Below are 57,671 nucleotides of genomic sequence, written 5' to 3' on the forward strand. Positions count from 1 at the left end.
AGCCGCCGGCGTCCTCAAGCACCGCAAGCGCAAGGAGAAGGCGCTGCGGAAGCTGGAGGCGATGAAGGCCAACCTCGCCCGGGTCCAGGACCTGACCGAGGAGCTGCGCCGCCAGCTCAAACCGCTGGGACGGCAGGCCGCGGTCGCCCGGCGCGCCGCCGTCATCCAGGCGGACCTGCGCGACGCCCGGCTGCGGCTGCTCTGCGACGACCTCGTCACCCTGCGCCGGGCGCTGCGCGCCGAGATCGCGGACGAGGCGGCCCTCAAGGAACGCAAGCAGGCCGCCGAGGCCCGGCTGCACACCGCCCGGCAGCAGGAGGCGGCGCTGGAGGAGGAGGTCCGCACCCTCACTCCGCGGCTCCAGCGCGCGCAGCGGACCTGGCACGAGCTGTCCCAGCTCGCCGAGCGGGTGCGCGGCACGATCTCGCTGGCCGAGGCGCGGGTCAAGAGCGCCTCGGCGGCCCCGCCGGACGAGCGGCAGGGACGCGACCCGCAGGAGATGGAGCGCGAGGCGGCCCGGATCCGTGAGCAGGAGGCGGAGTTGACGGCCGCGCTGGAGGCGGCGAGCCGGGCGCTGGAGGACACCGTCGAACACCGTGCCGGACTGGAGCGGCAGTTGGCGGACGAGGAGCGGCGGCTGCGGGACGTGGCCCGGGCCATCGCCGACCGCCGGGAGGGGCTGGCCCGGCTGAGCGGGCAGGTCACCGCCGCCCGTGGCCGGGCCGCCTCGGCGCAGGCGGAGATCGGCCGGCTCGTCGAGTCCCGGGACGCCGCCCGCGGCCGGGCGAGCGCGGCCCAGGAGGAGTACGAGCAGCTCAAGGCCGAGGTCGACGGGCTGGACGAGGACGACGAGGCGCTCGGGGAGCGGCATGCGGCGGCCCGCCGGGAGCTGGCGGCGGCGGAGGCCGCGCTGAGCGCCGCACGTGAGGCGCTGACCGTGGCCGAGCGCAGCCGGGCCGCGACCGCCGCCCGGCACGACGCGCTGGCGCTCGGGCTGCGCCGCAAGGACGGCAGCGGCGCGCTGCTGGCCGCCGCGGACCGCCTCGGCGGGCTGCTCGGGCCGGCGGCGGAGCTGCTCACCGTGACCCCCGGCTTCGAGGTCCCGGTGGCCGCGGCCCTCGGTGCGGCCGCGGACGCCCTCGCCGTCACCGGCCCGGGCACCGCCGCCGAAGCCATCCGGCTGCTGCGGGCCCAGGACGCGGGCCGGGCGGCGATGGTGGTGGGGGCCGAGGGGAGCGGCACCGGCACGGGGCGGGTGCCGGCGCCCGCGCGGGCCGTGGACGTCCCCGTGACGGTGGAGGCCGCGGGTGCCGCCGGGGCTCCGGGCGGGTCTCCGCCGGGCGGGCCCGAGGGGGCGCGCGGGGCGCCGGAGGCCCGTGGGACGGCCGTCCACCGGGTTCCCGGTCCGCGCTCCGCGCCCGTACCGGCGGACGAGCTGGTGAGCGGGCCGGCGCGGCTGTCGGCCGCGGTGGCCCGGCTGCTGCGGGACGTCGTGGTGGTCGGCACGCTGGAGGACGCCGAGGAGCTGGTGGCCGCGCGGCCGGAGCTGACGGCCGTGACCGGCGAGGGCGATCTGCTCGGGGCGCACTTCGCGCAGGGCGGCTCCGCCGGGGCGCCGAGCCTGCTGGAGGTGCAGGCCTCCGTCGACGAGGCGGCGGCCGAACTCCAGGAGCTGGCCGGGCGCTGCGAGGAGCTGACCGCGGCGCAGCGGGACGCGGCCGAGCGCCGTACGGAGTGTGCCGCGCTGGTCGAGGAGCTGGCCGAGCGGCGGCGGGCGGCGGACCGGGAGAAGTCGAAGGTCGCCGGCGATCTGGGCCGGCTCGGCGGCCAGGCCCGGGCGGCCGCGGGCGAGGCCGAGCGGTCCGGCGCGGCGGCCGCCCGGGCCGAGGAGGCGCTGGCGCGGGCCGCCGAGGAGGCCGAGGAGCTGGCCGAGCGGCTCGCGGTGGCCCAGGAGGACCCGGGCGCCGGGGACGAGGAGCCCGACACCTCCGTACGGGACCGGCTGGCCGCGGACGGCGCCAACGCGCGGCAGACCGAGATGGAGGCCCGGCTCCAGGCACGTACGCACGAGGAGCGGGTCAAGGCGCTCGCCGGTCGGGCGGACGGGCTGGACCGCGGGGCGCGGGCCGAGCGCGAGGCGCGGGCCCGGGCCGAGCGGCGGCGGGCCCGGCTGCGGCACGAGGCGGAGGTGGCCGGCGCGGTCGCCTCGGGCGCCCGGCAGCTGCTGGCGCACGCCGAGGTGTCGGCCGTACGGGCCGAGGAGGAGCGCGGCGCCGCCGACAAGGCCAAGGAGGGGAGCGAGCAGGCGCTGGTGGTCGCGCGGAGCCAGGGCCGGGAGCTGGCGTCCGAGCTGGACAAGCTGACCGACTCGATGCACCGCGGGGAGGTGCTCGGCGCGGAGAAGCGGCTGCGGATCGAGCAGCTGGAGGGCCGGGCGCTGGAGGAGCTGGGGGTGGAGCCGGCCGCGCTGATCTCCGAGTACGGGCCCGAGCAGCCCGTCCCGCCGTCCCCGGCCGCCGAGGGCGAGGTGCTCCCGGACGACCCCGGGGATCCGCGCAACCAGCCGGTCCCCTACGTACGGGCCGAACAGGAGAAGCGGCTCAAGGCGGCCGAACGGGCGTATCAGCAACTCGGGAAGGTGAATCCGCTGGCGCTGGAGGAATTCGCCGCGCTGGAGGAGCGGCACCAGTTCCTGAGCGAGCAGCTGGCCGACCTCAAGAAGACCCGGGCCGACCTGATGCAGGTGGTCAGAGAGGTCGACGAGCGGGTGGAGCAGGTCTTCACCGAGGCGTACCACGACACCGCCCGCGAGTTCGAGGGCGTCTTCGCGCGGCTCTTCCCGGGCGGCGAGGGGCGGCTGGTGCTGACCGACCCGGGCGACATGCTGGCGACCGGGGTGGACGTGGAGGCGCGTCCGCCGGGCAAGAAGGTCAAGCGGCTCTCGCTGCTGTCGGGCGGGGAGCGGTCGCTGACCGCGGTGGCCCTGCTGGTGTCGATCTTCAAGGCGCGGCCCAGTCCGTTCTACGTGATGGACGAGGTGGAGGCCGCGCTCGACGACACCAATCTGCAGCGGCTGATCGGGATCATGGAAGAGCTCCAGGAGAGTTCGCAGCTGATTGTGATCACTCATCAGAAGCGGACAATGGAGGTCGCGGACGCGCTCTACGGGGTGTCGATGCAGGGTGACGGAGTCTCCAAGGTCATCAGCCAGCGCCTTCGGTGATCGCGCGGAGTGCCCGACGACCCATCAGTTCATAACTTGAATGAATGACCACCCGGACGGTGGCAGAACAAATTCATCACGGCCTATTGACTTCGAAACTTGAAGGCATAGTCTCTGCAACGTTGCTTTTACCTTCAAGTGGTGGGTTCCCCCAACCATCTGCGCCACTGAAGGGCCAGCCCCCGATGCCCGGCAGCGCAGCCGGGCCACTGGAGTTCACGTTGACCAGCACCGCGCAGCCGACGGTCCCGGAAGGCCGCAAGGCCCACCCCGACCACCTCGGCCATGTCATCTTCATAACCGCGGCTGCCGCGATGGGCGGCTTCCTGTTCGGCTATGACAGCTCCGTCATCAACGGTGCCGTCGAGGCGATCCGCAGCCGTTATGACGTCGGGTCCGCCGTCCTCGCCCAGGTGATCGCCGTGGCGCTGATCGGCTGTGCCATCGGCGCCGCCACCGCCGGCCGGGTCGCGGACCGCATCGGCCGCATCCGGGTGATGCAGATCGCCGCCGTGCTGTTCACCATCAGTGCCGTCGGGTCCGCGCTGCCGTTCGCCCTGTGGGACCTCGCCTTCTGGCGCATCATCGGCGGCTTCGCGATCGGCATGGCCTCGGTCATCGGCCCGGCCTACATCGCCGAGGTCTCGCCGCCCGCCTACCGCGGCCGCCTCGGCTCGTTCCAGCAGGCCGCGATCGTCGTCGGCATCGCCATCTCCCAGCTCGTCAACTGGGGCATCCTCAACCTCGCCGACGGCCAGCAGCGCGGCAAGATCGCCGGCCTGGAGGCCTGGCAGTGGATGCTCGGCGTGATGGTCGTCCCGGCCGTGCTCTACGGTCTGCTGTCCTTCGTGATCCCCGAGTCGCCGCGTTACCTGATCTCCGTCGGCAAGGTCTCCCGCGCCAAGGAGGTGCTGGCCGAGGTCGAGGGCCGCTCGGTGAACCTCGACACCCGGGTCGGCGAGATCCAGGACGCGATGCGCCGCGAGCACAAGTCGTCGTTCAAGGACCTGCTCGGCGGCAAGAGGAGCTTCCTGCCGATCGTCTGGGTCGGTATCGGACTCTCGGTCTTCCAGCAGCTGGTCGGCATCAACGTCGCGTTCTACTACTCCTCGGCGCTGTGGCAGTCCGTCGGCATCGACCCGAGTGCCTCGTTCTTCTACAGCTTCACCACGTCGATCATCAACATCATCGGCACCGTGATCGCGATGATCTTCGTCGACAAGATCGGCCGCCGTCCGCTGGCGCTGATCGGCTCGGTGGGTATGGCCGTCGCGCTCGGCCTGGAGGCCTGGGCCTTCTCCGCCAAGACCGCGGCCGGCACCCTGCCGACCACCGAAGGCACCGTGGCCCTGATCGCCGCCCACTGCTTCGTGCTCTTCTTCGCGCTCTCCTGGGGCGTCGTGGTCTGGGTCTTCCTCGGTGAGATGTTCCCGAACAAGATCCGCGCCGCCGCGCTGGGCGTCGCCGCCTCCGCGCAGTGGATCGCCAACTGGGCCATCACGGCCAGCTTCCCGAGCCTGTCGGACTGGAACCTCTCGGGCACCTACGTCATCTACATGGTCTTCGCCCTGCTCTCGATCCCCTTCGTGCTGAGGTACGTCAAGGAGACCAAGGGCAAGGCGTTGGAGGAGATGGGCTAACCCCCCGCCAGTCCTTCTCCTCGGTACCGGGTACTGCCTCGGGTCAACAGGGACCCCGGGCAGTACCCGTTTTTGTGCCCGGGATCTCCGGCGGTCCCGGGGCCCGAACCCGCCGCCCGCCGCCCGCCGCCGGCCGTCAGGCCGTCAGCCGGGGCAGCACCCGCTCGGCGAAGAGGTGCAGCGAGCGCCAGCCCTCGTCGACCGGCATCCCGCCGCACAGCGGATGCAGGATCAGCGAGTCCCCGCCCGGCTGCCGGGCGAGGCGCAGGCACTCGTCGGGGGTGACGACGCGGTAGACGCCCTCGTCGCGCAGCGCGGCGACGTCCCGGGCGGACGAGCGCACCGCGGAGCGGCTGCCGGCGGACTGCCAGGAGGCGTACGTCATCGCCTCGTGCAGCAGATGGCCGCCGTACTCGGCCCAGGTACGGTCCGGGTCCTCGGCGACATGGAGCAGCGAGGTCCGCTCGGGCGGCTGCCACACCCAGCCCTCGGTGCCGAAGTGCGCCCGCTGCCGGTGGTAGTAGGCCTCCAGCGCGGGGAGACGGGCGCTGGGGAAGAAGGGGAGCCCCAGGCGGGCGGCGCGCCGGGCCGCGGCCCGTGAGCTGCCGCCGATCAGCAGCAGCGGGTGCGGCCGGGTGCAGGGGCGCGGGGTGACCCGGACGGTGCGCCCCCGGTAGGTGAACGCCTCGCCGGTCCAGGCCGACAGCAGGGCCGTCAGCACCTCGTCCTGGAGGGCGCCGCGCTGCCGCCAGTCCTTGCCGTGCGCCGCGTACTCCTCGGGCCGGTAGCCGAGGCCGGCGACGGTGGTCAGCCGGCCGCCGCTGAGCAGGTCGAGCGAGGCGATGTCCTCGGCCAGCCGCAGCGGGTCGTGCAGCGGGGTGATCAGGGCGGAGACGGTGACGCCGATGCGGCGGGTGGCGCCGAAGACGGCGCCCGCGAAGGTGAGCGGGGAGGGGATCCAGCCGTTGGTGGTGGCGTGGTGCTCCTCGGTCTGGACCATGGTGAAGCCGCGGTCGTCGGCGAACGCCGCCATCTCGACGGCCGCGCGGTAGCGGGCGGACAGCGTGGCGGGCGTGGGCGCGGGATCGACCAGGTTGCAGCGCAGGACCGTCACGGTCGGGGTGGGCACGGCGGGCACAGCAGTCGCGTCGGTCACAGCGGACGTCCCCTTCGCCGGCGGTGGGCGAAGGGGACGTTAGCTGACGGTGCGTCAGGTTTCCAGGGGGACGGACCGGCCGGCCGGGGACGGGCGGACTCAGCCCACCTCGGCCGGGCGGCGCTCCGCCGAGGGCTCGTCCGCCGGTGCCGGGGCGCCCTCCCCGGCCGCCGGGACGGTCTCCCGGGCGGCCGGCAGCACGGCGAAGACCACCGCGGCGAGGGCGATCGTGGCCGCCCAGCCCAGGCCGTTCTCGCCGATCCAGGTGGTGGCCAGCGGGCCGGTGAACCACTGGACCTTGGTGAAGCACAGGCCCGCGACGAGGGCCACGGCCCAGGCGGTCATGGCCTGCCAGCAGAAGCCGCCGGTGTACCAGTAGCGGCTGGTGCGGCCGGTGTTCATCAGGCTCGCGGCGTCGTAGCGCACCGCCAGCCTGCGCCGCCGGGCCATGTCGACGCCGTAGACGCCGATCCAGGCGGAGAAGGAGACCGCCAGCAGCGTCAGGAAGGCGATGAACTGGCCGATGAAGTCCTTGGCCACCAGCATCATGAACAGGCCGCCCACCAGGCTGATGACGGCGTTGATGCTGACCGCCAGGGCGCGCGGCAGCTTGACGCCCATGGTCTGGGCGGTGAAGCCCGCGGAGTACATCGACAGGCTGTTGATCAGCACCATGCCGACCAGCGCGGTGATCAGGTACGGCACGGCGAGCCAGGACGGCAGGATGGTGCCCAGGAACGACATCGGGTCGGTGTTCCGGCCGGCCAGCCCCGGGTTGGAGACCGCCATCACGCCGCCCATCAGCACCATCGGCAGCAGCACCAGCGCGGCGCCGGAGACCGTGGTGCCGACGATCTTCCTGCCGGACGCGGAGTGCGGGAGGTAGCGCGCGAAGTCGGGGCCGGTGGGCACCCAGCTGATCCCGCCGGCCGCGATGGTGCCGACGCCCGCGATCACCATCGCGGTGGTGCCGGCCTTCTTCGCGAAGACGGCGTCCCAGTCCATCGTGGCGATCAGGTAGACCAGCACCATGATGCTGAACAGGCCGAACAGATAGGTCGAGTACTTGTTGCAGACGTTCAGCGCCTTGCGGCCCATGCCGCTCACCACGTAGGTGACGGCCACGAAGCCGAGCAGGGTGACGACGACCAGGGCGTTGTTGGTCTCGATGCCGAAGAGCAGGCGCAGCACCGTCAGCACCGCGTAGGCGCCGGTGACCGCGTTGATCGTCTCCCAGCCGAAGCGGGCGACCCACAGGATCGCCCCGGGGAAGTAGTTGCCGCGCACGCCGAAGGCGGCCCGCGAGAGCATCGCGCCGGGCGCGCCGCCCCACTTGCCGGAGACCGACAGCACGCCCACCATCCCGAAGGCGACGGCCGCGGCGATCGCGGCCACCAGCAGGACCTGCCAGAAGTTCAGCCCGTTGCTCACCACGAGCGCGGCACCCATGGTCAGCAGCAGCACGCTGATGTTGGCGGCGACCCAGGTGGGGAAGAGTTCGCGGACCCGGCCCCGGCGTTCGTGGTCGGGAACCGGCTCGATGCCGCGCGTCTCGACGGCGCCTTCGGGCGCGGGGGCGGAAGTGGACGGCGTGGTGCCCATGGTGCTGGTGTCTCCGTGCGGGGATCTGGGGGGCACCCCCGGACAGGAGGTGCAGGCAGCGGCTGTGGTGCCTGGCCAGAAATGGTTGCCAGGACTCTACGCGCGTTGCGCGCCCGCTCGCCATCGTAGTTTGATCCAACTTCCGCCACTTTGCGCTGTTGGACCCCACGACGACCACGAGTGTCACCCAGGTTCGTCGAAGAGGCCAGCCGGACCGTCTTGGCCAGGCGGAACGCGCGGGCGCCGGGGAGCGGCGCCCCCGGATCCCCGGCCCCTCCCCGTCGCCGGCGGACGGCGGGATCCCTACCTCGTTCCGCGCGGGACCGTCCGCCCCCGGCAGCCGGCTTCACGGGCTGGATCCGGCCACCCCGCACCCGCGCCGGAGCCCGTCCGGATTCGGCGCGTGCCGTCCCCGGGGCCGGGGCGTGGCTGATACTGGGGGGGTTATGGAAACCGTCATCCTTGCCGTCATCATCGCCGTGGTCGTGCTCGGCACGATCAGCGGGCTCGTCGTCAGCGGCCGCAAGAAGAAGAAGCTGCCGCCGTCCCCGCCGGCCGCCCCCCAATCCTCCGTCACCGCGCCCCCCGCCGAACCCCAGGTCGGCGAGGAGGCCGAAACCCCCCGCGACGAAGAGCGTCGCACCATCGAAGAAGTCACGCTGCCCACCGCCGAGGCCCCCGCGGCCGAGGCACCGGCCGCCGAGCCGGAGGCGCCCGCCGCCCCGGCGATCGAGGTCCCCGAGCCCACCGCGGGCCGGCTGGTGCGGCTGCGCGCCCGGCTCTCCCGCTCCCAGAACACCCTGGGCAAGGGCCTGCTGACCCTGCTGTCCCGTGAGCACCTCGACGAGGACACCTGGGAGGAGATCGAGGACACCCTGCTGACCGCCGATGTCGGCGTCGCCCCCACCCAGGAGCTGGTCGAGCGGCTGCGCGAGCGGGTCAAGGTCCTCGGCACCCGCACCCCCGAGGACCTGCGCGCGCTGTTGCGCGAGGAGCTCCTCACCCTCATCGGCACGGACGCCGACCGCTCCGTGCACACCGCCAACGGCATCGGCAACGGCGGCGACGAGATCCCCGGCGTCGTGATGGTCGTCGGCGTCAACGGCACCGGCAAGACCACCACCACCGGCAAGCTCGCCCGGGTGCTGGTCGCCGACGGCCGGTCCGTGGTCCTCGGCGCCGCCGACACCTTCCGCGCCGCCGCCGCCGACCAGCTCCAGACGTGGGGCGAGCGGGTCGGTGCCCGCACCGTCCGCGGACCCGAGGGCGGCGACCCCGCCTCGATCGCCTTCGACGCGGTGAAGGAGGGCATCGCCGAGTCCGCCGATGTCGTCCTCATCGACACCGCCGGCCGGCTGCACACCAAGACCGGACTGATGGACGAGCTCGGCAAGGTCAAGCGGGTCGTCGAGAAGCACGGCCCGGTCGGCGAGGTGCTGCTCGTCCTGGACGCCACCACCGGCCAGAACGGCCTGGTCCAGGCCCGGGTGTTCGCCGAGGTCGTGGACATCACCGGGGTGGTGCTCACCAAGCTCGACGGCACCGCCAAGGGCGGCATCATCGTCGCCGTCCAGCGTGAACTGGGCGTGCCGGTGAAGCTGATCGGTCTGGGAGAGGGCGCGGACGACCTGGCGCCGTTCGAGCCCGAGGCCTTCGTGGACGCCCTGATCGACTGACGCCGCCACGAGGAGGCCACGCCCCGGCAGCCCGGCCCCCGGCACCCGCACACGGCGGGTACCGGGGGCCGGGGTCGTTCCGGGACCCGGCCGGGGCCGAGGCGTGCGACAGGTGCCGGAGCCCGGCTCGCCCGCGGGGCCGCTCAGACCGCCGAGCGGTGGCAGACGTACGCCAGGATGCCCACCATCAGCCGGGCCTGCGGCGGCCGGTCCGCGGTGTCCAGGGTGGGCGGGCGCAGCCAGCGCACCGGACCGCGGCCGCCGAGGTCGGAGGGCGGAGCGGTGAGGTGGTCGCCGGTGCCCAGGGGGCGCAGATCGAGCGCGGCGTCGTCCCAGCCCATGCGGTAGAGCAGGTCCGGGAGCTGCGCGGCCGCCCCGGGGGCGACGAAGAACTGCGCGCGCCCCGTCGGGGTCAGGGTGACCGGGCCCAGTGGCAGGCCCAGGCGCTCCAGCCGCGCCAGCGCGTGCCGGCCCGCGGCCTCCGGCACGTCGAGGATGTCGAACGTGCGGCCCACCGGCAGCAGGATCGCGGCGCCCGGTGTCTCCGCCCACGCCACCCCGGCCTTCTCCCAGGTGGCGCCGGCCGGCAGCTCCTCGCCGAAGGCCAGTGGGTGCGCGCCGGGGGAGGGGCAGTCGGCGGCGCCGCACGAGCAGTCCGTCCGGCCGCTGCCCGCGCGCACCGCCCGGGCGCCGGGGGCGACGTCCCAGCCCCACAGCCCGGTGTACTCCGCCACCGCCGAGATCTCCGACGAGCGGGCGCGGCGCCGGGAGCCGGAACGAATCTCTCGGATGCCGCCGATCGTGAAGCCCATACCCCCTCCAACGGGTGGTGCGTGCCAGTGGTTACGAGTCGGTGGGTTGACGTCGTGGCGCCGTTCACGCTCCGTCGACCGTCCGCGGTGCCGGTGGTGCGACGTGGTGGGCCGGGTGGTGCGGAGCGCCGTGTGAGCCCTTGCGCGCTCCGCTCCGCCCGGCCGCGTTCGACCTGTGTCAAGTCAATCGCGAGAGCCCGGTGGGGAGTTCATTCGAAGGGGTGGCGAATGGTGGCGTTTCCCCGGTCGCCCTCGCGGCGGGCGTGATCGTAGGATTACTTTCGGTGCATGAACCCCGCGAGGCACTCTTCGCACGGGTATGCCGATGGCAACGCACGGGTCGAGCCCAGGCCAAAAGGTGTGCCCGGAATCCGTGATCGGGTAGAAGGACCCCGGACACGCGCCGCAACGGGCGGCAGTCCGTGGGTGGTTCGCCGCACATAGCGGGCAGCGGGTAACGGCACCAACGCAGCGATTCGGAATGGGGGCTCCAGTGGGCGGCAACGGCGGACCGGGCGGCACCGACGCCGTCAAACAACCCAACGCACAGCTGGGTTCGTGGTTCATGCGCAGCGGCTGGTCCAAGGGCGAGCTGGCGCGCCAGGTCAACCGCCGGGCCCGCCAGATGGGCGCCCACCACATCAGCACCGACACCTCACGGGTGCGCCGCTGGCTCGACGGCGAGCAGCCGCGTGAGCCCATTCCGCGGATCCTGTCCGAGCTGTTCTCCGAGCGCTTCGGCTGCGTGGTCGGCATCGAGGAGCTGGGGCTGCGCTCCGCGCACCAGTCCCCGTCCGTCTCCGGCGTCGACCTGCCCTGGGCGGGCGCCCAAACGGTCGGCCTCATCAGCGAGTTCTCCCGCAGCGACCTGATGCTGGCGCGCCGCGGCTTCCTCGGCACCTCGCTCGCCCTCGCCGCCGGCCCCGGCCTCATCGAGCCGATGCAGCGCTGGCTGGTCCCGGTGCCCGCGGGCCAGACCGGGCCGGCGGAGCCCGACCGGCTCCGCCGGGCCGTCCGGCTGTCCGAGCCGGAGCTGGACCTGCTCGAGTCGACGACCGTGATGTTCCGCCAGTGGGACGCGCAGTGCGGCGGCGGGCTGCGGCGCAAGGCCGTGGTCGGCCAGCTCCACGAGGTCACCGACCTCCTCCAGGAGCCGCAGCCGGCCCCGGTGGCCAAGCGGCTGTTCAAGGTCGCCGCCGAGCTGGCCGAACTCGCCGGCTGGATGAGTTACGACATCGGCCTGCAGCCCACCGCGCAGAAGTACTTCGTGCTGGCGCTGCACGCCTCCAAGGAAGCCGGCGACCGGCCCCTGGGCTCGTACATCCTCTCCAGCATGAGCCGCCAGATGATCCACCTCGGCCGGCCCGACGACGCGCTGGAGCTGATCCACCTCGCCCAGTACGGCAGCCGGGAGACGGCCACCCCGCGCACCCAGGCGATGCTGTATGCGATGGAGGCCCGTGCCTACGCCGGAATGGGCCAGCCCAGCAAGGTCAAGCGGGCCGTGCGGATGGCCGAGGACACCTTTTCGGACGCCCTGCCCGGCGAGCCAGAGCCGGACTGGATCCGCTTCTTCTCCGAGGCCGAACTGAACGCGGAGAACGCCCACTCCTACCGCGACCTCGCCTATGTCGCCGGCCGCAGCCCCACCTACGCCTCGCTCGCCGAGCCCGTCATGGCGCGCGCGGTGGAGCTGTTCGGCAAGGACGCCGAGCACCAGCGTTCGTATGCGCTGAACCTCATCGGGATGGCCACCGTGCATCTGCTGCAGAAGGAGCCCGAGGCCTGCGCGGCCATGGCGCAGCAGGCGATCCCGTTCGCCCGGCAGGTCCGCTCGGAGCGGGTGAACACCCGGCTGCGCAAGACCGTCGACACCGCGGCGCGGGAATTCGGCGAGGTCGCCGAGGTGATCCGGCTCAGCGACGAGCTCACCCGCCAGCTGCCGGAATCCGCGGAGGCCGTCTGACGGCACGCCTCCCCCAAGACACCGGCCGCGGCCGCCGCCCCGTACAGCCCGACTCGGCTCCCCCATGCCAGGTCACGAGGGGCGGCAGCCGCGGCCGGGCTCTCCTTTGCGCCTAAACGGCGCCGCTTTCGCGGAGGTGGCCGGACGCCGTGCGGGTCGCGCAATGGGGGATTTCGGTGGGTTGAACGGGTGAATGCGGTATCGATCCCGCTGTTCACGGGGGCGTAACACGAAGGCGTTCTTCGTCACGGCGGGGAAACACCCGCAAGGTTTGGCCGAAACCGTGCTGCGACAACCTCAACGCGAAGTCGGCCCACCAGAAACACGCCCGCACGGGCCGCATCGACGACGAGGAGACGCCGATGCCCCCAGGCATCCTGACGCTTGCCGCAGACAAGGTGACACTCAGCCCGGCCAACACCGGATTCATGCTGATCTGCTCCGCACTGGTGATGGTGATGACGCCGGCCCTCGCCTTCTTCTACGGAGGCATGGTCCGGGTCAAGAGCGTGCTCAACATGCTGATGATGAGCTTCATCAGCCTGGGCATCGTCACCATCCTGTGGGTCCTGTACGGCTTCGGGCTCGCGTTCGGCACCGACAAGGGCGGCTTCATCGGCTGGAACGGCGACTTCGCCGGCCTCGCCCACATCGGCCTGACCGAGCTGTGGGGCACCAGCACCATCCCGGTCTACGTCTTCGCGGTCTTCCAGCTGATGTTCGCGGTCATCACACCCGCGCTGATCAGCGGTGCGCTCGCCGACCGGGTGAAGTTCACCGCCTGGGCGCTGTTCATCGCCCTGTGGGTGACCGTCGTGTACTTCCCCGTCGCCCACTGGGTGTGGGGCGAGGGCGGCTGGCTCTACGAACTGAAGGTCATCGACTTCGCCGGCGGCACCGCCGTGCACATCAACGCCGGTGCGGCGGCGCTCGGCGTGCTCCTCGTCGTCGGCAAGCGGATCGGCTTCAAGAAGGACCCGATGCGGCCGCACAGCCTGCCGCTGGTCATGCTCGGCGCCGGACTGCTGTGGTTCGGCTGGTTCGGCTTCAACGCCGGCTCCTGGCTCGGCAACGACGACGGCATCGGCGCGGTCGCCTTCGTCAACACCCAGGTCGCCACCGCCGCCGCGATGCTCGGCTGGCTGGCTTACGAAAAGCTCCGGCACGGCTCGTTCACCACGCTCGGCGCGGCCTCCGGCGCGGTCGCCGGACTCGTCGCCATCACCCCGGCCTGCGGCGCGGTCAGCCCGCTGGGTGCCATCGCGGTCGGCGCGATCGCCGGTGTGCTGTGCGCCATGGCGGTCAATCTGAAGTACAAGCTCGGCTACGACGACTCCCTGGACGTCATCGGCGTCCACCTCGTCGGCGGTGTCGTCGGCTCGCTGCTGATCGGCTTCTTCGCCACCGGCGGGGTGCAGAGCAAGGCCAAGGGCCTGTTCTACGGCGGCGGCTTCGAACAGCTCGGCCGGCAGGCCGTCGGTGTGGTCTGCGTGCTGCTCTACTCGCTGGTCGTCTCGTATGTCCTTGCCAAGGTCATCGACCTGGTGATGGGCTTCCGGGTCGGCGAGGACGAGGAGGTCGCCGGCATCGACCAGGCCGCGCACGCCGAGACCGCGTACGACTTCACCGGCGCGGGCGGCGGCACGGTCGGCCGCAGGGGACCGGGACTCGGTGAGTCCCTGACGAAGAAGGTGGACGCGTGAAGCTCATCACGGCAGTAATCAAGCCGCACCGGCTGGACGAGGTGAAGGACGCCCTCCAGGCATTCGGGGTGCACGGACTGACCCTCACCGAGGCCAGCGGGTACGGCAGGCAGCGCGGGCACACCGAGGTGTACCGCGGCGCCGAGTACACCGTCGATCTGGTGCCGAAGATCCGCATCGAGGTGCTGGTCGAGGACGCCGACGCCGAGGAACTGGTCGACGTCGTCGTCAAGGCGGCCCGCACCGGCAAGATCGGCGACGGGAAGGTGTGGAGCGTCCCCGTCGACGACGCGGTACGGGTGCGGACCGGCGAGCGGGGGCCGGACGCGCTGTGACGGCGCCCCGGCTGCGGCCCGCGGCTCCCGGAGGCGCCCGCCGCCTCCGGGGCCGCACTCGCGGCCGGCCCGCCCCGGCAGCGGTGGCCGCACACCCCGCACCGGCACAGACTGGGACGGCGTGCGGGGACGGCCGGCCGGTGCGGGAACGGCGACACGGGGCGAGGGTGACGGCGGGGACGGCCGAAACGACGGGGACCACACGAGCGAGGAGCGCGCGGTGACGGACAGCGTCGAGGAAACGGCGGGACCGGCCGGAACGCCGGACAGCGGCGGCGAGCCCGCGCCCGTCGCGGCAGGGGGCTACCCCGCGGCCCGGCTGCGGCTCCTGCGGGACGACGCCCCCGCCGGGCCCGACCGCCGCGCCGCCCTCGCCCGGCTGACCGACGACTGGCTGGCCGGCCTGCTGACCCGGCACGCCCCCGCCGCCGGCCTGACCGGCACCGCCCTGGTCGCCGTCGGCGGCTACGGCCGCGGCGAACTCTCCCCGCGCAGCGACCTCGACCTGCTCCTGCTGCACGACGGCCGCGCCGACACCGGCGCCCTGGCCGCGCTCGCCGACCACCTCTGGTACCCCGTCTGGGACCTCGGCCTCGACCTCGACCACTCCGTCCGCACCCCCGCGGAGGCTCGCAAGGCCGCCCGCGACGACCTGAAGGTCCAGCTCGGCCTGCTCGACGCCCGCCACCTGGCCGGCGACGCGGAACTGACCGCCGCGCTGCGCAGCACCGCCTACGCCGACTGGCGCGAGAGCGCCCCCAAGCGGCTCCCCGAACTCCACGACCTGTGCCAGGAGCGCGCCGAACGGCACGGGGAACTGCAATTCCTCCTCGAACCCGACCTCAAGGAGGCCAGGGGCGGGCTGCGGGACGCCACCGCGCTGCGGGCGGTCGCCGCCTCCTGGCTCGCCGACGCCCCGCGCGGCGGCCTGGAAGCCGCCCGCACCCGGCTGCTCGACACCCGCGACGCCCTCCACCTGGCCACCGGCCGCGCCACCGACCGGCTCTCCCTCCAGGAACACACCCAGGTCGCCGAGTCCCTGGGCGTGCTGGACGCCGACGCCCTGCTGCGGCAGACCTACGAATCCGCCCGCACCATCTCCTACGCGGCCGACGTCACCTGGCGCGAGGTCGGCCGGGTGCTGCGCGCCCGCTCCGTCAAGCCCGTGCTGCGCGGGCTGCTGCACGGGCGCGCCGCGGGCAAGGGCGAGCGCTCGCCGCTCGCCGAGGGCGTCGTCGAACTCGACGGCGAGGCGGTGCTGGCCCGCACCGCCCGGCCCGAACGCGACCCGGTGCTGGTGCTGCGCGCCGCGGCGGCCGCCGCCCAGGCCGGACTGCCGCTGGCCACCGCCGCGATCCGCCGCTGCGCCACGGCCGCCGCCACCCGCCCGCTGCCGGTGCCGTGGCCGGCCGAGGCCCGTGAGCAGCTGATCACCCTCCTCGGCGCCGGCGCCCACACCGTGCCCGTATGGGAGGCCCTGGAGGCCGAGGGCCTCGTCACCCGGCTGCTGCCCGACTGGGAGCGCGTGCGCTGCCGCCCCCAGCGCAACCCCGTCCACACCTGGACCGTGGACCGCCATCTGATCGAGGCCGCGGTGCGGGCTTCCGCGCTCACCCGCCGGGTGCACCGCCCCGACCTGCTGCTGATCGCCGCCCTGCTGCACGACATCGGCAAGGGCTGGCCCGGCGACCACTCGGTGGCCGGCGAGACCATCGCCCGCGACGTGGCGGCCCGGCTCGGCTTCGGCGCCCGCGACACCGAGGTCATCGCCACCCTCGTCCGCCACCACCTGCTGCTGATCGACACCGCCACCCGGCGCGATCTGGACGACCCGGCGACCGTCGGCGCGGTCGCCGAGGCGGTCGGCCACACCGGCACCCTGGAGCTGCTGCACGCCCTCACCGAGGCCGACGCCCTGGCCACCGGGCCCGCCGCCTGGAGCGCCTGGCGCGGCGGACTCGTCGCCGACCTGGTCAAACGGGTCGCCGCCCGGCTCGCCGGGGAGCCCGCCGAGGAGGCGCGCCCGGCGGACGGGCCGACCGACGAACAGCGCCGGCTGGCCGCGGAGGCCCGGCGCACCGACGGCCCGGTCCTCGCGCTGCACGCCCGCGCCGACCCCCCCGCCGGGCCCGGGGACGACTCCGTCGAGGGCGAGCGCGCCCGGCAGCCGGTCGGCGTGGAACTGCTCATGGCCGTCCCCGCCCACCCGTCGCGCGGCCACCGCCCCTCGGCCAACCCCATGGGCCCCCCTTCCACGGGTGTGCTGCCCGCGGCGGCCGGGGTGCTGGCCCTGCACCGGCTCACCGTCCGCGCCGCCGACCTCCTCGAACTCGACTCCGAGGACGGTGACGGTGACGGGGACCCGATCCTGCTGATCGGCTGGCGGGTCGCCGCCGAGTTCGGCTCGCTGCCCGACGCCGACCGGCTGCGCGTCGACCTGGTCCGCGCGCTGGAGGGCTCCCTCGACATCCCCACCCGTCTCGCCGAGCGCGAACGCGCCTACGCCCGCCGGGCCCGCGCGGTGCTCGCCCCGCCGCCCCGGGTCACCGCCGTCACCGGCAGCTCCCGCACCGCGACCGTCATCGAGGTCCGCGCCCAGGACGCCCACGGCCTGCTGCACCGCATCGGCCGCGCCCTGGAGACGGCCGGTGTCACCGTGCGCAGCGCCCACATCAGCACCCTGGGCGCGAACGCGGTGGACGCGTTCTATGTCACGGGGCCGGACGGGGAGCCGCTCACGGACACCGCGGCCCATGAGCTGGCGGCGGCCGTGCAGCGCGCCCTCGGGTAGCCGCACGGCCCGCGCCGCCGCACGCACCCGTCCACAGGGCAGGGACGTGTCCCTTGCGGAGCCGGATACCCTAGAAGCCGACTGCACCCCGCCCCCGACCCCGAGGATCGACGACCGCCGTGTTCGATACGCTTTCCGACCGCTTGGCGAGTACTTTCAAAAACCTCCGGGGCAAGGGCCGCCTGAGCGAGGCGGACATCGACGCCACGGCGCGCGAGATCCGTATCGCGCTGCTCGAAGCGGATGTCGCCCTGCCCGTCGTCCGGGCCTTCATCAAGCAGGTCAAGGAGCGCGCCACCGGCTCCGAGGTCTCCCAGGCGCTGAACCCCGCCCAGCAGGTCATCAAGATCGTCAACGAGGAGCTCGTCGGCATCCTCGGTGGCGAGACCCGGCGGCTGCGGTTCGCCAAGAACCCGCCGACCGTGATCATGCTGGCGGGTCTGCAGGGTGCCGGTAAGACCACCCTCGCCGGAAAGCTCGGCCGCTGGCTCAAGGGGCAGGGCCACGCCCCGCTGCTGGTCGCCTGTGACCTCCAGCGCCCCAACGCCGTCAACCAGCTCCAGGTCGTCTCCGAGCGCGCCGAGGTCGCCTTCTACGGCCCCCAGCCCGGCAACGGCGTCGGCGACCCGGTCCAGGTGGCCAAGGACTCCCTCGAGTTCGCCCGGACCAAGCAGCACGACGTGGTCATCGTCGACACCGCCGGCCGCCTGGGCATCGACCAGGAACTGATGCAGCAGGCCGCGGACATCCGGGACGCGGTCAGCCCCGATGAGGTCCTCTTCGTCGTCGACGCGATGATCGGTCAGGACGCGGTCAACACCGCCGAGGCCTTCCGCGACGGCGTCGGCTTCGACGGTGTGGTGCTCTCCAAGCTCGACGGTGACGCCCGTGGTGGTGCGGCGCTGTCCGTGGCCCATGTCACCGGCAAGCAGATCATGTTCGCCTCCAACGGCGAGAAGCTGGACGACTTCGACGCGTTCCACCCGGACCGCATGGCGTCCCGCATCCTCGGCATGGGCGACATGCTCAGCCTGATCGAGAAGGCCGAGCAGACCTTCAGCCAGGACGAGGCCGAGAAGATGGCGGCCAAGCTGGCGAAGGGCCCCAAGGAGTTCACCCTCGACGACTTCCTGGCCCAGATGGAGCAGGTCCGCAAGATGGGCTCCCTCTCCAAGCTGCTCGGCATGCTGCCCGGCATGGGGCAGATGAAGGACCAGATCAACAACCTCGACGAGCGCGAGGTCGACCGCACCGCCGCCATCATCAAGTCGATGACCCCGGCCGAGCGCCAGGAGCCGACGCTCATCAACGGCTCGCGCCGGGCCCGGATCGCCAAGGGTTCGGGTGTCGACGTCAGCCAGGTCAAGAGCCTGGTAGAGCGGTTCTTCGAGGCCCGCAAGATGATGTCGAAGATGGCCCAGGGCGGCGGCATGCCCGGGATGCCCGGCATGCCGGGGATGCCTGGCATGGGGGGCGGCGCCCGCAAGAAGAAGCAGGTCAAGCAGGCCAAGGGCAAGCGCAAGAGCGGCAACCCGATGAAGCGCAAGGCCGAGGAGGAGGCCGCGGCCGCGCGCCGCGAGGCCGCCCAGTCCGGCAACCCGCTGGGCCTGCCGCAGGGCGGCCAGGACCCGCAGAACTTCGAACTCCCCGAGGAGTTCAAGAAGTTCATGGGCTGAGCCCCGGGCGGCTCACCCCTCCGCTTTCCCCTCCGCTTTTCACGAGCCCCGGCCGGCAGCACGCGGCCGGGGCTCGTCGCGGTGCCCCGTGCTCAGCGCCCGGAGCCGTCCGCCGGGCGCCCGCCGGCCACCGGAGCCCGCCCCTCCGCCGCCTGCGCACCGCTCGCCCCGCCCGAACCGGTGAGGAACCGCAGCGGATTGCGCCGGGTCAGCCCGTCGATCGTCTCCTCGTCCACCCCTGCCGCCCGCAGCCGCGGCAGGAAGGACCGGAACAGATGCCCGTAGCCCATGCCGCCCTCGCTCACCAGATAGCCGTGCCGCCAGACGTCGCAGCTCAGCAGCACCCGGTCGGCGAACCCCGACTCCAGCAGCGCCAGCAGCAGCCGCAGCCGCACCCGGTCGCTGCGATAGCCCTCCCTGCCGACGGTGTCGAACGCGACATACGCCCCGGACGCCGCCAGCTCCCGGTGCACGGCCGGGTCGTCGAGCAGGTCCTGATGGCCGATGCTGACGCGGTGCGGCGCCAGCCCGGCCGCCGTCAGCAACTCCAGCTGGGCGAGGCCGCCCCGGCCGAACCGCGCATGGGTGGCCACCGACAGCCCGGTCGCCGTGGCGGCCAGCGCCGCCGCCCGCAGCGCCCGCGCCTCCGTCCCGGTGGGCAGCTCACCGTGGCTGCCGACCTCACCGATCACCCCCGGACGGATCCCGGAACCGCCGCAGCCGCGCTCGATCTCCCCGACCAGCGTCCGGGCCAGCTGCTCGGGGCTGGTGCGGCTCAGCTCCGCCGGGCGGACCGGCTCGTAGTACCAGCCGGTCGCGGCGACCACCGCCACCGACGAGTCCGCGGCGATCCGGGCCGTCGCCGCCACATCGCGCCCCATGCCCCGGCAGGTGAGCTCGACGACCAGCGCGAGCCCGAACTCGTCGCGCAGCCCCACCAGTTCCTCGGTGATCGCGGCCCGGTGCCCAGGCGTCAGGGTCGCCGCACTGTCGGCCCCCCGGGTCAGATCCAGCGCCAGATGCTCGTGCGACAGCACCGGCCCCCGCACCTCGGAGACGGGCAGCGGCCCCGCGACGGTCTGCAGCAGCGCGCTCATCGAGGCACCCGGCTCCGCGCCGGCGGCGGATGACCGGCCGGCAGCTGTGCGTCCATGGGCGGCCGTCCTTCCCTCCAGGACCGGGGACCGGCGGCTACCGCGTCCGCGCGATCAGATAACGGAACACATTCGGCATCCACACCGTCCCGTCCGCCCGCTGATACGGATGCAGCGCCTCCGCGAGCTCCTTGGCCACCTGACGCTCGTCCGTCACCGCCAGCGCCGCGTCGAACAGCCCCGTCGACAGCAGCCCGCGCACCGCGCTCGCCGGATCCGCGTACCCGAACGGACAGGCCACCCGGCCCGAGCCGTCCGGCCGCAGCCCCGCCCGGTCCGCCAGCTCCTCCAGATCGTCCCGGCGGCTGGGCCGCCAGCCGGCGCCCGCCGCGCGCCCGTCCCGCGGACCGGCCAGCCGCTGCGCGACCCGCAGCACCCCGGCCGTGGCGCAGCGCTCCACCGGGCCCCAGCCGCCCAGCACCACCGCGCTGCCGCGCTCCGCGAGCCCGGCCGCCGCGGACAGCGAGGCCGTCAGCCCCTCGACCGTGCTCACACAGCCCACCGGGTGGAACGCCGTGATCACGTTGAAGGCGGCGTCCCCGGGCGCCGCGGCCTCCAGCCCGCCGCTGACCAGCCGGGTGTGCTCCGGCCTGCCCTCCGGCGTGAGCCGCTCGCGCGCCAGCTCCAGCCGGGACTCGTCCACATCCACCCCGCTGACCTGCGCGCCGCGCCCCGCCGCCAGCAGCAGCGCCAGCCCGGAGCCACAGCCCAGCCCCAGCAACCGGGTGCCCGAGCCGATACCCAGGCGGTCGTACGCGGCTTCGTACAGCGGTATCAGCATCCGCTCCTGGATCTCGGCCCAGTCACGGGTACGCCGTGACCGGGCCGGAGCGGACGGATCGTCGCAGCGCATGGATCCGGAGTGCGGAAGCTGGTGCCGCACGAGCGTCGGTGACATCGATAGCGCCCCTATTCGCCGAGAACCCGAAGCTGTTCCGTACCGATCGCCCCCGTGTTCGCGCGTGGTGCGCCCCCGCGAACCAGACAACTGCGCATTCGTCCAAGCGTCCAGGGGATGCGCCGGGGTTGTCTCCCGCGCGCCCCTCCATGCGCCGGGCCCGCGCGCCCTGGAGCGCCGTTTCAGCCTGCCCCGCCCGACGCCGTTCCGCCACGGCAACGACCGCCGCCGGGCTCCCGGGCGCCCTCCGGTTCACCACCGTCCGCCGTCGCCCCGCGGGCATGCGGCCCGGTGTCGGCGGGCACAGGTACGCCCCGTACCATCGCCGCGGTGATCCTCGCGCCGTATACGACCGGCTACGCCATGCGGCGTACGCGGTGATACGTACCGGCTTGCGGCCCGGTGAGTGGCTTCTGCGCAGATCGGCGCACCCGCCCTCGGCACGACTCATGACCGGAAACTGACTGGTACGTGCAAATTATTTGGGATGCCCCGGAATCGGAACACTCGACGGCCCCGGCTCGTTGTCACGACGTGAGCACGACACCGCCTGTCCTCGCCGCCGAGCTGGCACTCGCCTGGGCCGATATTCAACGGCACCACCCCGAGCTGCCGGACCTGGCCGCGCCCGAGTCCCTGATCGGAGAGTCCTCGTCCGCCTGCGGCGCCGAACTCTCCTTCGAACGTCTGCTCCACGAGGCTGTCCACGGCATCGCCGCCGCCCGCGGCGTCCGTGACACCTCCCGCGCAGGCCGCTACCACAACCGCCGGTTCCTGGCGATCGCCGAGGAGCTGGGCCTGGACCACGTCGACGAGCCGCATCCCAGCAGCGGCTTCTCCCTGGTCACGCTCAACCCCGAAGCCAGAAGGCGCTACCGCCCCACCATCGAACGGCTGGCCAGGGCCCTCAAGGCGCACACCGCCGCCACCGCCACGGACACCTCCCGCAGCTTCCGCGGCCCCGCCGCGCGGCACGGCTCCTCCGGGGGCGGCGTCCGGGTCAAGGCCGTCTGCGACTGCGGGCGCAATGTCCGGGTCGTCCCGTCCGTGCTCGCCCAGGCGCCGATCGTCTGCGGCGGCTGCGGGAAGCCCTTCCGCATCCCCGAGGTGGCCGCGGTCGGCTGAGCCGAGCGGGTGTGGCAGAATGGCTGGCTGTACTCGACAGTCGCACAGGACCCCTCTCTCCTCCGGCTGACGCGTCCATCGGGCACCCCGAGTACCGCAACCCCACGTGGCATCCCGTTGTGCCCCACCACGTCAAGACCAGGAGACACCACTTCCGTGGCAGTCAAGATCAAGCTGAAGCGTCTGGGCAAGATCCGCGCGCCTCACTACCGCATCGTCATCGCCGACTCCCGTACCCGCCGTGACGGCCGGGCCATCGAGGAGATCGGCCTGTACCACCCGGTGCAGAACCCCTCGCGCATCGAGGTCGACTCCGAGCGTGTCCAGTACTGGCTGGGTGTCGGCGCGCAGCCGACCGAGCCCGTCATGGCCATCCTCAAGGTCACCGGCGACTGGCAGAAGTTCAAGGGTCTGCCCGCCCCGGCGCCGATGAAGGTCGCCGAGCCGAAGGCCGACAAGCGCGCCCTCTTCGAGGCGGCCGCCAAGGCGTCCGGCGACGAGCCGAAGGGTGAGGCCATCACCCCGAAGGCGAAGAAGGCTGACAAGAAGGCGGACGAGGCTGCGGCCGAGTCCACCTCCGAGTCGACCGAGGCCTGAGCATGCTCGAGGAAGCCCTCGAGCACCTCGTCAAGGGCATCGTCGACAACCCCGACGAGGTGCAGGTGGCCGAGCGCACCCTGCGCCGCGGGCGCGTGCTCGAGGTCCGGGTCCACCCCGACGACCTCGGCAAGGTGATCGGCCGTAACGGCCGTACCGCCCGCGCGCTGCGGACCGTCGTGGGCGCCATCGGCGGACGGGGCATCCGCGTCGACCTCGTCGACGTGGACCAGGTCCGCTGACAAGTTGAACACCGGCTCGGGCCGGGGAGGGCCGCCGGCCCGCCCCGGCCCGTAGTCGTCCACGGACACCGGACGGTGCCGCGGGCACTGGCAAGGGAGAGAACAGCGTGCAGTTGGTAGTGGCACGGATCGGCCGCGCCCACGGCATCAAGGGCGAGGTCACGGTAGAGGTGCGAACCGACGAGCCCGAGCTGCGGCTCGGCCCCGGCGCCGTCCTCGCCACCGACCCGTCCTCCGTGGGACCGCTGACCATCACGGCCGGACGGGTGCACAGCGGCCGGCTGCTGCTGCGCTTCGAGGGCGTCGCGGACCGCACGGCCGCCGAGGCGCTGCGCAACACCCTGCTGATCGCGGAGGTCGACCCCGAGGAGGTCCCCGAGGACCCCGAGGAGTTCTACGACCACCAGCTGATCGACCTCGACGTCGTCACCCGCGACGGCACCGAGGTCGGCCGGATCGCCGAGGTCTCCCACCTGCCCTACCAGGACCTGCTGGTCGTCCGGCGGCCCGACGGCGGCGAGGTCCTGATCCCGTTCGTCTCCGAGATCGTCCCGGAGATCGACCTGGAGGAGCAGCGCGCGGTCATCGACCCGCCGCCCGGTCTCCTCGACGACAGCCAGGCCGAGGTCGCCAGCAGCCGCGAGGACAGCTGATGCGGCTCGACGTCGTCACGATCTTCCCCGAGTACCTCGAGCCGCTGAACGTCTCCCTCGTGGGCAAGGCCCGGGCCCGCGGACAGCTCGATGTGCGCATCCACGACCTGCGGGAATGGGCGCACGACAAGCACAACACCGTCGATGACACGCCCTACGGCGGCGGCCCCGGCATGGTCATGAAGCCCGAGCCGTGGGGCGAGGCGCTCGACGAGATCCTCGCGTCGGGTGACGGTGAGCCGGTGATCGTCGTCCCCACGCCCAGCGGCGCCCCCTTCACCCAGCAGCTCGCCGTCGAACTCTCCGCCAAGCCCTGGCTGGTGTTCACCCCGGCCCGCTACGAAGGCATCGACCGCCGCGTCATCGAGGAGTACGGCGACCGCGTCGACGTGCGCGAGGTCTCCATCGGCGACTACGTCCTGGCCGGCGGCGAGGCACCGGTCCTGGTCATGGTCGAGGCGGTGGCCCGGCTGCTGCCCGGCGTCCTCGGCAACGCGGCCTCCCACCAGGACGACTCCTTCGCCCCCGGCGCGATGGCCGACCTCCTGGAAGGCCCCGTCTACACCAAGCCCCCCGAGTGGCGCGGCCGTGGCATCCCCGACGTCCTGGTCAGCGGCCACCACGGCAAGATCGCCCGCTGGCGGCGGGACGAGGCGTTCCGCCGGACCGACCGCAACCGCCCCGATCTGATCGAGCGTGCCGACCCCGCCGCGTTCGACAAACACGACCGGGCGATGCTCGACGCTCTCGGCTGGTCGGCCGGTGCCGACGGCCGATTTGGGCGGACGACCGAGGCCGTGGAAGAATAGGCCGCTGCTGTGTGCGTCCGGCGCGCGCCCCTGCCACAGGGGGAACGACGCCCGCCCGACGGAACGGCATCCGAAACATCCTTCCCATATCCCGTTGATGACCTGTGGCATCAGCGAAGAAAGCAGTAGGTCATGCACCTTCTCGACTCCGTCGACGCCGCGTCCAAGCGCAGCGACATCCCGGCCTTCCGCCCGGGTGACACCGTCAACGTCCACGTCCGCGTCATCGAGGGCAACCGCTCCCGTGTGCAGCAGTTCAAGGGCGTTGTCATCCGCCGTCAGGGCGCCGGCGTCCGCGAGACCTTCACGGTCCGCAAGGTCAGCTTCTCCGTCGGCGTCGAGCGCACCTTCCCGGTGCACACCCCGATCGTCGAGAAGATCGAGGTCGTGACCCGCGGTGACGTCCGTCGCGCCAAGCTGTACTTCCTCCGTGAGCTCCGCGGCAAGGCCGCGAAGATCAAGGAGAAGCGCGACAACTGAGCCGGGCCGCCCGGCGCACGATTTTTTGCGCCCGGGCAACGCAAACCGACGCTCGCGTACGGCGTCCGGATCCGGCCGGATAGGCTCAGGGCCCGATGAACACCGACGCACAGCTCACGGAGCGCGATCTCTCTCCCACCCACGACCAGGGGCCGGAGCAGGGGTCGCGCTTCGCGCGTTCCGGCCCGCTGGGCGTCCTGTACCGCCGGCCGGCCACCGTGCTCGCGCTCTGCCTGGCCTTCGTGCTGCTGCTCAGCGCGTTCGTCGCCCAGCCCTTTCTGATCCCGTCCTCCTCGATGGAGAACACCCTGCAGATCGGGGACCGGGTGCTGGTCAACAAGCTGGCGTACCGGTTCGGCGGCTCTCCCGCGCGGGGCGACGTGGTGGTGTTCGACGGCAGAGGATCGTTCGTTCACAGGGAGCAGGGGGAGAATCCCGTCACGGGACTGCTGCGCGGCGCCGGTGCGGCGCTGGGCCTGGCCCCGTCCGCCGGGACCGACTACGTCAAGCGCGTGATCGGCATCGGCGGTGACCACGTGACCTGCTGCGACAAACGGGGACGGATCGAAGTGAACGGTAAGTCCGTGAGCGAGGCGTATCTCCACCCCGGGGACGCGCCGTCCTCGGTGGATTTCGACATCGTGGTGCCCCAGGGCCGGTTGTGGGTCATGGGTGACCACCGCGCCAGATCCAGTGACTCCCGCGACCACCTCGGCGACCCCGGCGGCGGCACGGTTCCGGTCGGCAAGGTCATCGGCCGCGCGGACCTGATCACCTGGCCGGTGGGCCGCTGGCGCACCCTGGGCGCACCGGGCGCCGCCGACCGGATACCCGTCGCGGCAGGCCCACGTGGGTAGCCGCGGCCGCCCCCGTCACGGGAGCAAGGACGCCGGCCGGGGGCGGGCAGCCGCCCGCCCGCAGCCGGAGGCCGGCGGCGCGTACGGCGACTCCGGCGGATACGGCGACCCCCAGGAGCCCGGCGGCGTCCCCGGACCGCGCTCCGCACGCTCGGCGACCCGCGGCCGGTCGAACCGGCCCGCGACCGGCGGCCGGGCCGAGCGCAGGCGCCAGGCCCGGCGCATCAAGCGCCGCCGGCAGCGCTCCTACCTCAAGGAAATCCCCATCCTCGTCGGCGTGGCCCTGGCCATCGCCCTCGTCCTAAAGACCTTCCTCGTCCAGGCCTTCGTCATCCCGTCCGGCTCCATGGAGCAGACGATCAGGATCGGCGACCGGGTGCTGGTCGACAAGCTCACGCCGTGGTTCGGGTCGAAGCCCGAGCGCGGCGACGTGGTCGTCTTCAAGGACCCCGGAGGCTGGCTCAAGGGCGAGCAGAACAAGCCCGCCGACGACGGGGGAGCCTTCAAGCCGGTCAAAGACGCCATGACCTTCATCGGCCTGCTGCCGTCGGCCAACGAGCAGGACCTGATCAAGCGGGTCGTGGCGGTCGGCGGGGACACCGTCAAATGCTGCGACAAGCAGGGCAAGGTCACCGTCAACGGCACTCCGCTGACCGAACCGTACGTCCATCCGGGGAATCCGCCGTCCACGCTGAAGTTCACGGTCAACGTCCCCACCGGCCGGATCTTCGTCATGGGCGATCACCGCTCCAACTCGGCGGATTCGCGCTTCCACCTGGACGAGCCGTACCGTGGCACGGTCTCGGAGGACGGTGTCGTGGGCCGGGCGATGGTGATCGGCTGGCCGTTCAGCCACTGGCGGCGCCTTGAAGAGCCGGACACCTTCACGACCGTGCACGACGCGCCGGGCGCCAAGACGTCCGCGGCGGGTGCGCCGCATAAGGTGTCCTCCGAGAGTTTGACCGTACTCCCGACCCCTGCGGAACTCCCGCTCGTTATGGGAGTGGTGGGCCTGCGCCGGTTGACGCGCGGGCGAGTCCGTGGAGTGAGGAGCAGATGTGGGGGACTTGGCGGTCGGCGCGCGGTCCGGAACCGAAGAGCCCGAAGAGCCGGCCCGGCGCGGTGAGACCCCGCAGCCGGCGGCGAGTTCCGTGCATCAGGCACAGTCATCCGCGGGAGGGCGGGCCCAGGCGCCGCACGCTGCCGGGACGGACACGTCGGATACGCGGGACACGACGGCGAGTGGCGAGGTGAGCGGCAGCATGAAGAAGGCCAAGAAGCCGCGTGCCTTCTGGAAGGAGCTGCCGATTCTCATCGGCATCGCCCTTCTCCTCGCGCTGCTGATCAAAACCTTCCTGGTGCAGGCGTTCTCCATCCCGTCCGACTCGATGCAGGACACCCTGCAGCGCGGGGACCGGGTGCTGGTCGACAAGCTGACGCCGTGGTTCGGCTCCAAGCCGCAGCGCGGCGAGGTCGTCGTCTTCCACGACCCGGGCGGCTGGCTGAACGAGACGCCGACCCCCGAGCCCAACCCGGTCCAGAAGGTCCTCAGCTTCATCGGCCTGATGCCCTCGGCCGAGGAGAAGGACCTGATCAAGCGGGTCATCGCGGTCGGCGGCGACACCGTCGAGTGCCACGGCACCGGCCCGGTCAAGGTCAACGGCAAGGCGCTCAAGGAAGACAGCTACATCTTCCCCGGCGCCACCCCCTGCGGTGACCGCGCGTTCGGCCCGATCCGCGTCCCCAAGGGCCGGATCTGGGTGATGGGCGACCACCGCGACGACTCCCTCGACTCCCGCTACCACCAGACCCTCAAGGGCAACGGCACGGTTTCGGAGGACGAGGTCGTCGGACGGGCGTTCACCATCGCCTGGCCCATCAACCGCTGGGCGACCCTGCCCGTACCGGACACCTTCGACCAGCCCGGGATCAACAAGGCAATGGGGGTCGCACCGGCCGCCCTGGGCCTGGCCGGCGCGGTGCCGATCGTGATCCGGCGTCGCCGGAGGCTGACCGGAGCGCGTAACCCCAGGTAAGGTGCCGTCCCGGATCTTCGACGCGGGCCCGTCCCGCGGGGTGGGAGCGCTGGGATGAGCAGCACAACGGAACACAGGACCGACGGCCGCGGCCGGACCCTGGGCAGTGCGCTGTCCGGTCTGGCCGTGGCCCTCGGCTGTGTGGCGTTCCTGGGCGGCTTCGTATGGGCGGCGCTGTCCTACCGCCCCTATACGGTCCCCACCGATTCGATGTCGCCGACCATCGCCCCGGGGGCGCGGGTCCTGGCCCAGAAGGTGGCCGGCTCCGAGATACGCCGCGGTGACGTCGTCGTCTTCAAGGACTCCGTGTGGGGCGACGTGCCAATGGTCAAGCGGGTGGTCGGCGTCGGCGGCGACAAGGTCGCCTGCTGCACCGAGAAGGGCCGACTGACCCTCAACGGAAAGCCCGTCGAAGAACCGTATCTGCAGGGCAGCGGCCCCGCCTCGCCCATCGGCTTCAAGGCGAAGGTCCCCGCCGGACAGCTCTTCCTGCTCGGCGATCACCGCAGCGACTCCATGGACTCGCGGGTCCACCTCACCGACGGCGACCACGGCTCCGTCCCGCGCAGCGCCGTCCAGGCCCGGGTCGACGCCCGCGCCTGGCCGCTCGGCAGCGTCGGCGTGATGCAGCGCCCGGCCGCCTTCTCCGCGTTCCCCGGCGGCACCTCGCAGCCCGGCCCGATAGAGCCCATCACCATCACCGTGGTCGCCGGCGCGGTCCTCATCCTGGCCGGCGCCGCCTACGGGCCCCTCGCCCGGCGTGGGGCGCGCCGACGTGCCTGAGCGGCCGGAGGGGGAAGGCGAGCCGTCGGGCGGCCGTCGTGGGGCGGGGGCGGACGGTGCGGCCGGCCGCACCGGGGCGGAGGCCACCGCGGGAGAGCCGGCCGAGGGCTCGGTGCGCCAGGTCTCCCGCATCGTGCTGCTCGACCCGGACGACCGGATCCTGCTGCTCCACGGCTTCGAACCGGCCCGCCCTTCCGAGACCTGGTGGTTCACCCCCGGGGGCGGCCTGGAGGGCACGGAGAGCCACGAGGAGGCGGCCCATCGTGAGCTGGCCGAGGAGACCGGCATCACCGACGTCGTCCTCGGTCCGGTCCTGTGGAAGCGCAGCTGCTCCTTCCCCTTCGACGGGCGGCGCTGGGACCAGGACGAGTGGTACTACCTGGGCCGCACGGACCGGACTGCCACCGACACCGGTGGGCAGACTGACCTGGAACGACGCAGCGTCTCGGGGCTGAGGTGGTGGACTTCTCAGGAACTGTCGGCCTCGCATGAGACGGTGTACCCGACCAGACTCGCCGAGCTGCTGCGCACGCTGCTCGTCGACGGGCCCCCTAGTGCGCCGGTGCTCCTGGAGACCCAGAGGGTCTGACGCACAATAGGGGGACGCACGGCTGAAGGGGATCTGCCATGAGCGCCGAGGACCTCGAGAAGTACGAGACCGAGATGGAGCTGAAGCTCTACCGGGAGTACCGCGACGTCGTCGGGCTGTTCAAATACGTGATCGAGACCGAGCGACGTTTCTACCTCACCAATGACTACGAGATGCAGGTGCACTCGGTGCAGGGAGAGGTCTTTTTCGAGGTCTCGATGGCCGACGCCTGGGTCTGGGACATGTACCGCCCGGCGCGCTTCGTCAAGCAGGTGCGGGTACTCACGTTCAAGGACGTGAACATCGAGGAGCTCAACAAGAGCGATCTCGATCTTCCGGGGAGCTGAGCCCGGCCGGCGGGGGAGCCGACCGGCCTGCCGGCCGTCGGGCCCGCCGTCACCCGGGCGGGTGAGCAGGTTGTCCACAGGCGGCTCGTTGTCCACCAAGATCCAACAGCTCTGCGCGGGGGCGTCACAGTCGGTGCCGGAGGTGGTACCGCATGAAGCCCATGCAGACCGGCCGCAGGGCCGCACAGGACACACAGCCCGACCGCCCGCCGCGGAAGCCGCGCCCGGTGCGGGAACGGGACGCACGGCGGGCCCGGCCGGGGCCCCCGCCGGTGGCGGGGCGCGGGAGGCGGGCTGCGCCGGGCGCCGGACGTCGCGAGGGCGGGGCGCCGCCCGCAGGACCGACGCCATTGGTGCGCCCGCGGAAGGGCCCCGGCCCGACCGCCGTACCGCCCGCCACCGCCGTACCGCCCGCCACCGCCGTACCGCCCGCCACCGCCGTGCCCCCGCCGACCGCAGGCCGGTCACAGCGCACCGGCCCCGCGGCAGCCGCCTCGACCGGTGACCGGCGGCGCGCCCTGGGCCGCTTCGGCGAGGATCTGGCCGCCCGCCGGCTCACCGAGGCCGGCATGCGGATCCTGGACCGCAACTGGCGCTGCCGCGACGGAGAGATCGACATCGTCGCCGCCGACGGAGACGCCCTGGTGGTCTGCGAGGTCAAGACCCGCCGCGCCGGCTGGTACGAACACCCCATGGCGGCCGTACGCCCCGAGAAGACCGCCCGGCTGCGGCTGCTGGCGGAACGCTGGCTGGAGCGGCACGGCGGCCCGCCACCCGGCGGCGTACGGATCGACGTCATCGGCATCCTGCTGCCGGCCCGCGGCGCCCCCGTCGTCCAGCACGCCCGGGGGGTGGCCTGATGGGATTCGCCCGCACCTGCTCCGTCGCCCTCGTGGGCGTCGAAGGAGTCGTCGTCGAGGTCCAGGCCGACCTGGAACCGGGCGTCGCCGCCTTCACCCTCGTCGGCCTGCCGGACAAGAGCCTCATCGAATCCAGGGAACGCGTGCGCGCCGCCGTCGTGAACTCCGGCGCCGAATGGCCGCAGAAGAAGCTCACCGTCGGCCTCAGCCCGGCCTCCGTGCCCAAGGGCGGGAGCGGCTTCGACCTCGCCGTGGCCTGCGCGGTCCTCGGCGCCGCCGAACGCCTGGACCCCCGCGAACTCACCGACCTGATGATGATCGGCGAACTCGGACTGGACGGCCGCGTCCGCCCCGTACGAGGCGTCCTGCCCGCCGTCCTGGCGGCCGCCGACGCCGGATACCGCCAGGTCGTCGTCCCCGAACAGACCGCCGCCGAAGCCTCACTCGTCCCCGGCATCTCCGTCCTCGGCGTCCGGAGCCTGCGTCAGCTCATCGGAGTCCTCGCCGACGAACCCGTACCCCACGAGGAGCCCCTCGACGAAGGCCGCCCCGACCCGCTGCTCGCCGGGCTCGCCGTGTCCGGCACCTGCGCCGGAGCGGGCCTGCCGTCCGGCGACCACACCCCCGACCTGGCGGATGTCGCAGGCCAGCACGGCGCCCGCCGCGCCCTGGAAGCGGCCGCCGCCGGACGCCACCACATCTTCTTCAAGGGCCCGCCCGGCGCCGGCAAAACCATGCTCGCCGAACGCCTCCCGGGGCTGCTGCCGCCGCTGTCCCCCAAGGAATCCCTGGAGGTCACCGCCGTCCACTCGGTGGCCGGCACCCTCCCGCCCGGGCAGCCACTCGTCGACCGGCCGCCCTACTGCGCCCCGCACCACTCCGCGACCATGGCCTCCCTCGTCGGCGGTGGCACCGGCCTGCCCCGCCCCGGAGCCGTCTCCCTCGCCCACCACGGCGTGCTGTTCATGGACGAGGCCGCGGAATGCAGCCCACGCGTCCTGGACGCCCTCCGCCAGCCCCTGGAATCCGGCCACATCATCGTCGCCCGCGCCGGCGGCATGATGCGCATGCCCGCCCGCATCCTCCTCGCCCTCGCCGCCAACCCCTGCCCCTGTGGACGCCACGGCACCGCCGGCGGCGGCTGCGAATGCCGGCCGTCCTCCATCCGGCGCTACCGCTCACGGCTCTCCGGACCCCTGATGGACCGCGTCGACCTGCGAATCGCCGTGGAACCGGTCGCCCGCTCCGAACTCCTCGCCCTGGCCCGCGGCGCCGAGTCCACCGCCGTCGTGGCCGCACGCGTCCACACTGCCCGTGAACGCGCCGCCGCCCGCCTGGCCGGCACACCCTGGAACACCAACAGCGAGGTACCAGGCCATGAACTGCGCACCCGCTGGCAGGTCCACCCCGGCGCCCTGGCCCAGGCCGAACGCGACCTCGAATGCGGCCTGCTCACCGCCCGCGGACTCGACCGGGTCCTGCGCGTCGCCTGGACGGCGGCCGACCTCGCCGGCCGAGACCGCCCCACCGGCGAGGACGTCAACTGGGCCCTGGAACTCCGCACCGGCGTCCGCCGCGGCGCCCTGACCACGACCGGCGCCGACGGACACGAGACCACCACCCCGCCCCGCGCCCACAGGGGCAAGCGATGAACGGAGTAGACGCATGGGGCTTCGCCACGGACCGGCCCGGCACCGCCCGGAGCGCCCGGCCCACCACCCCCGGGCCGGCCGCGGAGCCGGGACACGCCCCGCCCACCACCGCACCGGACACCGCCCGGCCCGCCACCACCCGGCCACGGTCCGCACCCGGCGGCACGGACCACGAACGCCGGCGCACGGCACGCGCGGCCCTCACCCGCATCCTCGAACCCGGCGATGAAACCGCCGGCCGCTGGGTCCGTGAGCTGGGCCCCGTCGAGCTGTGGCGCACGCTGTCCGACCAGGACGCCCCGCCGCCCCCGGGCGCGAGCCCGGCCAAGACCGAGGGCCTGCGCCTGCGTGCCGCCCGGGCCCGCCCCGCCGCGGATCTCGACGCCGTCGCCGCGCTAGGCGGCCGGTTCCTCTGCCCCGGGGACGACGAATGGCCCGGCCAGCTCGACGACCTCGGCGACGCCCGCCCCCTAGGCCTGTGGGTACGCGGCACGGCCAACCTCAGACTCTGGGCACTGCGCTCGGTCGCCGTCGTCGGCGCCCGGGCCTGCACCGACTACGGCGCGCACCTCGCGACCACCCTCGGCGCCGACCTCGCCGACCGCGGCTGGACGGTCGTCTCCGGAGCCGCCGCGGTTCTGTATCCAGTGACTGTTGTTGCAGTGCGTCGTTGAGGAGGGCATGGGGGCGGAACATGTTGAGAGGGATGCGCGATGCTGGCAGCTGCATCGGCTGGACGTTGAGCGCTCCCTTGGCGACGTAGAGGATCGGCTCGGCAGCCTTGGTACAGATCTACGTGCCTGGGCGAGACGGCTGGGCGTCCGCGACGGCCAGCGGTTCATGCTGGGCCCGGATGGCAGGCCGGACCTGCGGGTGAACGCGTGCCTGGCGTCCCCGAAGTGGCGCAACCTCGGGTTCCGTACGGAGCGGGACTACACCTATTCGGTCGGCGTGTGGCTCAACTTCCTGCTGGCCATGGGAGTGAACTGGTGGGAGGCCACCGAGGAGGACGCCCAAGAGTTTCTGTTCTGGCGGGTCACCGATCCGGAGAACGAAGATTCGATCCAGACCAACTCGTTCTCCCGCGACCTCGCCGCACTGAAGAAGTTCTACAAGGTGGCCAAGCCGTTCAAGGTCATCAGTCCGTTCGATGACTTCGACGCACCCGCAGCCACTCGCCAGGAAGACGTCAAGTGGCTTGACCCCAGCGGATACCGCAGATGGGTTGACCTGGGCATCCGGGGCCTGGACTTGTCCGGGCGTCCGGACAAGTGGTGGCGGGGCCGCAACGAGCAACGGGACACGGCGTTCTGCGACGGGCTCTACGGCAACGGGCTGAGGGTCTCGGAGTGGGCGAGCGTGGTGCTGCCCGAGCTGCCGTTCTATGACAGGCGGCGGCCCTACTTCACCTGTCAGCTGGCGGACGCCTGCGCCAAGGGTGGGTACGGACACGAGTACTGGACACCGCGCTCGGCGATGAAGTCCCTGCTGTCCTACTGCGAGGGCCCTCGGGCGGCGGCAGTGCGCCGGGCCCAGGCCGCCGGCCGCTACGAGCGAGTCGAGCGGAGGCGGCTGGTCATCGCGACCGAGGGCACCGAGTCGGTGATCTTGCAAGGACTGGTCAGGGGCACGGAGCAGAAGCCCTGGAACGACATCGGGCCACGGACGCGGCTACGGCTGTTCAAGCAGACTCCGCAGGGCCTGGAGCCGGTGGCGCTCTGGCTGAACGAGGACGGCCTGCCGCGGGATGGACGCGGCTGGGAGCACACCTTCGACGTTGCGAACGAGCGGATCGATCAGCTGGGCCTGGAGAACTTCACCTGCACCGCCCACATGCTGCGGCACTCGTTCGCGTTGAAGTGGTACTCGATCGGCAAGCTGGTCTACGCCGCCCAGGTCGGCCACTTGACCGAGGACGAGCAAGCGGACTTCCGTGATCAGTTCGGTGATGCCTGGCACCTGGTCCAGACGCTCCTGGGGCACTGCCAGGTTGAGACGACCAAGAGCGTCTATCTGGAACCCTTCCGGACGCTGGCTGTTGAGACGTTGCTGCTGCACGCGGACGGATTTCCCGTCGAGTCGTTCGTCACCAGGACGTTCGCAGGGCATCCCCGAGTGCGCACGGACCCGCTGGCTCTGCTGGAGATGGCCGGATGAGCGGGCAGGGCCGGAAGGCCGCCATGCCGCGGGGGCGGCCGCGGGGCAGATGGGGTCTGCTGGACAGGCCGGACGGCCAGGTGGTGGTGCGCTGCTTCAGCGAGGACGGCAAGCAACACCGGGAATACAACTTCTCGGCCCTCACCATGGAGGGGCCGCTTCGGGACTCGCTGGTGGCGGCTTTTGTCCGACGCACAGCCCCCGGGGCAGGGCTGACCTCGGTGGACTCCTTCAACAAGGTGCACCGCGCGCTCGTGCACTTCGACCGCTACCTGGCCACGCTGCCCTGGCCGCCCAGAGAGCTCTCCCAGATCACGCCGGAACACTTCGACGGGTTCTTCGCCAGCCGGGAGCACATCCACTTCGCCCCCAACGAACTTGCCGATCTCCGGCATCTGCTGAACAAGGCCGACGGCGTCAGCGAGGCTCTTGCGGGCAGGCTGGCGGGACGGATGCCCAAGAGGCCGGAGGGTGAGGCGAGGTCGAGCTATAGCCGGGCAGAGTTCAAGCGCATCGCGGATGCTTCCCGCTCGCTGCTTCGGGTGGCTGCCAGGCGGATCCGGGAGAGCCGCGAAACGCTGCACGCCTTCCGGTCTGGTGAGCTCGTGCCGGGCGCCGACCGTCGGCTGGCCCGGCGACTGGAACTCCTGGACTGGGCGGACCGCGTCGCAGATGTTCCCCGCAAGCCCAAGCTCGCCGGCGGGTCGAAGGTGAGTGACTTCCCGCTGCCCTGGGTCCAGAAGTACGGAACGGTCCGTGAACACGTCAGCCGGCTCCATCTGACCGCGGAAGAGATCGCGGCGGGGGCCGTGCTGCTGGCAGTGATGACCGGCGAGAACGCCGAGGTGATCCTCAAGACGCCGGCCGCGCACCACCGCGCCGACGGTTACGCCGGCGGGCCCGGGACTGCGATCGTCGATCTGCGCAAGCCCCGGCGGGGGCGACGCGCCTACATGAATCTTGCGCTCTCGGAAGTCCCGGACTGGATCAGCATCCCGGACCGCCCCGAGGACCTCTCGACCCGCGACGAGTTGCACACACCGTTCGGGCTCTACGTGCTGCTACACGAACTGACGTCTCGTTCAAGGAAGTTGACCGGAGGAGACCGGCTCCTGATCGGCTACTGCACTGCTGGAGGCCGCGGGACGGGACGGGGCCTGAGGCCTATCAGCGAGGGCAGTCTGCCGGTCGGTCGGCTCGGACGGTCGCTCGGTCTGTTGACGGACGAGCCGGATGAGGAGGGCAACCCCGTTCCGCTTGCCCTGCGACTGGATCTGCTGCGGCTGACGCACATTGAACTGCACCAGAAACCGGTCGCGCAGACCAAGGACACCGCCGCCCGGACCTACCTCCTGCGCAACCGGGGCAACATCACTGAGTACCACCGCGTCGTTGCCGCAGCCCTCGACGAGGAGGTCGCCAAGGCCCGCGCCCGCCGGGCCGTGACCGTAATGTCCTCCGGGGAAGTCGAGCGGGCCCGCATCGACCCGGAGGCGGTCGCAGCCGAGCAAGGGCTGGATCCGGGGACCCTGAAGCGGATGCTCGCCGGAGAGCTGGACACCGTCATGACGGCCTGCACCGACAACACCAACAGCCCTCATGCACCGCCCGGGCAGCCCTGCACGGCTTCGTTCATGCTCTGCCTTGAATGCGAATGCGCCAGGTCCCTGCCCCGGCACCTGCCTCTTCAGGTCCTCATCCACGACCGGCTCGCAGAGCGCCGGGAACAGATAGACCCCCTGCACTGGGCCAGCCGTTTCGCAGGCGCTCACGACCGGCTCGCCGACCTTCTCGACGAGCACGACGACACGGCAGTCCACGACGCACGCCGCGACGCCTCGGACCATGACCGATCTCTGGCCCAGCGATTCCTCAACCGGGAGCTCGACCTGAGATGACAGCCCCTCCAGCCCCTGCCCCGGCGCCGACCTGGGGAGATATCCCGGAAGGGACCCAGTGGCCCAAGCCGGACACCCTGGTGCTATTGAACCGCGCTCTGCGGCCCGACACTGATTCGTCCAGGCTGTCCCGGTTCGCTGATGACCGCTGGGACCTGAATCCGGCGATCTTCGAGGACCACGCCAGGTCCACCATCCTGAACTTCAACCTGATCACGGCCGAGTTCCGCCTGACCGCGAAGTACTACCTCTGGCAGCTGCTGAACCACACAGAGCACAGAGCGGTACGCGGCACGAAGAACTCCCGGGTTGCCGTCCCGACCATCGCGCGGCTGTTCACCAACGCCCTGCAATTCGTCCTGGAGTGGCTGGCCGGCCAGGGCGTCACCGCGTTCAGCCAGGTCACACTGGGTCTGCTGGAGGAATACCTCGACGATCTCAAGGACGGAGAGGCCACCCTGGACCGCCAATACCGGTGCATCACAGAAGTGCGCCGGCTCTGGGCCTACCGGGATGTCCTGCCTGCCGTCATGCGGCTTCCTGAGTCCCCGCCATGGGACGGGGAGGAGACCGCTGAACTCCTGGAACGCACCAAGAGAGGCCGCTACAACAAGACCCGCAGGATCGGCGAGCCGACCATGCAGATGCTCCTGAGCTGGTCGATTCGTTTTCTGGAGGACTTCTCTGAGGACATCCTGGCCGCCCACGAAGAGCATCGCGTGCTTCTCAGCCGGACCCCCGACAGACGCCGCCAGGCCGGGCCCCGCGACAGCCGCCATGCCCCCGGCCAGCTGCGGCCCCGGGTCGCCGCCTACCTGAAACAACTCCGGAGGCGTGGTGACACGCTGCCCGGAACGCGAGGCGCGAACGGCGAACTGGAAATCCGGTGGCGGCATCTGGCGGCCATTCTGGACTGCGGACCCTCGATCCAGTCGACTGGCACCGGCCGCATGATCACCGAATCTGGCCTGCCGATCGGCGAGCACACCTACCTTGATGCCCCGGTCACCGGCCTCCTCGACGGACAGCCCTGGCGACGCCAGCGCATCCACTTCGAAGAGACTCCTCCCCTCGCACGGTTGCTCAGCACAGCCTGTTTGATCATCGTTGCCTACCTCTCGGGCGCCCGCGTCGGCGAAGTGCTCAACCTCAGGCGAGGCTGCTGCCAGCGCGACAAGAAGACAGGGCTCTGGCTGCTGAGGGGGCTCTACTTCAAGGGCGCCGAGGACAAGGACGGCGCCAAGATCCCCGAGGGGAAGATCCGCGAGGACCCCTGGGTCGTCATCGAGCTCGTCGCTCAAGCAGTTGGAGTACTTGAACGACTCCACTCCCACACCCTGCTCTTTCCCAGCGACCTTGAGCCCCACTTCCAGCGCTCACAGAACAAGAAGCGCTCGGGCGAAGGCCGCAGCGACCGGGACACCTCCCGGGACCTTGCTGGCTTCACCACGTGGGTCAACGCCACCTGCGAGACACTCGGCCGCACCGACAAGATCCCGGACGACGGACGCGGCCCCCTCGCGGCCAGCAGATTCCGCCGCACCCTGGCCTGGTTCATCCGCCGCCGACCGCGCGGTCTGATCGCTGCCTCGATCCAGTACGGCCATGCCCACACCCGAATGCTTCAGGGATACGCGGGCTCCTACGACTCCGGATTCCCCGACGAGTACGCCTTCGAGGACTGGCTCTACCGCCTGGAATGCCTGGCAGAAGACGAGCAAGCACTCACCGAAGGTGAACATGTCAGCGGTCCCTCCGCCGACGCATATCGTCACCGCGTCACCGCCGCCAGCCGTCAGTTCGCTGGCCGAGTGCTCACCAACGAGCGCCAGGCCCGTGACCTGGTCGGTAATCCTCTGCTGCAGATCCACCACGGAGAGGGCATGACCTGTGTCCTCAATCCCGCGACCGCTGCCTGCCAGCTTCGCGGCGCCGTTGACGACCCCATGGTCACCCCGGACACCGACGACTGCCGGCCCAACTGCCGTTGCCTCGTCCGCACCGACCGGGACATCGAGCACGTCAAGGGGCAGGCAGCCGAGCTCAAAGTCATCGTCAACGACCCGCTCGCGCCGCCGATCCGTCATGCCCGCGAGCGGCACGAGCTGGCCCGACTCGAAGCGATCATCGACGCTCACGAACAAGAAGGCACGGCCTCATGAGCAGGTTCCCGTTCGACCGCGAGACCGACCCGACCCGACGAGCCATCCTTGCCGCGATGAACCGCCTCTTCGCGGGAACCCCGCAGCGGTCCAGCGGGCGGCTGAACGTCTCCCAGCTCGCAGTCGAGGCCAACGTCAAACGGTGGCACCTGACCCACCAGCACTCGGACCTGAAGGATCTCTTCCAGGCCGAGGCGGCCCGCGAGGAAGAGAAGCGGTCCGCGCAGGTTCGCTCGGCCGACGCGTTCGAGGAGCTGAAGGACAAGTACACGAAGCTCCAGGCCCACTGCCGGTTCCTGGAGAGCCGAAACCAGACCTACGCGACCGCCCTCAATCTGCTCTCACTTGAGTACTCCGCGGTCACTGGCCGGGATGCGGAGGCCGCAGTGGTCAGGGCTCTCCCGCGACGGCGCCACCTGCCCTGATCCGACTTGGCGGCGGTGCGGAGGAAGTACAACAGTGTTGTTGCATGAGGGACCGTCGTCGCCCCCGCCCTGAGTAGGGGAAACGGCTTAACACTTCGGAGTGAAGAAGCACATCCCACTGGCGGGATTACCTACGGCGTCGACGGCGCCGCCCACCGCGGCGCACTGGCCGCGACCGGCGCGACCATCGCCGTCCTGGCCTCCGGCGTCGACTACGCCTACCCGCGCGGCCACACCGAACTTCTGGGACGGATCGCCGAACAGGGCCTGGTCGTCGCCGAGTTACCGCCAGGCGACCACCCCACCCGCAGCCGTTTCATCCAGCGCAACCGCGTCATCGCCGCGCTCACCCGCGGCACCGTCGTCGTGGAGGCCGAACTGCGCAGCGGCTCACTGGTCACCGCCCGGCGGGCACTGTCCCTCGGGCGCTTCACGATGGGCATGCCGGGCCCGGTCACCAGCAGCCTGTCGGCCGGCGTGCATCAACTCCTGCGCGACGAGGCCGCGGTGGTCACCGACGCCGACGAGGTCATCGAGCTCGTCGGCAGCATCGGCGACCTCGCCCCCGGCCGACCGGGACCCACCCTCACCCGAGACCTCCTCGACCCCGTCGCCACCCGCGTCCTGGAGGCGCTGCCCGCACGGGGCGGCGCGGACACCGGCCGCCTGGCCGAAGAGGCCGGCACGCCCCGAGAGGTGACCCAGGGCAAGCTCTTCGAGCTGCTGTCCCTCGGATTCGTGCAAAGGTGCGGCGATCACTGGCAGTTGGCGCGACGCGCCGAGGCCACCCCCTGTTCCCGGCGAGGCGGTGCTTGACCTGGGGCGAACGGGTGAAAGGGTGAGGGGAATGACCGCAGAATCCTGGTTTGCCACGCTTCGGTGCCCGCGACCGTCCCATGGGGAGCCGGCGACGCGACGCAGGGGCGCACGGCGTCCCGCACGCCGCGCCACCGCGTCCGTCCGCGCCGTCCTCCGCAGGGCCGCGACCGGCCCCTTGTCCGGATGTCGCCACGCCGTACGAGGTAACCCCCGGGTGCGGGCAGCGGAACGTATCTGCGCCCCCTGAACCTGCCGTCATCGCACACCGCAACGCTGCGGTCACGCTACGCTCACAGGCAAATTGAACCCACATGCATCCATCCACCCGCGTCTCGGCAGAACGGCTCAAGGCGACGAATGCCCCAGCACACCTCCGGGTCTGACCGTGCGGCGGTACCACCCGCCGCACGCGGCAGCGTGCGCCCCGCCCCGCCCACCTCGCTCGACGAGTTGTGGCGCTCCTACAAGGCGTCAGGGGACGGGCGGCTGCGGGAACAGTTGATCCTGCACTACTCACCGTTGGTCAAGTACGTCGCCGGCCGTGTCAGCGTCGGCCTGCCCCCCAACGTCGAACAGGCCGACTTCGTCTCCTCCGGAGTCTTCGGGCTGATCGACGCCATCGAGAAATTCGAACCCGAACGCTCCATCAAATTCGAGACCTACGCCATCACCCGCATCCGCGGCGCGATGATCGACGAACTGCGCGCACTCGACTGGATCCCGCGCTCCGTACGGCAGAAGGCCCGCGCCGTCGAACGGGCCTACGCCACCCTCGAAGCGCAGCTACGCCGTACCCCCTCCGAGGCGGAGGTCGCCGCGGAGATGGACATCGGACTGGAGGAACTCCACAGCGTCTTCAGTCAGCTGTCGCTGGCCAACGTGGTCGCCCTGGAGGAGCTGCTGCACGTCGGCGGTGAGGGGGGCGAACGGCTGAGCCTGATGGACACCCTCGAGGACACCGCCGCCGAGAACCCGGTGGAGATCGCCGAGGACCGCGAGCTGCGGCGGCTGCTCGCACGGGCCATCAACACCCTCCCCGAGCGCGAGAAGACCGTGGTCACGCTCTACTACTACGAAGGCCTCACGCTCGCGGAGATCGGCAACGTCCTCGGCGTCACCGAAAGCAGGGTCAGCCAGATCCACACCAAATCCGTCCTCCAACTACGGGCGAAACTCGCCGACGTCGGACGCTGATCACCTCGCCCGCGCCGGGCCTTCCCACGCCATGTCGCCATACGGAGTGCCGCGGCGGGTGCGTCATCCGTAGAGTGGTGGCGTGCCAAGGATTCGAGCGGCCTCCGTGGCCGAGCACCGGACGATGCAGCGCGGCGCCCTTCTGGACGCCGCCCGCACCCTGCTGTCCGAAGGCGGAACGGAAGCACTGACCTTCCCCGCCCTCGCCGAGCGCACGGGCCTCGCGCGCTCCTCCGTGTACGAGTATTTCCGCTCGCGCGCCGCCGTGGTCGAGGAGCTGTGCGCCGTCGACTTCCCGGTATGGGCGGCCGAGGTCGAGGCGGCGATGCAGCGGGCCGACACGCCCGAGGCGAAGATCGAGGCGTATGTGCGTCGGCAACTCGCCCTCGTCGGCGACCGCCGCCACCGCGCCGTCGTCGCCATCTCGGCCGGCGAGCTGGACGCCGGTGCCCGCGAGAAGATCCGCGCGGCGCACGGCGGCCTCATCGCCATGATCGTCGAAGCGCTCGCCGCCCTCGGCCACGACCAGCCCCGACTCGCGGCCATGCTCCTCCAGGGCATCGTCGACTCCGCGGTCCGCCGCATCGAACTCGGTGCCGCGGAAGACCCCGGGGAGATCACGGAGGCGGCGGTCGCGATGGTCCTCCGCGGAGTCCGCGGCTGACCTGGGACTTTCCCCCGGGGGCTCCTCCCCCCCGCCCCCACCCCACCCTCCTCCCCGCCTCCACCCTCGTGCCCGACAACGGGCAGCACGCAGCCCCACTCCGCGGCGGGGTCACCCGCCCGCGGTGGGACCCCCGCAGTGGCGCCATCCCCCCGGCAGTGGGGTTACCGCGGTGGGTTCACCAGGCATGGGTCCCGCCGGGGGAGCCTCACCGCCTCTGGCCACGCTGGCGCGGCCTCACCGGCCGGTGCTCTCAGGTGCCGGCGCCCCCACCGCTCGGTAGCCCGGTCACTCGGTGCTCTCAGGTGCCGGCGCGCTCATCGCTCGGTAGCCCGGTCGCCCGGTGGTTCCACGGGCGGCGCTCCCACTGCCCAGTCGCCCGGTGACAGGTGACACGGGTGGGCTCCACGTTCAGTGATCCGACACCGGCCACGAGGCCCTCACCCCCGCGGCCACCCTCACCACCGGCGTCAGCTCTCGCCCACACGCCCCCGCGTGCACCTCCCACCGTCCCCACAACCGACGCCGCCTGCCCCTCCGTGCACACCTCCCTTCCCGACCGCCCCCGCTCTCCGACCGCGCCGGAGTCGTCCGAGTGCCCAGAGTGCGGCGGCTGCGAGAGTGAGAGTGCCCAGGAGGGCGGCTGGGGTCGGTGTCGCGGGACGGGCGTGGGCCGCTGGTTCGGGTGATTTTGGGGACCCGGGGGCCGCGCCGTCGTCCGCCGGGACAGGGATGCCGAAGATCGGTAGCAGGCGTGACGGGCCGCCGAGGAGCATGCTCCGGGGGAGCAGTGACAGTGGGTTCAGGTAGGTCTTGCCGCGTCGCAGGCCCCAGTGGAGGCACGGGGCCCGGCAGTGGAACGGGCCGCGTTGGAGCACGGCGACCTGCTGGCCTGCCGTGACGTGCTGCCCCGTGTGGACCGTGGGATCCACCGGTTCGTAGGTGGTGCGTAAGGGAGGGCGGCCCGAGCGGGACACCTCGATGGTCAGGACGCCGCGGCCGGCCACCGTTCCCGCGTACGTCACCTTGCCAGGAGCGGCGGCCCGTACCGCCGCGCCGGCGGATGAGCCCAGGTCAACACCGCGGTGCCCGGCCGCCCAGGGAGACGGCGGAGGGTCCCAGCCGCGCAGCACGGTGGGTTGTATCCCCGCCGGTCCCGCTACAGGCCAGGCTCGTTCCTCTTCCTCGGTGGGGATCTCGGCGCGGGGGTCGGCGGACTCCTTGGCGCCGCCACCTCGCCCGTCGCCCCGCCCAGCCGCCGGCGGCGTCCCGCGTCCCGCCGCCGAACCCGGCAGCTGGGCGGTGGGCCCGCGCTCCACGGTGCGGCCCGCCACCCGGGCGGCGGGGCCGCGCTCCACGGCAGGGCCCACCACCGGGGCGGCGGCAGCGTTCGCAAGGCCCGGCCCCAGGAAGGCGAGTACCGCAGCCGCCGCCGGGGCCAGCAGCACTTCGACGGCGCGGGCGGGGAAGAAACAGCTCGGGCCGCGAGCCCACGGCTCCTCGGGCGGTACCGGAGGCCGGGGCGCCCGGCCCCTCGGAGGCAGCGGGCCGGGCGCCCCGGCCTCCGGAGACTCGCGGCCCGACGCCCAGGGTCCCGCCGACCGGGAGCCGGACCCCCGGCACTCCCGCGCCCGGACCTCCCGGCCAAGGCTGCGGAAGGGGGAAAGGCCGCTGGTCGTCCCGCATCGAAGGGGTGGATTCCGTCGGGGGTGTCGTCGCATGGATCGACGGTGGCGCAGGGCGGCGGGAGCGTGGGGATCTTGGTCCGGAGCTGTGGACGGGCGGCCGGTTGTGGACAACGGTGTCACCCGGTCGGGGCTCGAAAAGGTGCGTGTCGCCCGGTGCATCGCCCGTCCCGTACACTTCTGGTGGCGATCCGGGTCACCGGGTCGACTTCGCACGCCCCGTCGTCAGTGCACCAGTCCCGTTCGGGCAGCACGACGGCCGCGCTCCTCGGTCCTCGGACGGCTCCGCAAGGTGTCTTCCCGGCAGGCGCGTCGGGGCGTCAGGCACCGCGGCCGCCCGGCCGCAGTGAAACCGAGAACAACAAGGAGTACGGCCATGGCCGTCGTCACGATGCGGGAGCTGCTGGAGAGCGGCGTCCACTTCGGGCACCAGACCCGCCGCTGGAACCCGAAGATGAAGCGCTTCATCTTCACCGAGCGCAACGGCATCTACATCATCGACCTGCTCCAGTCGCTGTCGTACATCGACCGCGCCTACGAGTTCGTCAAGGAGACCGTCGCCCACGGCGGCTCGGTCATGTTCGTCGGCACGAAGAAGCAGGCCCAGGAGGCCATTGCCGAGCAGGCGACCCGCGTGGGCATGCCCTACGTGAACCAGCGCTGGCTCGGCGGCATGCTGACCAACTTCTCGACCGTCTACAAGCGCCTGCAGCGCCTGAAGGAGCTCGAGCAGATCGACTTCGAGGATGTGGCCGCCTCCGGCCTCACCAAGAAGGAGCTCCTGGTCCTCTCCCGCGAGAAGGCCAAGCTGGAGAAGACCCTCGGCGGTATCCGCGAGATGCAGAAGGTGCCCAGCGCCGTCTGGATCGTGGACACCAAGAAGGAGCACATCGCCGTCGGCGAGGCGCGCAAGCTCAACATCCCGGTCGTCGCGATCCTCGACACCAACTGCGACCCGGACGAGGTCGACTACAAGATCCCGGGCAACGACGACGCGATCCGCTCCGTCACCCTGCTCACCCGCGTGATCGCCGACGCCGTCGCCGAGGGCCTCATCGCCCGCTCCGGTGCCGCCACCGGCGACCAGAAGCCCGGCGAGAAGGCCGCTGCCGCCGAGCCGCTGGCCGAGTGGGAGCGCGACCTGCTCGAGGGCGAGAAGAAGGCTGACGACGAGGCCCCCAAGGCCGAGGACAAGCCCGCCGAGGCCCCGGTCGCCGAGGCCCCCGCTGCCGAGGCCCCCGCCGCCGAGGCCGAGGCTGAGAAGCCGGCCGACGCCGAGAAGCCGGCCGAGCAGGCCTGACCCGCAGTCACCGGCTGATGACGGCGGGGGAGGGCGCCACCGGCGCCGCCCCCGCCGTCCACCCGTAGATCTTTCGACTTCGAGATTTCGAGAAGAGATTCACAGACCATGGCGAACTACACCGCCGCTGACGTCAAGAAGCTCCGCGAGCTCACCGGCGCCGGCATGATGGACTGCAAGAAGGCCCTGGACGAGGCCGACGGCAACGTCGACAAGGCCGTGGAGATCGTGCGCGTCAAGGGCCAGAAGGGCGTCGCCAAGCGCGAGAGCCGTACGGCCGAGAACGGTGCCGTCGTCTCCCTGATCGCCGACGACGAGTCCGCCGGCGTGCTGCTCGAGCTGAAGTGCGAGACGGACTTCGTCGCCAAGGGTGACAAGTTCCAGGCCGTCGCCAACGCGCTCGCCGCGCACGTCGCCGCCACCAAGCCCGCCGACCTGGAGAGCCTGCTCGCCTCCGAGATCGAGGCCGGCAAGACCGTCCAGGCGTACGTGGACGAGGCCAACGCCAACCTCGGCGAGAAGATCGTCCTGGACCGCTTCGCGCAGTTCTCCGACGGTTTCGTCGCGGCGTACATGCACCGCACCATGCCCGACCTCCCGCCGCAGGTCGGCGTCCTGGTCGAGCTGGACAAGGAGAACGCCGAGGTCGCGAAGGACATCGCGCAGCACATCGCCGCGTTCGCGCCGAAGTTCCTCTCCAAGGACGACATTCCGGCCGATGTGGTCGAGAACGAGCGTCGTGTCGCCGAGGCCACCGCGAAGGAGGAGGGCAAGCCCGAGGCCGCCCTCCCGAAGATCGTCGAGGGTCGCGTCAACGGCTTCTTCAAGGAGAACACGCTGCTCGCGCAGCCGTTCGCCAAGGACAACAAGAAGACCGTCCAGAAGGTTCTGGACGAGGCCGGTGTCACGCTGAAGCGCTTCACGCGCATCCGCGTCGGCGCCTGAGCCTGTCGCGAAGGCAGCGAATGACCTGCGACCCCGCTAGGGTCGTACGCAGTCGGCCGCTCAACGGCCGGCCGCAGATGTGACGAGGAGGCCATTGCCGCAGAGGGATCTGGACCAGACCCACGGCAATGGCCTTCTTCGTATGTGCACGAGGAGAGCTCAATGATTCACGGTGCCGACGGCGCGCACTCCGACCATGCCGGTCACGGCGGCAGGCAGCGCTTCCTGCTGAAGCTGTCCGGCGAAGCGTTCGCCGGCGGCGGCGGACTGGGCGTCGACCCCGACGTCGTGCACGCGATGGCCCGCGAGATCGCCGCCGTGGTGCGCGAGGGATACGAGATCGCCGTCGTGATCGGCGGCGGCAACTTCTTCCGCGGCGCGGAACTCCAGCAGCGCGGCATGGACCGGGCACGCTCCGACTACATGGGCATGCTCGGCACCGTCATGAACTGTCTGGCCCTCCAGGACTTCCTGGAGAAGGAAGGCATCGACTCCCGCGTCCAGACGGCCATCACCATGGGCCAGGTCGCCGAGCCGTACATCCCGCTGCGCGCGGTGCGCCACCTGGAGAAGGGCCGGGTCGTCATCTTCGGCGCCGGCATGGGCATGCCGTACTTCTCCACCGACACCACCGCCGCCCAGCGTGCCCTGGAGATCGACGCCGAGGCCATGCTGATGGGCAAGAACGGCGTGGACGGGGTCTACGACTCCGACCCCAAGAAGAACCCGGACGCGGTCAAGTTCGACGCGCTCGAATACGGCGAGGTCATCACCCGCGACCTGAAGATCGCCGACGCCACCGCCATCACCCTGTGCCGGGACAACAAGCTCCCGATCCTCGTGTTCGAACTGCTCGCCGAGGGCAACATCGCACGTGCGGTGAAGGGTGAGAAGATCGGCACGCTCGTCAGCGATCAGGGCACCCGGGCCTGACGGCCCCAACTGCCATGGTTCCGTACGGGCATCGGCCTGTACGGGCGGCAACTCCCGGCCCGGGGCAGACCCCGGTACGGGGATGGACAACGGCCTGCCGGTCGGACACCGTGCAGGAGAAGACGTGCGGCAGGGGCGAGGCTCTGCTTCTTACCGAAAAGACCAGGAGCAAGTGGTGATCGAAGAGATCCTCCTCGAGGCCGAGGAGAAGATGGAGAAGGCCGTCGTGGTCGCCAAGGAGGACTTCGCCGCGATTCGCACCGGGCGTGCGCACCCGGCGATGTTCAACAAGATCGTGGCCGACTACTACGGTGCCATGACGCCGATCAACCAGCTGGCGTCGTTCTCGGTGCCCGAGCCGCGGATGGCCGTGGTGACCCCGTTCGACAAGAGCGCGCTGCGCAACATCGAGCAGGCGATCCGCGACTCCGACCTCGGCGTCAACCCGAGCAACGACGGCAACATCATCCGGGTGACCTTCCCGGAGCTGACCGAGGAGCGCCGCAAGGAGTTCATCAAGGTCGCGAAGAACAAGGGCGAGGACGCGAAGATCTCGATCCGCAGCGTGCGCCGCAAGGCCAAGGAGACCCTCGACAAGCTCGTCAAGGACAAGGAGTCCGGCGAGGACGAGGTGCGCCGCGCCGAGAAGGAGCTCGACGACACCACCGCGAAGTACGTCGCGCAGGTGGACGAGCTCCTCAAGCACAAGGAATCCGAGCTCCTCGAGGTCTGATGAACGAGTCTTCCTGGGGGGCCCCGCCCGGCGCCGGTCAATGGGGACCGCCCGACCACGCACCGGCCTCCTCGCTTCGAGGGGTGGCGCCCCCCGTCCCGGCGGGTCCCGTGTACGACTGGGGCGACGCGGCGCAGACTCGGCCCATGCCCGTCGTGCCCGGGCCAGGCGGACACCAGGACGACGACCGGGAACATCGGGATAACCGGGAAAACCGGGATCACCTGGACGACCGGGGGGCTGCTCGCCTGAGCGGCCCCCTGTTCCGCGACGAAAAGCCGCAGGAGCCCATGCCCACCTCTCGTTCCGGGTCCGACAGCTCGCCGGACTCAGAGAAGCCGAAGAAGAAGAGCGCGGGCCGCAACCTCCGTGCCGCGATAGGGGTCGGCGTCGGCCTCGGCGTGATCATCGTTGCGTCGCTCTTCGTCTACAAGCCCGTCTTCATCGGCGTGATAGCGATCGCCGTGGTCGTGGGCCTGTGGGAGCTGACCTCGCGGCTGGCCGAGCGCAAGGACGTCAAGGTGCCGCTGGTGCCGCTCGCGGTCGGCGGCACCGCCATGGTGGTCGCCGGGTACGTCCGCGGCGCGGAGGGCGCCTGGGTGGCGATGGCGCTCACCGCGCTCGCCGTCCTCGTCTGGCGGATGACCGAGGCGCCCGAGAACTACCTGCGGGACGTCACGGCCGGGGTCTTCGCCGCGTTCTACGTGCCCTTCCTCGCGACGTTCGTGGCGATGATGCTCGCGGCCGAGGCGGACGGGCCGCAGCGGGTGCTGACCTTCCTGCTGCTGACGGTCGTCAGCGACACCGGCGCGTACGCGGTCGGCTGGCGCTTCGGCAAGCACAAGCTCGCCCCGCGCATCAGCCCCGGCAAGACCCGCGAGGGCCTGGTCGGCGCGGTGCTCTTCGCCATGGTGGCCGGCGCGCTGTGCATGGAGTTCCTGATCGCACACGGCGCCTGGTGGCAGGGCCTGCTGCTCGGCCTCGCGGTCGCGGCCAGCGCCACCCTGGGTGACCTCGGCGAGTCCATGATCAAGCGGGACCTCGGCATCAAGGACATGGGCACGCTGCTGCCCGGTCACGGCGGCATCATGGACCGCCTCGACTCCCTGCTGCCGACCGCGCCCGTCGTCTGGCTGCTGTTCGTGGTCTTCGTGGGGTCCGGCTGAGGCTTGGACGCTGTGGCGGGGGCGGTGCCGGGATTCCGGCGCCGCCCCCGCTTTCGCTGTGCGCCGGTACGGGGGCGGGTGGGCGTCCGGTGATGCCCGGGCGGGGCGCCGGCGACCCGGGCGCCGGCGTCCCCACCCGCCGCGGAAAAGTCATACCGGTCCCGTGGCGCCGCGGCATAAAATGGACATCATCCTCCGAAGCCGTCCGGCGGCTTCGGCACACCCCGACCTGGACAAGGAGGTGGCGTGACCAAGAAGCGCTATGCCGCTGCAGGTGCTGCCTGACGGGGGACGGCGCCGACGTCAGTGAGGCTGGACCGACACCTACCGGCGGCACGTGGGGAAGCCCGCGTGACAGTGACCGGGACAAACCGACAAACCCGGTCGTGGTCCGGATTCGGGGCTGCGAGTACGCCCTGATGAAGCTGGAGCCGGAAGTAATCGCCCGCCCGAGAAGCGAGCGGTGAACCGCGTCCCTCACCAGCCGAGCCTGAGACCCCTCCACGGGGGAGAGCCAACGGAACCCTGCGCCTCCGAGTTGAAGATCCCTTCGACTCGCCGAGGAGCAGCACCATCAGCAGAACCACCGAGAACACCGGCTTCACCTGCGGTCACTGCGGCACCGAGGTCGCGCCCCTGGTCAACGGGAGCTACCGCAACCACTGCCCGCGGTGTCTGTACTCCCTGCACGTGGACGTCCGCCCCGGAGACCGTGCCGGCGACTGCCGGGCCCTGATGCGCCCGGAAGCCGTCGACCACCACTCCACCAAGGGCTACATGATCGTCCACCGCTGCACCGGCTGCGGCGTCCGCCGCCGCAACCGCATGGCCGACGACCCCCGTCAGGGCGACGACCTCGACCAGGTCCTCACCGTGATGCGCACGGGGATCAGCCGCCACGAAGCGGGCGGGTCCGCCCGCTCCCGCAGGCTCGTCTGAGCCCCGCGGCCCCCGCCCCGGCGGGGGCCGCACCGGCCTGCCGCACGGCCACTCCGGTGCGTGCGGTCCGGGCCCTTGAGGGCCCGGTGATGCCCTTCTCGCTGCATGGCCGCGGCCGTCCGCCGGCCCTACGCTGACGCATGTGACCCGCCTGATCGTGGCAGCAGGGGGAGGCGGCGACGCCGTTGCCGCAGCGATCCTGGACGCCGCCCTCCACGCAGACGCGTCCCCGGCGACGGTGCTCACCTACGCATGGGACCGCCTCCTGCCCGACCCCGTGCCGGGCCCCAAGGGACCGGCCGACTTCACCGGCCTAGGCCACCTCACCCGCAGCGTGCAGACCGTGCCCGCCGACGCGGCCCCCATCGCCCCCGCACGCTCCACGCTCCCCGGGCTGGCCGCGGCCCTCCCGCAGACCTTCGCGCTCACCGACCCGCACCACGGCGCCGAGGGCATCATCCGCCAACTCGAAGAACTCGTACGGCACATGGAGCCGGAGTCGATCGACCTCCTGGACGTGGGCGGCGACCTCCTCGCCCGCGGCGACGAGCCCACCCTCCGCAGCCCGCTCGCGGACGCCCTCACCCTCGCGGCATGCTGCGAACTCAACCACCCCGTACGCCTCCTGGTAGCCGGCCCCGGCCTCGACGGCGACCTCCCCGCCGACGCCCTCCGCGACCGCCTGGGCCCCGTCGTCCTGACACTCACGGCCGAGCACGTCACACCCCTCGGCGCAGTACTGGAATGGCACCCTTCCGAGGCCATGGCCCTGCTCGCCGCCACGGCACGAGGCGCCCGCGGGCTTTGCGAAGTGCGGGACGCCGGCCTGCCCGTCCCGCTCACCGACGAAGGCCCTGTCGTGTACGAGGTCGACCTCGACGAGGCCCTGAACCGCAGCCAGCTCGCCCGAGCCATCCTCGACACGGAGAACCTGCACCAGGTCGAGCAGCACAGCCGCGAGATCTGCGGCTTCTCCGAAATCGACTACGAACGCAACAAGGCCAGTTGGCTCGGCAGCCGGGCGCCCCAGGAACTCGACCCGGCAGCCGTCCTCCACCAGCTCGACGAGTACGAGGCCGACGCCCGCTCCCGCGGCGTCACCCACACCACGTTCGGCCGGCTCACCGAAGCCTCCGGCCTCGGGGATCATCAGCGCAAGGACCTCAGGGAGCTGCTGCTCAGACGCCGCCCGGAGCAGTACGAGGCGCCGCTGTGGCGGATCGGGGGAACGGGCCGGACCTCGAGTGCGTGAGGAGTGCACCCACGGTGACGTGGCCGCCACGACCGGCGAGGACGGTGCGGCCCGAAGGTGACGGCCCCCACCCCGTACCCGCCGGGGCCGCCCCGGACGATCTGCCACACTGGACGCACCATGCCTGCACCCGGAGAACTTACTTTTGTCGCGCCGCGCGGGGCCAAGAAGCCGCCGCGGCACCTTGCTGATCTCAGTCCTGTGGAGCGTCGCGAAGCGGTGGCTGCGGTGGGGGAGAAGCCGTTTCGTGCGAAGCAGCTTTCGCAGCACTATTTTGCCCGTTATGCGCATGATCCGGCGCAGTGGACCGACATCCCGGCGGCGGCGCGGGAGAAGCTTGCGGGTGCGCTGCTGCCCGAGCTGATGACGGTCATGCGGCACGTCTCGTGTGATGACGACACCACGCGCAAGACGCTGTGGAAGCTGCACGACGGGACGCTCGTCGAGTCGGTGCTGATGCGGTATCCGGACCGGGTCACGATGTGCATCTCCTCGCAGGCCGGGTGCGGGATGAACTGCCCGTTCTGTGCGACGGGACAGGCGGGGCTCGACCGCAACCTGTCGACCGCCGAGATCGTGCACCAGATCGTCGACGGGATGCGTGCGCTGCGCGACGGCGAGGTGCCGGGCGGGCCGGCGCGGCTGTCCAACATCGTCTTCATGGGGATGGGGGAGCCGCTCGCCAACTACAAGCGGGTGGTCGGGGCGATCCGGCGGCTGACCGACCCCGAGCCCGACGGGCTGGGGCTGTCGCAGCGGGGCATCACCGTCTCGACGGTCGGGCTGGTGCCGGCGATGCTGCGGTTCGCCGACGAGGGCTTCAAGTGCCGGCTGGCCGTGTCGCTGCACGCGCCCGACGACGAGCTGCGGGACACCCTGGTGCCCGTCAACACGCGCTGGAAGGTGCGTGAGGTGCTGGACGCGGCGTGGGAGTACGCCGAGAAGTCCGGGCGGCGGATCTCGATCGAGTACGCGCTGATCCGGGACATCAACGACCAGGCGTGGCGCGGTGACCTGCTGGGACGGCTGCTGAAGGGCAAGCGCGTCCATGTGAACCTCATTCCGCTGAACCCGACGCCGGGCTCGAAGTGGACCGCGTCGCGGCCCGAGGACGAGCGGGCGTTCGTCCAGGCCATCGAGGCGCACGGGGTGCCGGTGACCGTCCGCGACACCCGTGGGCAGGAGATCGACGGGGCCTGCGGGCAGCTGGCGGCCTCGGAGCGCTGACCGCCCCGCTGGTATCGTGTGATCGCACACATACACATTCCGACAGGGGAGCGCCACAGCGCTGAGAGTGCGGAAGCGCCGTAGTCCTACGGTGCCCGCAGACCCTTGAACCTCGCCCGGGTCATTCCGGGTAGGAAGCTCGGTCGTCACTCATGCTGTTGTGCCCTGCCCGCTGTCCGCTCGGTGCGTCCTCGCACGTCACGAGCCGTGGACCGCGGGCAGGGCAGCGTCTCGTCCTGGCCCGCCAGGAGGACATCCAGTGAGCACCACCAGCAGAATCACCGCGGCGGCCGTCGCCGCCGCCCTGGGCGCGGCCGCGCTGGCCGGCTGCGGCGCCCCGGGGGGTGCGGACGCCAAGACCGTCACGCTGGTCAGCCATGACTCGTTCAGCGTCTCCAAGCCCGTGCTCGCCGCCTTCGAGAAGCAGAGCGGCTACAAGGTCCGCGTCCTCAAGGGCGGGGACGCCGGCAAGGCCGTCAACCAGGCGATCCTGTCCAAGGACAACCCGCAGGGCGACGTCTTCTTCGGCATCGACAACACCCTGCTCTCGCGCGGCCTGGACGAGGGCCTCTTCAGCCCGTACGAGGCCAAGGGGCTGGGGCACGTCCCCGCCGGGCTGCAGCTGGACAAGGCCCGGCACCGTGTCACCCCGCTCGACTACGGCGACATCTGCGTCAACTACGACCGCGGCTACTTCGCCCGGCACAAGATCGCGCCGCCGAAGACCTTCGACGACCTGATCAAGCCCCGCTACAAGGGGCTGCTCGTCACGGAGAACCCGGCGACCTCCTCACCGGGGCTCGCCTTCCAGCTCGCCACCGTCGCCGCCTACGGCAAGGACAACTGGCAGGGCTACTGGAAGAAACTCAAGGCCAACGGCGTCGACGTCGTCGACAGCTGGGAGCAGGCCTACAACCAGCGCTTCTCGGGCTCCGCGGCGAGCAAGGGCAAGGGCGACAAGCCGCTGGTGGTCTCCTACGCCTCCAGCCCGCCGGCCGAGGTGCTCGGCACGAAGCCGGCGCCCCGGCAGGCACCGACCGGGGTCGCGACCGGCACCTGCTTCCGGCAGATCGAATTCGGCGGTCTGCTCAAGGGCGCGCGGAACGAGAAGGGCGGCAAGGCGCTGCTGGACTTCCTGCTGAGCAAGCAGTTCCAGGAGGACGAGCCGCTGCAGATGTTCGTCAACCCGGCGCGTACGGACGCCCGGGTGCCGGAGGTGTTCACCCGGTACGGCGCCACCATCGACAAGCCGGCGACCCTCGCCCCGGAGACGATCACCCGCCACCGCGAACAGTGGATCAAGCAGTGGTCCTCGCTCGTTCTGAAGTGACCCGCGGCCGCGTCCGCAGGCCCGCGAAGGGGACGGCGGTGCGGCTCGGTCTGCTGGCCGTGCCGCTCGTCTTCTTCGCGCTGTTCTTCGCCTATCCGGTCGTGGCGATCGTCGGGCGCGGGCTGAAGGACGGCGGACACTGGCAGTTCGGCCGGTTCGGCACGGTGCTGAGCGACCCGGACATCGCGCACGTGCTGTGGTTCACCGTCTGGCAGGCGGCCGCCTCGACCGCGCTGACCCTGCTGATCGCGCTGCCCGGCGCCTATGTCTTCGCCCGCTTCGACTTCCCCGGCAAGCAGCTGCTGCGGGCCGTGGTGGCGGTGCCGTTCGTGCTGCCCACCGTCGTGGTCGGCACGGCCTTCCTGGCGCTCCTCGGCCGCGGCGGACTGCTCGACGAGCTGTGGGGGGTGCGCCTGGACACCTCGGTGTGGGCGATCCTGCTGGCGCACGTCTTCTTCAACTACGCCGTGGTCGTCCGCACCGTCGGCGGGCTGTGGGGGCAGCTCGACCCGCGGCAGGAGGAGGCGGCGCGGGTGCTGGGCGCCGGGCGCTTCGAGGCCTGGCGGCGGCTGACGCTGCCCGCGCTGGGCCCGGCCGTCGCGGCCGCCGCCCTGATGGTCTTCCTCTTCACCTTCACCTCCTTCGGGGTGGTGCAGATCCTGGGCGGGCCCACCTTCTCGACGCTGGAGGTGGAGATCTACCGGCAGACCGCGGACTTCCTGGACCTGCCGACCGCCGCGGTGCTCACCCTCGTCCAGTTCGCCGCGGTCCTGGGCGTGCTGGCGCTGCATGCCTGGACAGTGCGCCGCCGCGAATCGGCGCTGCGGCTGGTGGACGCCGCGCGGACCGCCCACCGGCCGCGCGGCGGCGGCCAGTGGGCACTGCTCTGGGGCACCCTGGCCGTCATCGCCGTCCTGCTGCTGGCGCCGCTGGTGGTGCTGGTCGAGCGGTCGTTCGCCGGACCGGACGGCTACGGCACCGTCTTCTACACCTCGCTGCGGTCCGCCGCGAACGCCGACAGCACCTTCGCCGTCGCCCCCCTGGACGCCCTGTGGAACTCGCTCGCCTACGGGGCCGCGGCCACGGTCATCGCCGTGGTGGTGGGCGGGCTGGCCGCCGCGGTGCTGACCCTGCCCCGGCTGCGCCGCGGCCCGTCCGGACGGACGCCCGCGATCAGCCGGTTCGTGCGGGGCTTCGACGCGCTGCTGATGCTGCCGCTCGGGGTCTCCGCGGTGACCGTCGGCTTCGGGTTCCTGATCAGCCTCGACACCCCGCCGCTGGACCTGCGCGCCTCCTGGTGGCTGGTGCCGCTCGCCCAGGCGCTGGTGGGCGTGCCGTTCGTGGTCCGCACGATGCTGCCGGTCCTGCGGGCGGTCGACACGCGGCTGCGGGAGGCCGCCGCCGTGCTCGGCGCCTCGCCCTGGCGGGCCTGGCGCGAGGTCGACCTGCCGCTGGTGCGCCGGGCGCTGCTGATCGCCGCGGGCTTCGCCTTCGCGGTGTCGCTCGGCGAGTTCGGCGCGACGGTCTTCATCGCGCGCCCGGACCGGCCGACGCTGCCGGTCGCCGTGGCCCGCCTGCTGGGACGCGCGGGGGAGACCAACTACGGGCAGGCGATGGCCTTGTCGACCCTCTTGATGGTCGTGTGTGCCGGCGCCCTGCTGGCGCTGGAGCGCCTGCGTCCCGCCGACCACTCCGGGGAGTTCTAGATGACGGCAGAGCACACCACCGCACCGGAGCCGGAGCTGCTGCGGCTGGGCGGGGTGAGTGTCCGCTTCACCACGGTCGGGCACCCCGCGCTCGACGCGGTGGACCTGGACGTGGCCGCGCGGGAGATCGTGTGCGTGCTGGGGCCGAGCGGCAGCGGGAAGTCCACCCTGCTGAGGGTGGTCGCCGGTCTCCAGCAGGCCGACGCCGGGCAGGTGTTGCTGGAGGGAGGCGAGCAGCGGGGGGTGCCCGCGCACCGGCGCGGGGTCGGCCTGATGTTCCAGGACCACCAGCTCTTCCCGCAGCACGACGTCGAGGGCAACGTCGCCTTCGGGCTGCGGATGCGGGGGGTCGCGCGCGCCGAGCGGGGGCGGACGGTCGCCGAACTCCTCGACCTCGTGGGACTGCCGGGCACCCAGCGGCGGGCCGTCGCCTCGCTGTCCGGTGGTGAACAGCAGCGGGTCGCGCTGGCCCGCGCGCTGGCCCCCCGCCCCCGGCTGCTGATGCTGGACGAGCCGCTGGGCCAGCTCGACCGCGGGCTGCGCGAGCGGCTGGTCGTCGAACTGCGCGGGCTCTTCCGGGAGTTGGGCACGACCGTGCTCGCCGTCACCCACGATCAGGGCGAGGCCTTCGCGCTCGCCGACCGGGTCGTGGTGATGCAGGACGGCCGGATCGCCCAGAGCGGCACTCCGCTGGAGGTCTGGCAGCGGCCCGCCACGGAATTCGTCGCCCGCTTCCTCGGCTTCGACAACGTGGTCGGGGCGACGGTGCGGGGCCGGGCGGCCGCCACCCCCTGGGGCCCGGTGCCGGTCCCGGACGGCACCGCGGACGGGCCCTGCCGGCTGCTGGTCCGCCCGGCCGGGGTCCGGCTGACGGAGGCCCCGGACGGCCTGCGCGCCACGGTCGAGGCCCGCACGTTCCGCGGCACGCACGTCTCGCTGCTGCTGCGGCCGGCCGCCGGACCGCGGCTGGAGGCGGCCTGCACGCTGCGGGACGCGCCCGAGGCGGGCGCGCGGGTGGGGCTGGCCTTCGCCGAGCGGGACGTGGTGGTGCTGGCCGCCGGGGGTCCGGCGGACTGACCGCGCGGATGCCCGCCGGGGCCCGCGCGGCGTCCGGCGGGGGTGGCCTCAGCCCGCCGCGGTCCCGGCGGGCACCTCACCGGCCGGCGCCGGGTCCGTCGCCGCCCCCGGCTCGGGCTCGCCGAACCAGGCCACCGCGACGGCCCCGGCCACGGCCACCACGAAGCCCAGCACGGCGACCCAGGCGAAGCCCGGCCGGGAGGAGTCGCCCAGCCACAGCACCCCGAGCACGCCGGGGACCACCGTCTCGCCCACCACCAGCGCCGCCGTGGCACCGTTCACCGAGCCCAGCTGGAGGGCGACGGTGTGCAGATACATCCCGCCGAGACCGGCGACCAGGATCGCGTACAGCGCGGGGTCACCGAGCAGCGACGGCAGGTCGAAGGGGTCGACGCCGTTGAGGACCCGCACACCGATACCGAGCGCGCCGAAGCCCAGGCCGGAGAAGAGCCCCGCGAGGATCGCGGCCCGCGCGCCGAGCAGCCGCACGACCACGGTGCCCCCGCCGACGAGCACGACGGAGGCGGCCAGCAGCCACCAGTGGGCGGCGAGCGGGGTGTGGCCGCCGCCCTCCGGCCCGGCGGCCGTGGCCAGCAGCACCAGCGCCGAACAGACCACCGCGATGGAGGTCCACTCGGCGCGGCTCAGGCGCAGGCCGAGCAGCTTGACGCTCAGCACGGCGGTGATCACGAGGTTGGCGCTGATCACGGTCTGCGACAGGAACAGCGGCAGCAGCCGGGCCGCCAGCGCACCGAGCCCGAACCCCACGAAGTCCAGCACCGTGCCCAGCATGAACTCCCAGGTCACCGCCGCTTTCGCGGTGGACGCCAGGCTGGGTCCGCCGTGCTGGGTGACCCCGGAGGCGGAGGCCTTGGCGGCCTCCCGCCGGGCGGATTTGCGCGAGCCCAGCGCCTGCAGAACCGATCCCGTGCCGTAGCCGGCCGAGGCCGCCACGGCCGTCAGAAGACCGATGATCACCAAGAGCTCCGTTCGCCCGCTGTCCCCGCTGTCCGTGTACTGCCGGACTGGCAGACGTGCAATCGGGGACCGGAGTTGCCTGCCACGGCCGAACACACCTGTTCGGCCGTCCCGTGGGAACGGCCCCGGGCCCGGTGCGCGGGTGCGCGGGCCGCCCGCCGCCGGGTCAGGCGGGCTCTCCGGCGCCGAGCCGGGCCAGGGTGTCGGGGACCTCGTCCACCGAGTCGACCAGCGCGATCCGGGCCGCCATCGGGCGCTCGGCCGCCAGCGCCCGCAGCAGCGGCCAGGCGGGGAGGTGCTCGGTCCAGTGCGCGCGGTCCACCAGCACCATGGGGGCCGGCTCGCCCCGTGAGCCGTAGTAGTTGGGCGTCGCGTGGTCGAAGACCTCCTGGACGGTCCCGGCCGCGCCGGGCAGGAACACCACACCGGCCCGCGAGCGCGCCAGCAGGCCGTCCTCGCGCACCGCGTTGACGAAGTACTTGGCGATGCGGGAGGCGAAGGCGTTCGGCGGCTCGTGTCCGTAGAACCAGGTGGGGATGCCGACCGAGGCGCCGCCGTCCGGCCAGTCGCGCCGTATCGCGAAGGCGGCGCGCGCCCAGTCGGTGACCGACGGGGCGAAGTGCGGCGTCTTGGCGAGGAGTTCCAGCGCCGAGTCGAGCATGCCGTCCTCGAAGGGCGCGGCGTACGCGCCGAGGTTGGCCGCCTCCATCGCGCCCGGGCCGCCGCCGGTCGCCACCGTCAGGCCGCCGCGGGCCAGCCGGCGGCCGAGCCGGGCCGCGCCCGCGTAGGCCGCCGAGCCGCGCTCCAGGGCGTGGCCGCCCATGACGCCCACCACCCGGGCACCGGCGAGGTCTTCGTCCAGGGCGTCGGAGACCGCGTCGTCGTGGATGCTGCGCAGCATCGAGGCGAAGATGTCGCCGTCCGCCTTGGTCCGCTGGAACCAGTCGTAGGTGCGGGCGTCCGGGGTGGCCTCGTAGCCGCCGTCGACGAGCCGCGCGAAGAGCTCGTCCGGGCCGTACAGCGCGCCCCGGTAGGGATCGAACGGCAGGTCCGGCACGGGCGGGAAGACCAGTGCGCCCCCGGCCCGTATCTTGGCGTCGGCGGCGTCCTCCATGGCGCAGCCGAGGAACACCGCGTCCGTGGTGTCCGTGCCGAGCAGCGCGAACGTACGGTCCGTCAGATCGACCGACTGGACGCGGTGTCCGGCGAGGGTGCCCGAGGCGAGGACCCGGTCGAACTCCTCCAGGGACTCGATCTCGCGGTCGCCGGGGGCGCTCCGGTCGTCGTGGGCGGGGGAACGGCGGGCGGCGGAGGCCGGTGAATTCGACTGCACGTGCGTCATCGTAGGACCGCGGCGCCGCGCCCCGGGGGCGAGGGGGCGGTCCGGGGCCGCGGGCACGCGTGCGCCCTGCCGCCGGA

Annotated in this window: 47 protein-coding genes and 2 pseudogenes (1 of these 49 running past the window's edge); 41 read left to right on the plus strand and 8 right to left on the minus strand. The window is 72.1% G+C overall.

The features are described from left to right. Positions 1-3,223: the 3' portion of an AAA family ATPase gene (locus ACQP17_RS26110; RefSeq protein ID WP_433858452.1), read on the plus strand. It extends 488 nt beyond the left edge of the window; 3,223 of the gene's 3,711 nt are visible here — the last part of the coding sequence; its start codon lies off the left edge, out of view; its stop codon occupies positions 3,221-3,223. Between the two features lie 221 nt (positions 3,224-3,444). Next, complete coding sequence (locus ACQP17_RS26115) at positions 3,445-4,863, plus strand: sugar porter family MFS transporter (protein WP_433858453.1); 1,419 nt, start codon at positions 3,445-3,447, stop codon at positions 4,861-4,863. 136 nt (positions 4,864-4,999) lie between these two features. Here the strand turns inward: ACQP17_RS26115 and ACQP17_RS26120 are convergent, their stop codons facing one another. After that, positions 5,000-6,019 carry an LLM class flavin-dependent oxidoreductase gene (locus ACQP17_RS26120; protein WP_433858454.1) on the minus strand — a complete coding sequence of 340 codons (1,020 nt, stop codon included), beginning with the start codon at positions 6,017-6,019 and terminating at the stop codon, positions 5,000-5,002. A 99-nt stretch (positions 6,020-6,118) separates the two neighbouring features. Then, complete coding sequence (locus ACQP17_RS26125) at positions 6,119-7,621, minus strand: purine-cytosine permease family protein (RefSeq protein WP_433858455.1); 1,503 nt, start codon at positions 7,619-7,621, stop codon at positions 6,119-6,121. A gap of 446 nt (positions 7,622-8,067) precedes the next feature. Here ACQP17_RS26125 and ftsY point away from each other — a divergent pair, with 446 nt between their 5' ends. Further along, on the plus strand, positions 8,068-9,297 hold the full coding sequence (gene ftsY / locus ACQP17_RS26130) for a signal recognition particle-docking protein FtsY (protein WP_388086487.1): 1,230 nt from the start codon (positions 8,068-8,070) through the stop codon (positions 9,295-9,297). Positions 9,298-9,440: 143 nt separating this feature from the next. On the opposite strand, the gene ACQP17_RS26135 is transcribed toward ftsY, so the two are convergent. Beyond that, positions 9,441-10,109, minus strand: coding sequence for a bifunctional DNA primase/polymerase (locus tag ACQP17_RS26135; protein WP_433858456.1), 669 nt, complete (start codon positions 10,107-10,109; stop codon positions 9,441-9,443). 481 nt (positions 10,110-10,590) lie between these two features. On the opposite strand from ACQP17_RS26135, the gene nsdA reads away from it, so the two are divergent. The 5 genes from nsdA to ffh all read left to right on the plus strand — a co-directional run bounded on the left by nsdA (position 10,591) and on the right by ffh (position 18,580). Next, the gene (nsdA, locus tag ACQP17_RS26140) at positions 10,591-12,075 is read left to right on the plus strand and encodes a transcriptional repressor NsdA (protein ID WP_433858457.1); all 1,485 of its coding nucleotides are present in this window, start codon (positions 10,591-10,593) and stop codon (positions 12,073-12,075) included. A gap of 362 nt (positions 12,076-12,437) precedes the next feature. After that, positions 12,438-13,778: an ammonium transporter gene (locus ACQP17_RS26145; protein WP_433858458.1), complete on the plus strand. Its 1,341-nt coding sequence runs from the start codon at positions 12,438-12,440 to the stop codon at positions 13,776-13,778. Further along, entirely contained in the window at positions 13,775-14,113 is a 339-nt protein-coding gene (locus ACQP17_RS26150) for a P-II family nitrogen regulator (RefSeq protein WP_364878826.1), read from the plus strand. Before ACQP17_RS26145 ends, ACQP17_RS26150 begins: the two co-directional genes overlap by 4 nt. Positions 14,114-14,333: 220 nt before the next feature. Further along, entirely contained in the window at positions 14,334-16,904 is a 2,571-nt protein-coding gene (locus ACQP17_RS26155; RefSeq protein ID WP_433858459.1) for a [protein-PII] uridylyltransferase, read from the plus strand. Positions 16,905-17,023: 119 nt separating this feature from the next. Continuing rightward, positions 17,024-18,580, plus strand: coding sequence for a signal recognition particle protein (gene ffh / locus ACQP17_RS26160; protein WP_433858460.1), 1,557 nt, complete (start codon positions 17,024-17,026; stop codon positions 18,578-18,580). A 92-nt stretch (positions 18,581-18,672) separates the two neighbouring features. Here the strand turns inward: ffh and ACQP17_RS26165 are convergent, their stop codons facing one another. Both ACQP17_RS26165 and ACQP17_RS26170 read right to left on the minus strand, forming a co-directional pair. Continuing rightward, on the minus strand, positions 18,673-19,677 hold the full coding sequence (locus tag ACQP17_RS26165; protein ID WP_433858461.1) for a phosphotriesterase family protein: 1,005 nt from the start codon (positions 19,675-19,677) through the stop codon (positions 18,673-18,675). Between the two features lie 94 nt (positions 19,678-19,771). Continuing rightward, the gene (locus ACQP17_RS26170; RefSeq protein WP_433858462.1) at positions 19,772-20,632 is read right to left on the minus strand and encodes a methyltransferase domain-containing protein; all 861 of its coding nucleotides are present in this window, start codon (positions 20,630-20,632) and stop codon (positions 19,772-19,774) included. 534 nt (positions 20,633-21,166) lie between these two features. Between ACQP17_RS26170 and ACQP17_RS26175 the strand changes: the two genes are divergently transcribed. The 22 genes and pseudogenes from ACQP17_RS26175 to ACQP17_RS26280 all read left to right on the plus strand — a co-directional run bounded on the left by ACQP17_RS26175 (position 21,167) and on the right by ACQP17_RS26280 (position 40,981). After that, entirely contained in the window at positions 21,167-21,757 is a 591-nt protein-coding gene (locus tag ACQP17_RS26175) for a hypothetical protein (protein ID WP_329145944.1), read from the plus strand. 156 nt (positions 21,758-21,913) lie between these two features. Next, entirely contained in the window at positions 21,914-22,354 is a 441-nt protein-coding gene (rpsP, locus tag ACQP17_RS26180) for a 30S ribosomal protein S16 (RefSeq protein ID WP_006602842.1), read from the plus strand. A 2-nt stretch (positions 22,355-22,356) separates the two neighbouring features. Continuing rightward, positions 22,357-22,596 (plus strand): RNA-binding protein, encoded by a 240-nt coding sequence (locus tag ACQP17_RS26185; RefSeq protein WP_168481574.1) that lies wholly within the window; start codon positions 22,357-22,359, stop codon positions 22,594-22,596. Between the two features lie 107 nt (positions 22,597-22,703). Further along, a complete protein-coding gene (gene rimM / locus ACQP17_RS26190) occupies positions 22,704-23,249 on the plus strand; it encodes a ribosome maturation factor RimM (RefSeq protein WP_433858463.1) in 546 nt (181 codons plus the stop codon). Continuing rightward, positions 23,249-24,058, plus strand: coding sequence for a tRNA (guanosine(37)-N1)-methyltransferase TrmD (gene trmD / locus ACQP17_RS26195; protein ID WP_433858464.1), 810 nt, complete (start codon positions 23,249-23,251; stop codon positions 24,056-24,058). The genes rimM and trmD overlap by 1 nt, the downstream gene beginning before the upstream one ends. A 132-nt stretch (positions 24,059-24,190) precedes the next feature. Beyond that, the gene (gene rplS / locus ACQP17_RS26200) at positions 24,191-24,538 is read left to right on the plus strand and encodes a 50S ribosomal protein L19 (RefSeq protein WP_018087148.1); all 348 of its coding nucleotides are present in this window, start codon (positions 24,191-24,193) and stop codon (positions 24,536-24,538) included. Between the two features lie 95 nt (positions 24,539-24,633). Beyond that, positions 24,634-25,395, plus strand: coding sequence for a signal peptidase I (gene lepB / locus ACQP17_RS26205; RefSeq protein ID WP_433858465.1), 762 nt, complete (start codon positions 24,634-24,636; stop codon positions 25,393-25,395). Beyond that, positions 25,388-26,521 (plus strand): signal peptidase I, encoded by a 1,134-nt coding sequence (gene lepB / locus ACQP17_RS26210; RefSeq protein ID WP_433858466.1) that lies wholly within the window; start codon positions 25,388-25,390, stop codon positions 26,519-26,521. Before lepB (ACQP17_RS26205) ends, lepB (ACQP17_RS26210) begins: the two co-directional genes overlap by 8 nt. Then, positions 26,463-27,431, plus strand: coding sequence for a signal peptidase I (lepB, locus tag ACQP17_RS26215; protein WP_433860007.1), 969 nt, complete (start codon positions 26,463-26,465; stop codon positions 27,429-27,431). Before lepB (ACQP17_RS26210) ends, lepB (ACQP17_RS26215) begins: the two co-directional genes overlap by 59 nt. Before the next feature lie 54 nt (positions 27,432-27,485). Beyond that, complete coding sequence (gene lepB, locus ACQP17_RS26220) at positions 27,486-28,214, plus strand: signal peptidase I (protein WP_433858467.1); 729 nt, start codon at positions 27,486-27,488, stop codon at positions 28,212-28,214. Then, positions 28,207-28,803, plus strand: a complete 597-nt coding sequence (locus ACQP17_RS26225) for an NUDIX hydrolase (protein WP_433858468.1) — start codon at positions 28,207-28,209, stop codon at positions 28,801-28,803. The genes lepB (ACQP17_RS26220) and ACQP17_RS26225 overlap by 8 nt, the downstream gene beginning before the upstream one ends. A gap of 38 nt (positions 28,804-28,841) precedes the next feature. Beyond that, entirely contained in the window at positions 28,842-29,150 is a 309-nt protein-coding gene (locus ACQP17_RS26230; protein WP_003980220.1) for a DUF2469 domain-containing protein, read from the plus strand. A gap of 440 nt (positions 29,151-29,590) precedes the next feature. Continuing rightward, positions 29,591-30,010 (plus strand): YraN family protein, encoded by a 420-nt coding sequence (locus tag ACQP17_RS26235; protein ID WP_433860008.1) that lies wholly within the window; start codon positions 29,591-29,593, stop codon positions 30,008-30,010. Beyond that, entirely contained in the window at positions 30,010-31,662 is a 1,653-nt protein-coding gene (locus ACQP17_RS26240; protein ID WP_433858469.1) for a YifB family Mg chelatase-like AAA ATPase, read from the plus strand. The genes ACQP17_RS26235 and ACQP17_RS26240 overlap by 1 nt, the downstream gene beginning before the upstream one ends. Continuing rightward, positions 31,659-32,294, plus strand: a pseudogene (locus tag ACQP17_RS26245) (DNA-processing protein DprA); the annotation flags it as partial. The gene ACQP17_RS26240 and the pseudogene ACQP17_RS26245, both read left to right, overlap by 4 nt. 208 nt (positions 32,295-32,502) lie before the next feature. Further along, the gene (locus tag ACQP17_RS26250; RefSeq protein WP_433858470.1) at positions 32,503-33,819 is read left to right on the plus strand and encodes a site-specific integrase; all 1,317 of its coding nucleotides are present in this window, start codon (positions 32,503-32,505) and stop codon (positions 33,817-33,819) included. Further along, positions 33,816-35,717 (plus strand): hypothetical protein, encoded by a 1,902-nt coding sequence (locus ACQP17_RS26255; protein WP_433858471.1) that lies wholly within the window; start codon positions 33,816-33,818, stop codon positions 35,715-35,717. The genes ACQP17_RS26250 and ACQP17_RS26255 overlap by 4 nt, the downstream gene beginning before the upstream one ends. A gap of 86 nt (positions 35,718-35,803) precedes the next feature. Further along, the gene (locus ACQP17_RS26260; protein WP_433858472.1) at positions 35,804-37,879 is read left to right on the plus strand and encodes a hypothetical protein; all 2,076 of its coding nucleotides are present in this window, start codon (positions 35,804-35,806) and stop codon (positions 37,877-37,879) included. Then, complete coding sequence (locus tag ACQP17_RS26265; RefSeq protein ID WP_433858473.1) at positions 37,876-38,304, plus strand: hypothetical protein; 429 nt, start codon at positions 37,876-37,878, stop codon at positions 38,302-38,304. The genes ACQP17_RS26260 and ACQP17_RS26265 overlap by 4 nt, the downstream gene beginning before the upstream one ends. A 123-nt stretch (positions 38,305-38,427) precedes the next feature. Beyond that, positions 38,428-39,120 (plus strand): annotated as a pseudogene (locus tag ACQP17_RS26270) (DNA-processing protein DprA); the annotation flags it as partial. Positions 39,121-39,480: 360 nt separating this feature from the next. Next, positions 39,481-40,317, plus strand: coding sequence for an RNA polymerase sigma factor WhiG (whiG, locus tag ACQP17_RS26275; RefSeq protein WP_189099976.1), 837 nt, complete (start codon positions 39,481-39,483; stop codon positions 40,315-40,317). Between the two features lie 124 nt (positions 40,318-40,441). Then, positions 40,442-40,981 (plus strand): TetR/AcrR family transcriptional regulator, encoded by a 540-nt coding sequence (locus ACQP17_RS26280; protein ID WP_364879005.1) that lies wholly within the window; start codon positions 40,442-40,444, stop codon positions 40,979-40,981. Between the two features lie 470 nt (positions 40,982-41,451). On the opposite strand, the gene ACQP17_RS26285 is transcribed toward ACQP17_RS26280, so the two are convergent. Then, the gene (locus tag ACQP17_RS26285; protein WP_433858474.1) at positions 41,452-42,828 is read right to left on the minus strand and encodes a peptidoglycan DD-metalloendopeptidase family protein; all 1,377 of its coding nucleotides are present in this window, start codon (positions 42,826-42,828) and stop codon (positions 41,452-41,454) included. A gap of 214 nt (positions 42,829-43,042) precedes the next feature. Between ACQP17_RS26285 and rpsB the strand changes: the two genes are divergently transcribed. From rpsB to ACQP17_RS26340, 11 genes are all read left to right on the plus strand, one after another. Further along, the gene (gene rpsB, locus ACQP17_RS26290) at positions 43,043-43,966 is read left to right on the plus strand and encodes a 30S ribosomal protein S2 (RefSeq protein WP_433858475.1); all 924 of its coding nucleotides are present in this window, start codon (positions 43,043-43,045) and stop codon (positions 43,964-43,966) included. A gap of 108 nt (positions 43,967-44,074) precedes the next feature. Then, positions 44,075-44,911: a translation elongation factor Ts gene (gene tsf, locus ACQP17_RS26295; protein WP_433858476.1), complete on the plus strand. Its 837-nt coding sequence runs from the start codon at positions 44,075-44,077 to the stop codon at positions 44,909-44,911. A gap of 162 nt (positions 44,912-45,073) precedes the next feature. Beyond that, entirely contained in the window at positions 45,074-45,844 is a 771-nt protein-coding gene (gene pyrH / locus ACQP17_RS26300; protein WP_189099982.1) for a UMP kinase, read from the plus strand. A 175-nt stretch (positions 45,845-46,019) separates the two neighbouring features. Then, a complete protein-coding gene (gene frr / locus ACQP17_RS26305; protein ID WP_006602824.1) occupies positions 46,020-46,577 on the plus strand; it encodes a ribosome recycling factor in 558 nt (185 codons plus the stop codon). After that, the gene (locus ACQP17_RS26310) at positions 46,577-47,743 is read left to right on the plus strand and encodes a phosphatidate cytidylyltransferase (RefSeq protein WP_433858477.1); all 1,167 of its coding nucleotides are present in this window, start codon (positions 46,577-46,579) and stop codon (positions 47,741-47,743) included. Before frr ends, ACQP17_RS26310 begins: the two co-directional genes overlap by 1 nt. Before the next feature lie 573 nt (positions 47,744-48,316). Further along, the gene (locus tag ACQP17_RS26315; RefSeq protein ID WP_433860009.1) at positions 48,317-48,682 is read left to right on the plus strand and encodes an RNHCP domain-containing protein; all 366 of its coding nucleotides are present in this window, start codon (positions 48,317-48,319) and stop codon (positions 48,680-48,682) included. Between the two features lie 142 nt (positions 48,683-48,824). Continuing rightward, the gene (locus ACQP17_RS26320; RefSeq protein WP_433858478.1) at positions 48,825-49,934 is read left to right on the plus strand and encodes a DUF1152 domain-containing protein; all 1,110 of its coding nucleotides are present in this window, start codon (positions 48,825-48,827) and stop codon (positions 49,932-49,934) included. Between the two features lie 120 nt (positions 49,935-50,054). Continuing rightward, positions 50,055-51,161, plus strand: a complete 1,107-nt coding sequence (rlmN, locus tag ACQP17_RS26325; RefSeq protein WP_433858479.1) for a 23S rRNA (adenine(2503)-C(2))-methyltransferase RlmN — start codon at positions 50,055-50,057, stop codon at positions 51,159-51,161. A gap of 259 nt (positions 51,162-51,420) precedes the next feature. Beyond that, positions 51,421-52,491, plus strand: a complete 1,071-nt coding sequence (locus ACQP17_RS26330) for a thiamine ABC transporter substrate-binding protein (RefSeq protein ID WP_433858480.1) — start codon at positions 51,421-51,423, stop codon at positions 52,489-52,491. A 38-nt stretch (positions 52,492-52,529) separates the two neighbouring features. Beyond that, positions 52,530-54,197 (plus strand): ABC transporter permease, encoded by a 1,668-nt coding sequence (locus tag ACQP17_RS26335; RefSeq protein ID WP_433858481.1) that lies wholly within the window; start codon positions 52,530-52,532, stop codon positions 54,195-54,197. Continuing rightward, positions 54,198-55,274 (plus strand): ABC transporter ATP-binding protein, encoded by a 1,077-nt coding sequence (locus ACQP17_RS26340; protein ID WP_433858482.1) that lies wholly within the window; start codon positions 54,198-54,200, stop codon positions 55,272-55,274. A gap of 48 nt (positions 55,275-55,322) precedes the next feature. Here ACQP17_RS26340 and ACQP17_RS26345 read toward each other — a convergent pair whose 3' ends face one another. Next, complete coding sequence (locus ACQP17_RS26345) at positions 55,323-56,252, minus strand: hypothetical protein (protein WP_433858483.1); 930 nt, start codon at positions 56,250-56,252, stop codon at positions 55,323-55,325. A 166-nt stretch (positions 56,253-56,418) separates the two neighbouring features. Next, positions 56,419-57,594 carry an LOG family protein gene (locus ACQP17_RS26350; protein WP_433858484.1) on the minus strand — a complete coding sequence of 392 codons (1,176 nt, stop codon included), beginning with the start codon at positions 57,592-57,594 and terminating at the stop codon, positions 56,419-56,421. Positions 57,595-57,671 lie beyond the last annotated feature (77 nt).

Source organism: Streptomyces kronopolitis, assembly GCF_050953795.1.
Lineage (GTDB): Bacteria > Actinomycetota > Actinomycetes > Streptomycetales > Streptomycetaceae > Streptomyces > Streptomyces kronopolitis_A.

Excerpts from the sequence above, each read along its gene's own strand:
- ACQP17_RS26255 (WP_433858471.1), top strand. The coding sequence starts at position 33,816 with ATGAGCGGGCAGGGCCGGAAGGCCGCCATGCCGCGGGGGCGGCCGCGG.
- ACQP17_RS26185 (WP_168481574.1), top strand. The coding sequence starts at position 22,357 with ATGCTCGAGGAAGCCCTCGAGCACCTCGTCAAGGGCATCGTCGACAAC.
- ftsY (WP_388086487.1), top strand. The coding sequence starts at position 8,068 with ATGGAAACCGTCATCCTTGCCGTCATCATCGCCGTGGTCGTGCTCGGC.
- ACQP17_RS26350 (WP_433858484.1), bottom strand. The coding sequence starts at position 57,594 with ATGACGCACGTGCAGTCGAATTCACCGGCCTCCGCCGCCCGCCGTTCC.
- rlmN (WP_433858479.1), top strand. The coding sequence starts at position 50,055 with ATGCCTGCACCCGGAGAACTTACTTTTGTCGCGCCGCGCGGGGCCAAG.
- ACQP17_RS26125 (WP_433858455.1), bottom strand. The coding sequence starts at position 7,621 with ATGGGCACCACGCCGTCCACTTCCGCCCCCGCGCCCGAAGGCGCCGTC.
- trmD (WP_433858464.1), top strand. The coding sequence starts at position 23,249 with ATGCGGCTCGACGTCGTCACGATCTTCCCCGAGTACCTCGAGCCGCTG.
- ACQP17_RS26280 (WP_364879005.1), top strand. The coding sequence starts at position 40,442 with ATGCAGCGCGGCGCCCTTCTGGACGCCGCCCGCACCCTGCTGTCCGAA.
- nsdA (WP_433858457.1), top strand. The coding sequence starts at position 10,591 with ATGGGGGCTCCAGTGGGCGGCAACGGCGGACCGGGCGGCACCGACGCC.
- whiG (WP_189099976.1), top strand. The coding sequence starts at position 39,481 with ATGCCCCAGCACACCTCCGGGTCTGACCGTGCGGCGGTACCACCCGCC.
- rplS (WP_018087148.1), top strand. The coding sequence starts at position 24,191 with ATGCACCTTCTCGACTCCGTCGACGCCGCGTCCAAGCGCAGCGACATC.
- ACQP17_RS26310 (WP_433858477.1), top strand. The coding sequence starts at position 46,577 with ATGAACGAGTCTTCCTGGGGGGCCCCGCCCGGCGCCGGTCAATGGGGA.
- ACQP17_RS26165 (WP_433858461.1), bottom strand. The coding sequence starts at position 19,677 with ATGAGCGCGCTGCTGCAGACCGTCGCGGGGCCGCTGCCCGTCTCCGAG.
- ACQP17_RS26265 (WP_433858473.1), top strand. The coding sequence starts at position 37,876 with ATGAGCAGGTTCCCGTTCGACCGCGAGACCGACCCGACCCGACGAGCC.
- ACQP17_RS26145 (WP_433858458.1), top strand. The coding sequence starts at position 12,438 with ATGCCCCCAGGCATCCTGACGCTTGCCGCAGACAAGGTGACACTCAGC.
- ACQP17_RS26230 (WP_003980220.1), top strand. The coding sequence starts at position 28,842 with ATGAGCGCCGAGGACCTCGAGAAGTACGAGACCGAGATGGAGCTGAAG.
- ACQP17_RS26250 (WP_433858470.1), top strand. The coding sequence starts at position 32,503 with ATGCTGGGCCCGGATGGCAGGCCGGACCTGCGGGTGAACGCGTGCCTG.
- lepB (WP_433858467.1), top strand. The coding sequence starts at position 27,486 with ATGAGCAGCACAACGGAACACAGGACCGACGGCCGCGGCCGGACCCTG.
- rpsB (WP_433858475.1), top strand. The coding sequence starts at position 43,043 with ATGGCCGTCGTCACGATGCGGGAGCTGCTGGAGAGCGGCGTCCACTTC.
- ACQP17_RS26135 (WP_433858456.1), bottom strand. The coding sequence starts at position 10,109 with ATGGGCTTCACGATCGGCGGCATCCGAGAGATTCGTTCCGGCTCCCGG.
- tsf (WP_433858476.1), top strand. The coding sequence starts at position 44,075 with ATGGCGAACTACACCGCCGCTGACGTCAAGAAGCTCCGCGAGCTCACC.
- ACQP17_RS26170 (WP_433858462.1), bottom strand. The coding sequence starts at position 20,632 with ATGTCACCGACGCTCGTGCGGCACCAGCTTCCGCACTCCGGATCCATG.
- ACQP17_RS26285 (WP_433858474.1), bottom strand. The coding sequence starts at position 42,828 with ATGCACCGGGCGACACGCACCTTTTCGAGCCCCGACCGGGTGACACCG.
- lepB (WP_433858465.1), top strand. The coding sequence starts at position 24,634 with ATGAACACCGACGCACAGCTCACGGAGCGCGATCTCTCTCCCACCCAC.
- ACQP17_RS26340 (WP_433858482.1), top strand. The coding sequence starts at position 54,198 with ATGACGGCAGAGCACACCACCGCACCGGAGCCGGAGCTGCTGCGGCTG.
- ACQP17_RS26240 (WP_433858469.1), top strand. The coding sequence starts at position 30,010 with ATGGGATTCGCCCGCACCTGCTCCGTCGCCCTCGTGGGCGTCGAAGGA.
- pyrH (WP_189099982.1), top strand. The coding sequence starts at position 45,074 with ATGATTCACGGTGCCGACGGCGCGCACTCCGACCATGCCGGTCACGGC.